We start from the raw sequence: 53,884 nt of genomic DNA on the forward strand, positions 1-53,884 counted from the left end.
GTCATTCTCACAATAAAAATATGAATCTTGATTTATTTCTCTTATTTTTCCTACGTCAGAACTGACACATATATTCATGCTTACACCTCACTTTACAATTGCATTACTACTCATTTGATATATTTTCAATATATTTTCTTCTAAGCTGCCCACAAGCAGCATTTACATCTCCACCCATTTCCCTTCTGATAGTTGTATTAATTCCATTGTGCAAAAGAGTCTCTTTAAAGATTCTAATGTTTTTCTCTATTGACTTAGTTTTATTAAATTCATTAATAGGATTTAAAGGTATAAGATTTATATGACAAAGCATCCCCTTGAGAAGCTTTATTAGCTCCTGTGCATCAATAGTCCTATCATTAACATCTTTTATCAAAGTATATTCAAATGTAACTCGCCTACTTGTTTTATCTATATAATATCTACATGCATCAATAATTTCAGAAATACTATATTTATTAGCTATAGGCATAATTTTTCTTCTTTCATCATCAAATGGGGAATGAAGAGAAATTGATAGATTTAAAGGTATACCAGCGTCTGCTAAATCATATATTTTAGGTACAATTCCACAGGTTGAAATAGTGATATTTCTATAGCTTAGATTCTGTCCATTATTATCATGTATTATATGAAAAAATTTCATGACATTACTAAAGTTATCTAGTGGCTCTCCACTTCCCATTAATACTATATTACTTATTTTCATATCTATGTCTTTTTGAATACTATAAAATTGATCCAGAATCTCTCCTGCAGAAAGATTTCTAACTAATCCACTCTTTGTTGACGCACAGAAGGAACATCCCATTCTACATCCTACTTGAGTGGAAAGACATACAGAGACACCGTGTTTGTACTTCATCATTACGCTCTCGATAACATTTCCATCTTCAGGCATAAACAAATATTTTTTTGTGTCATCTATTTTAGAATCATATCTTTCAAGTATTTTCAAATTTGTTATAGTATAAATACCATTCAGCTTGTCCTTTAATGATTTTGAAAGTACTGTGATGTCATGTATTGATTTAATAAGATTTTTGTGTATCCATTTAAAGGTTTGTTCACCTCTAAATGGTTTCTCTCCTAATTCCAAGAAGAGCTCTTTTAATTCATGTAGTTCTAATGACTTTAAATCAGTTTTGTTCAAAAAATCCCTCCTAGGAAATTCTCTTAAACATTATATATTATATCATAATAGTTATTTAATAAACTATCTAGTTATATTTTAATCATCTTGGCAATAAAAAATCCATCCGTCCCATGTGTATTAGGAAACAGTTCGATATATCCTACATTATCAACTATCTCATCTAAATCATTAACTAATCCTTTGAAGTTAATAAGTTTGAACTCAGGATTGTTATTAATAAATTTTCGAACAAGATTAATATTCTCGTCCCTGTTTATTGTGCATGTACTATAAACAAGAATACCTTCCTTTCTAACATATTTACTGCTATTTTCAAGTATTTTATATTGAAGTTCAGTAATTTCATTAAGGTTATCTAGATCTTTATTCCACCTTATATCAGGTTTTCTTCTGAGTAGTCCTAATCCTGAACAAGGTGCATCTACTAAGCAATAATCTGCCTTTTCAATCAATTTGTTATCAACTCTTAAAGCATTATATAACTGTGTTTCAATAATATTAATGTCAAGCCTTTCGCAATTTTCTTTAATCAAATTGAGCTTATGATCATACACATCTCTTGCAATAATCTTTCCTTTGTTTTTCATCATCTGAGCTATATGTGTAGTTTTTCCTCCTGGTGCACTACACACATCTATCACAAAGCTTCCTTCTTTTGGATCCATTATCTGAGCAACTAGCATAGAGCTTTCGTCCTGTATTTGAAAATATCCATTTTTAAACTCTTCAGTATCAGTAATTCTTGCAGGATTATCTATAACCAAACCATCATTAGCAAATACTGTTCTATGAACAATAAAGCCTTTTTCCCTTAGTGACTTCATTAATTCTTCTATAGAATTTTTCAAAGTATTGACTCTTATATTGAGACTTGGCTTTTTATTATTTGCGATACAAAGAGCTTCTGTAAAATCGAAACCATATTCATTTACCCACTCATCTATCATCCATTTAGGATGAGAGTATTTTATGGAAAGGTATTCATTTGGATTATTCTCTTTGTCAGGTAATTCAATTGTATCTTTATTTCTTGTAACATTTCTAAGCAGTCCATTTACATATCCTAAAGAACCTTTATGCCCGTACTTTTTTGCTAGTTTCACAGACTCATTTACCGCTGCACTATCTGGGATTCTGTCCATAAACATAATTTGATAAATCCCTAATCTAATTATATCTCTGATGTATGGTGATATTTTCTTGAATTTAATCTTAGAAAACTTTAAAATAATCCAGTCAATAAATAATTTATTCTCCAATACTCCATAAACCAATTCTCTTATTAGTGAATCATCGAGGCTACTTATTTCATAGCCAATATTTCTATTTAAAGATATGTTAGAATAGGCACCATGCTCATTTATCTCGTTTAATACCTTTAATGCAATTTCTCTAGAGTTTTTTTGCATCTTATAACCTCCAAAATAATGTCGTTATACATCTTTATTATACAAAAAAAACAAAGGGGTATACACCCCTCTAATCTCTTCTATTCGATATAGCTAATAGTCTAATTAACTGTGCTATTGCAACTAAAGTTGCAGCTACGTATGTCAAAGCTGCTGCACTTAAAACTTTTTTAGTTGGACCTACTTCATCAGAACTTATTATACCATTTTGAAGCTGCGATAATGCTCTGCTGCTTGCGTTGTATTCAACAGGTAAAGTAATGATTTGGAAAATTACAATAGCTAAATACAACAGTATTCCTACTTGTAATAAAAAAGGGCTAATAATAAAACCTAATATTACTAATATCCATACAAATCTTGAGCCAAAGCTTGCAATAGGCGCTATACTATTTCTCAACACTAATGGAAAGTAGCCATTTGCATGTTGTATAGCATGACCTACCTCATGAGCTGCTACTCCTACTGCAGCTAAAGATGTCCCATTATATACTTCATTTGATAATCTTAACACTTTTTTCCTTGGATCGTAATGGTCTGAAAGCTTACCACCTACATGTTCTATTCTAATGTCATATAATCCATTTCTGTCTAATATCATTCTAGCAGTTTGAGACCCTGTATAACCTGTTCTACTACCCACTCTCAAATATTTATTAAAAGTAGTCTGTATTTTAGTCTGCGCATACATTGCAAATAAGATTGCTGGAATAAGGATTAAAAATTCTGGTCCCATGCTATATCCATAATATCCATAAGGGTACATATCTAATCCTCCTCTATAAAGAATTTAATAGCTTCTTCAAGGTTTTCAATGCTAACCTTAGTATTGTGACATGGTCCATTAGGTCTATCATTTAATACTCCAATGACTGGTATAAGCTTTACTTCATTAATTCCACTTGCCAAATCTCTTTCACAAGCTACCGCTATTATGCTTTTGGGTTTTAATTTTTTTATCCATTCTCTGGCCAGTGTACCTCCTGTAGCTACAACCGCTGTAACATTGTATTTATCACAGAGCTCAATTATTTGCTTTATATCACATTTCCCACACATCTTACAGTTTCTTATATCATTTGTAATCTTTATACTGCATTCTGAGTTTTGCAAGCAATGGGGAAGTAAAATAAGCAAGTCTTTACTTTCTATCTTAATAGTCTTTGCTTTTACCAAGAAATTATTAATTTTAGCATAAACTCTTCTGACGCTATCAATATCTTTTTTAAAGCACTTTGCAATAAATAAAATTAGCGGGTATGCAGCTTCAGTGACGTTTTTTAAAATCTTATAGTTCATTTCCGAAATTCTTTTGTTATTTAATAATTTATATAAAATATATATACACCATAAAACGGCCAAAATATATATTATAAGAATTAAAATAATTACCGCTATCCCGAGTTTTAATATTATAAAGCTTTTATTTGTAATAAAGATAACTCCCAATATACAGACAAAAGCTAAAATAAACACTAAAAGATAAAGTGCATTAATAAAAATCTTATCATCATTTTTCATTTGGTTCACTTCCGTTATCTTAATCTAAAACTATACCCTCTTCAAAATCATTCCCTCTTAGATATTCTCCAATATCCATACTCTTTTTACCAGGGAATTGAATAGTCTTCAATATAACACAGGAATCTTTCGCATTTACAAAGATCCCCTCACTATTAACTTTTACTACAGTCCCATTTTTGTCATGCATAAACTTGTCGCAAATCTCAACTTTTATAATTTTAATTTTTTTATCTTTGTATGTGATATACGCTCCCGGCCAAGTTTGTGTTCCTCTAACAAGATCTTTAATTTTACAGCCATCCATATTCCAGTCTATTTTTCCAAGCTCTTTAGTCATCATCGGAGCATAGGTAGATTTACTATGATCCTGAGGTGTCTTCACTATATTTCCTGTTTGAATTCCATTTATTGTATCAATAAGTAGTTCTGCACCTATATACATTAATCTATCATGAAGTTCACTAGCAGTTTCATTTTCCCCAATATCAGTTTCTGATATAAGTAACATATCCCCAGTATCAAGTCCTCTGCTCATCATCATTGTTGTTATACCTGTTTTTGCTTCACCATTTATAACAGCCCAATTTATTGGAGCAGCTCCTCTATACTTTGGTAATAAAGAAGCGTGAACGTTTATACATCCAAGTTTAGGTGCATTTAATATATCTTCCTTTAGTATTTGTCCATATGCTACTACAACTATAGCGTCTGGACTCAGTTTTTTTATAATCTCTATACTATCATTAGCATTTATATTATTAGGTTGATATACATTTAACCCTAACTCAAGCGCCTTTTCCTTAACTGGTGTATAGGATAATTTTTTACCTCTACCCTTAGGCTTGTCTTTTTGTGTAACAACTAGTGAAATCTCATGCCCATTTTTATATATAGTTTCAAGAGTAGGCACTGCAAAATCAGGTGTTCCCATAAAAATTATATTCATTTTTAACGCTCCCATCCTAATAGAGTAGATTATTCTTTTATTATTCTATCAATAAATAGTATTCCATTTAAATGATCGATTTCATGACACAATGCTCTTGCTAATAAATCTGTTCCTTCTATAGTCTGTTCATTTCCATTTAAGTCAGTATATCTAACTTTTACTCTTTTAGGTCGGCTTACGTTGCCATTTTCACCTGGTACACTTAGGCATCCTTCTATGTCTATACACTCACCTTCTTTTTCTATTATCTCGGGATTTATTAGCTTGATAGGACCATCACCTACATCAATAACTACTACTTGCTTTAGTATTCCAACTTGAGGAGCAGCAAGCCCTACCCCTTCTTCCTTATACATAGTATCGATCATGTCATCTACCAATACTTTTATTCTATCATCAATCTTATTTACAATTCTTGATTTTTTCCTTAAAATAGGGTCACCTTCATATCTTAATTGTCTAATAGCCATCTTACATCCTCCTATAATATTGAAATTGGGTTAATATCTATACTTATTTTAGTTTCTTTAGATTGTAACTTTTTTTTATTTAGTATACATACCCTATATACTATGTCCTTAATTAATGAAAATTCATTTCCATCACATTTTATTAAAATTTGCCTTCTATATCTATCTTTTATCTTATAAATCGGAGCTTCATTTGGTCCTATAACTTTATTTATTTTTGACTCTCCAAAAGCTATAGCTATTTGCTTTTTTAACTCATGTGATATTATTTTTGAAGAATCATATGCTTTTTTCTCATCTTTATTATAAACAATTATATTTATAATATTTGTAAAAGGTGGGTATTCAAAAGCTTTTCTTAAAACAATTTCCTTATTATAAAAACTTTCATAGTCATGTGACTTAGCTGTCATAATACTATAATGATCGGGTTCATAAGTTTGAAGTATTACCTTGCCTTCTGCCTCTCCCCTTCCAGCTCTTCCACCAACTTGAGTTAACAGCTGGAAGGTTCTTTCTGAAGCTTTAAAATCAGGAAGATTAAGGCTTATATCAGCTGCAATAATGCCAACAAGTGTAACATTAGGAAAATCTAATCCTTTAGATATCATCTGTGTTCCAATAAGTATATCAACACTGCCATCTCTAACTTTGCCAAGAATCCTTTCATGACTACCTTTTTTTGTAGTAGTATCTACATCCATCCTAGCTACTTTTGCATCAGGAAAATATTTTTTTACAATTTCTTCAACCTTCTGAGTACCAATTCCAAAATATTTAATATATTGACTCCCACAGTCTGGGCAGACAGTGGGTGGTCTCATTGTATTACCACAATAATGACACTTTAGAATGTTTTCTTTAAGATGATATGTAAGCGAAATATCACAGCTTTTACATTTCACTACATATCCACATTTTCTACAGGAAACAAAGGTTGAGAAACCTCTTCTATTTAGAAAAAGAATGGTCTGTTTTTTTTGAATCAAATTTTCGGATATGGCATCATAAAGTTTTTTACTAAAAATAGACTTATTGCCATCATCTAATTCACTTTTCATATCTATTATCTCTATAGACGGCATCTTTTTGTTGTTTATTCTATTGGGTAGAGTCAATAGTTTTATATCACCGTTTTGAGCTCTATAATATGTCTCTATAGAAGGTGTGGCAGAGCCAAGCAAAAGAGTAGCATTTTCTAACTCACATCTTTTGTCTGCAACCTCAATGGTACAATACTTGGGATTCATACTTGATTTGTAGCTTGTTTCATGCTCTTCGTCTATTATAATTAATCCTAATTTTCCAAGTGGAGCAAATACTGCTGACCTAGCTCCTACAACTATCTGAACTTTTCCTTCTCGTATCTTGCGCCATTCATCATACCTTTCACCTGGTGATAGCCTGCTGTGCATTACTGCGACATTGTTCCCAAATCTCCCCACAAATCTTTCAACAGTTTGTGGAGTTAAAGAGATTTCTGGCACTAATACAATAGCTTGCTTATTAAGACTAATATACTTTTCAATTAATTGTAAATAGACCTCGGTCTTACCACTACCCGTTACTCCATGGAGCAAAAACTTATTATATCCTCTGTTTTGATAATCCTCAAAAATTGTATCAACACATATTTTTTGGTCTTGCGAAAGATTAACCTTGTAATAAGGTTTAATCTCTGAAGTAACTGGATTGCGACAGACCTCTCTATCTTGGATTGTTAGGTAGCCTTTCTCTTCTAAAGATTTTAGTGTATATAAGCTACTGTCAGTATCAATTAAAACCTGCTTTAAACTTATATTATTCTTATTAGATAAATATTTTATTAACTCTAATTGCTTATACGCCCTTGAATTGATCGAACTAATAATATCATTTGCTTCATCAGTAGAAAAATTTCTATGTACATATTTTTCATGTTTTATATTGACATCTGCACTAACTTTATTAGTAATTTCAACTATTCCCTTTTCAGCTAGATAATCTATATTTGCTTGAAGATTTTTAATTGAAGATATTTCTTTTATTTTTTCAACCTCAGTTTCGCCATTATTAATTAATAATTTTATAAGTTTCAACTGATTTTCATTTTTTATTTCTGATATCTTTCTGTCATCTTTTTCAAGAGAAATTTTTAAATATTTCCGTACCTTATTTGTAATTCCTGTAGGTAAAATTGTTCTTAGAGCTTCAATATGCTGGGCTAAATAATTTTCCTTCATCCAAAGACTAAGTTTTATCATATTTTCTGATAACACGGGAGGCTCATTTATTATACTATCTATATACTTTAGTCTTTTTATATTTACCTCAGCATTCTGCTTTGTACTAATAATTATCCCTTCAATAAGTTTATTGCCTATTCCAAACGGTACAAGAACTCTCATACCTATTCTGACAACATTTATATATTTATTAGGAACTATATAAGTGAATAGTTTATCAGTATTGGTATTCATATTATCTACTATTATTTCAGCATACATACTATCATCCATTCAACACAACCTCTCAAGTTAACCTATAAAATATTATATCAAAAAATAAATTACTTTTCTTATTCTATACTGTATTTTAAAAGCTAGATAATCAACATAATAAGATAGTTTCTTATTAGTTAATATCTAGCTTATAAACATAACTATATCAGTTGATTAGCTAGTTTGTCTATAATAATTCTAGCTATCTCATCCTTTTTCATCATTGGAAAATCTTGTTGATTGCCGCTTTTATCCAATATCGTAACAATATTTGTTTCACTTCTAAATCCAGCATTTTCTTTTGATACATCATTAACAACTATAAAATCAAAGTTCTTTTTTTCAATCTTCTTTTTTGCATTTTCAATAACGTTCTGCGTTTCTGCAGCAAACCCTACTATAATTTGCTTTTTCTTTAGTTTCCCAAAATGTAATGCTATATCAGGATTCTTAACAAGCTTTATATCCATTTCATCATCATTCTTCTTAATCTTATGATTGCTTACAGTTTTAGGTCTATAATCCAATGGTGCTGCTGCTTTAATCAGGACATCACATTCATCAAACAATTTTTCTATAGCATTAAACATATCTATTGTAGTATTGACTCCTACAATCTCAACTCCTTCAGGAGGCATCAAGTTTGTTGGTCCACTCACTAGTGTAACTTCAGCTCCCCTTTCATGAGCCAGTCGAGCTAGCGCATAACCCATTTTGCCACTTGAATAGTTTGTTAAGTACCTTACTGGGTCTAATGGAGCAATCGTTGGTCCTGCAGTTACTACAAATTTTTTTCCAGAAAGGTCTTTATTTGAAGACATATTAACTATATAGTCCACTATATCAGCAGGTTCGGCCATTTTACCCTCACCGTAGTCACCACAAGCCAATCTGCCACATCCAGGCTTTATAAATTCATAACCAAGTGACTTTAGTTTTTCCTTATTGCTTTTAAAAATAGGATTAGTATACATATTAGTATTCATTGCAGGAGCAAACACAACCTTGGCTTTTGTAGCCATTATAGTCGTAGATAACATATCATCTGCAATTCCATTAGCAATTTTTCCAATAATATTAGCAGTTGCAGGAGCAACCAAAAACAAGTCAGCCTTACTAGCTAGAGAAATATGCTCAATTTCCCATTTCTTTGGTTCACTAAACATATTAACTGTAACATAATTTTGCGATAAGGATTGGAATGTTAAGGGTGTTACAAATTCAGTTGCAGCTTCAGTCATAATAACATCAACATTTGCTCCAAGCTTTTTTAGTCTGCTTACTACGTCTACAGCTTTGTATACAGCAATTCCACCGGTAACTCCCATAACAATATTTTTACCTTTAAGCAATAAGAACACCTCACTACTTACAGAAATTTTCTTCTGATCTTGTATAGAATATTTTATTATCAGCTATTTCTTGGACTGCAATCGAAACAGGTTTGCTTGTTTTTGCATCAATTAAAGGACTTCCCCCCTCTACCAGCTGTCTTGCTCTTTTTGAGACAAGCATAACTAAAGTGTATCTGCTATCGACTTTTTCTAATAATTCCTTAGTTGAAGGATATAACATAAAATACCTCCTTAGATTCCTTTTATAATTTCTTTTTGTCTATTCACCTTACATTTTTCTGCCATTATTATAGATTCAATTCTTTTCGCTGCCAAATCAATCTCATCATTTAATACAGCATAATCATATTTGAAAACATATTCTATTTCGTTATATGCACTCTGAAACCTTTCAGAAATAGCTTCTTCAGATTCTGTTCCTCTGTTTACAATACGACTTTTAAGTTCATCCATAGAAGGAGGTAAGATGAAAATAAAAACTCCATCTGGATAAATTTCTTTTACCTTAAGTGCTCCTTGAATATCTATTTCTAGTAAAATATCTTTTCCTTCATTTAACTTGTCAATAATATATTTTTTTGGTGTACCATAGTAGTTACCATAAACATAAGCATGTTCCAAAAAATCTCCATTCCCAATCATATTTTCAAAAACTTCTCTATCTATAAAGAAATAATTTTTCCCTTCAATTTCTCCAACTCTTGGTTTTCTAGTAGTTGCCGATATCGAGAGGTTAATATCATCATTCTGTTCTAACAACTGTTTACATATTGTTCCTTTACCAGCTCCTGATGGACCTGAGACCACAATAAGCAATCCTTTACTCATCTGATTCTCCTCTTTCTTTTTATTCTACTCGATGTCTGCGTTATCCTTACTGTTCAATCTATGTGCAACAGTCTCAGGTTGAACTGCTGACAATATGATATGGTCACTATCAGTTATAACTACAGCTCTAGTTCTTCTTCCATAAGTTGCATCAATAAGCATCCCTCTATCTCGTGCCTCTTGAATTATTCTCTTAATAGGTGCAGACTCTGGACTTACAATTGCTACAATTCTGTTTGCTGAAACTATGTTTCCAAATCCAATATTAATCAGTTTTATGCTCATATTCTATCCTCCCTTATAATAGTGTTATTCAATGTTTTGTATTTGTTCTCTTATTTTTTCTAACTCACTTTTTATATCTACTACCTTATTTGTTATATCTATATCTCCTACTTTAGAACCAATAGTATTTACCTCTCTATTCATTTCTTGAACTAAGAAGTCAAGCTTTCTCCCAACAGGCACATCTGCTTCAAGAGATTTAACCATTTGATTAATATGACTATATAATCTAACTATTTCTTCATTAATACTGCATTTATCAGCAAAGTATGCAACTTCATTAGCCAGCTTATTCTCATCTATTTCATACTTTTCTTCTAATAATTCTTTAATCCTGTTTGATAGCTTTGTCTTATATTCCAAGACTACTTCAGGTGATCTTTCTTCTATTTGCTTCACCATACTTTCTATACTCTTAACCTTTAATATTATGTCATTAGCTAGTTCTTTTCCTTCTTCAATCCTCATAGATATCAGTCTGTTAAGTGAGTCTTCTATAGCTAATTTCAAACACGCCCAGATTTCATCCTCATCTTCTTCTCTTTTCTGAGTCTTTAAAACATCTGGAAATCTAGTAAGAAGTTCAATATTAATATTGTTTTCAATATGGAGCTCATTACATAGAACATCAATAGCCTTTTTATACGATGTTGCTAAAGGAATATCTACTTTTACCTCAATATCACTTTGACTTATATATTCTAGGCTAATATAGATTTCTACTCTACCTCTGGTCACCTTGTTTCTAATTAACTTTTTAATACTCTCTTCTAAATAGTTAAGGTGTTTAGGCATTTTAACAATAATATCATTGTATCTATGATTGACTGATTTTATCTCAACAGTAAATGACCTTAAACTATCAGTATTTTCGCCTCTTCCGAAACCTGTCATACTCCTTATCAATATCCTCATCCTTCCTAAACTATTATAATCAATTTTACCATAAATTACACTAGTGTCAATTCACTAATCAAATAGTAATACTCTTATTTACCCATGTTAGCAATAATTATGAAATCTATTTTTTACTAAACCTTTTCACATAATTAATCTTATATAGATTATTCCAAACATATCTTATTTTCCTTCTAAATATTACAAAATATTAATATTTAATATTTTATTTTATGCTTTATTAACTCTAATTCATGTTTATCTTTATAATTTATCAATAAGATGTTATACTTTACTAAAACCTAACATGGAGGAATTATTATGTCTTTAGATGGTATAGTGGTTAAATCTATCACTGATGAATTGCAATCTTTAATTATAGATGGAAAAATTGATAAAATATATCAACCTGAACAAGATGAAATAGTATTAAACATAAGGAATAAAGGGGAAAATTTTAAACTTCTAATGTCAGCAAGCAGTAACAATCCTAGAATTTATATTACACAATCGTCTAAGATTAATCCAACTAATCCGCCTATGTTTTGCATGTTACTAAGAAAACACTTACAAGGAGGTAAAATAATTAGTATTCATCAACCCTCACTTGAAAGAATATTAAAAATCGGAATTCAAAATTTAGATGAACTGGGAATAATGACAACAAAAGAACTAGTTATTGAATTAATGGGAAAACACAGTAATATAATTTTAATTGAAAAAGAATCTAAAAAAATAATAGATTCTATTAAAAGAATACCTTTATCTGTTAGCAGTGTAAGGCAAGTTTTACCTGGCCTTGAATATAAACTGCCTCCTTCTCAGGATAAATTTAATCCTATAGAAATTAACAAAGGTAAATTTTGTGATATTTTACCTAGCTCAATTAAACCAATTCAAGTATACAAATATTTGTATTCAACATTTATTGGACTAAGCCCACTGATCGCAAAGGAGATTTGTTATAATGCAAATATTGAAGATACTAAAGATATCAATTTGCTGACAGAAAAAGAAATAAATAATTTATATGCTTCTTTTAAAAAAATATACGATGCTGTTAAAAACAGCAAATTTACTCCAATTATGATTAAAAGTAAAAATGGATTTGATGTAATAGCTTTTTCTTCTGTTGTTCTCTCACAATACGGGAACTTACCTATAGAGAAATATAATTCAGTAAGTTGTCTACTAGAAGATTTTTATAATATACGTGATAAAATGGATAGGATAAAACAAAAATCTACTGATTTGAGAAAGCTAGTTTCAAATAAATACGAGAGAGCTCTAAACAAGCTTGCAAAGCAAAAAGACGAGCTAATTCAAGCAAATAAGCGAGAAAAATATAAAATTTATGGAGACTTAATTACAGCTAATATGTATAGAATAGAAAGAAAGCAAAGTGAAATAGAATTAGAAAACTATTATAGCCAGAACTTAGAAAAGGTAAAAATTAAGCTTAATCCAAGTCTATCTCCATCCCAAAATGCTCAAAAGTATTATAAAAAATATAATAAGTTAAAAAATGCTCATGAGGTTGTAAGCGAACAATTGATAAAAACTCAAGAAGAAGTGCAGTATTTTGAAAACATATTATTGTCCTTGGATAACTGTACCGAGCTCAATGAGTTAGACGAAATAAGGGAAGAACTACAGAATGAGGGGTATATTAAAAGAAGTGTTTCGAAAAATAAGAAAAAAGATAGCAAGTCTCATACCTCCAGACCTCACCATTTCATATCCACAGATGGATGTGAAATATTTGTTGGAAAAAATAATAAACAAAATGACTATCTTACTCTTAAAATTGCAAATAAAGAAGACTTATGGATGCACACTAAAGACATCCCTGGCTCCCATGTAATAATTAAAAGTAAAAACAATACAATACCAGAAAGTTCAATTATTGAGGGCGCTTTACTTGCTGCATATTATAGTAAAGCAAAGATGTCAAGTAATGTACCTATTGACTATACAGAGAGAAAAAATGTTAAAAAGCCAAATGGTGCTAAGCCAGGAATGGTAATATATGATTATTACAATACTATATACGTTACCCCTGAGTCTGAAGTAGTTAATAAAATAAAAAGGATTGAAGATTAAAATAATTTTATCATCAGATAAAAAACTCCAATTATTGCTTACAATAATTGGAGTTTTTTTATTATTGATTAAGCTCTATCTGGGAGTATTTTGTTTGCAATAACACCAATTAGTGCGGCTAAGCTCAATCCTACTATCTGAATGTTTTGTGTAATCTGGATCCCTATAGTTCCTGAAAAGTCAGGGTTAGATTTTAAAAACTCTGTACCTATGCCAGCTACAAGTATTATTGCTGATATTATAAGGTTTCTATTATCAGAAAAATCTACGTTCGCAGTAGAAATCGTTCTAATCCCTACACTTGCAATCATACCGAATAGAATTATACTTACTCCACCCATAACTGGAACTGGTATAGTCTGTAGAATTGCTCCGACTTTACCAATAAAACTTAAACCTATTGCAATCACTGCTGCTAATCTTAATATACTAGGATCATAAACTCTCGTAACTGCTAATACACTTGTATTTTCTCCATATGTCGTATTTGCTGGTCCACCAACAAGTCCAGCAAACATAGTTGCTAATCCATCCCCTAGAAGCGTTCTGTGTAATCCTGGATCTTCAAAAAAGTTTTTACCAACTACTGCACCATTAGTTGTTATGTCACCAATGTGCTCCATAAATACGGCAAGTACTATAGGTGCAATGATAGCTATTGCTCCAATGCTAAATTTAGGCATTGTAAATGCTGGAATACTAAGAACTTTAGCTTGTACAATTGGAGTATAGTCAATTATACCAATTATTGCTGAAAACACGTACCCTGCAATAACTCCACAAAGTATAGGAATAACTTTAAAAAATCCTTTAGCAAAAACTGATACTGAGATTACTGTTGCAATTACTACAAAAGCAACTGTCCAATTTGACGAAGCCATTTGAAGTGCTACAGGACTTAGTACTAAGCCTATTACTATAATCATTGGTCCTGTAACTACTGGTGGAAAAAAACTTTTTATCCTATCTACTCCAAACACCATTACTAGTAAGGAAAATACCAAATATAATGCACCTGCGACGATAATTCCACCTTGTGCATATCTAAGATCCCCATATTGCTGACTTACAACTTGTATTACTGGAATAAACGCAAAGCTTGAGCCTAGAAAAACTGGAACTTTTCTTTTTGTTACAAGATGAAAAAGAATTGTACCAACCCCTGCTGTAAAAAGAGCAACACCAGGATTAAGACCAGTCAACATTGGTACCAGTACTGTAGCACCAAACATCGCTATAACATGCTGTATAGCCAATATTATTCTTCTTGCAGGTGATCTATCATTGCTGTGTACCTCAATATTATTATTTTTTTCAATTATTCCATTTTTTTGCATAAAAAAACCTCCTCGATATAATTTGGGAGGGAGAAATAATCTCCCTTTTTCAGCCTCTCGGGACTGATTTAAAAGGTGCTTATTGTTTATTTATCAATACTTGATTAACACCATCAGTTTCATTAAATCTTACACTTACTATCTCTTCATGAGAAGTAGGCACATTTTTACCTACAAAATCAGGTCTAATTGGAAGCTCCCTATGACCTCTATCAATTAGAACAGCTAATTGAACTTTTTGGGGTCTGCCTTTATCGACTAATGCATCTAATGCAGCTCTAACTGTTCTGCCAGTAAAAAGCACATCATCTACTAATATCACTATTTTGTTTGATATATCATAATTAAATTCTTCAGAATTAACAATAGGCCTATCATTTATCTCTGTTAGATCATCCCTATAAAGAGTAATATCTATGCTAAGAGTTGGAATTTGCTTGCCTTCAATTTGTTTTATTTTTTCTGCTATCTTATTAGCAAATGGTATTCCTCTAGTCTTAATTCCTACAAGAATAATATCATCTATACCCTTATTCTTTTCAAGTATTTCATGAGCAATTCTGGTTGTAGCTCTATTCATACCGCTTTCGTCCATAATAATAGCTTTAGTTTCCATTTTTTCACCTCCTGCCTTTCTGAAGAAATCAAATACTTTCCTATTGATTATAAAAAAACTTCCTATCAGTTGGCTGATAAGAAGCTATAATTGGACTATACCATGAATCATAACCTTATCAACCTCTCAGGGTCAAGTTAAAGGATTACACACTTCATACTATACTAGCACAAAAAGGCATTATTGTCTAGTGCTTTTTTGTGTTTCGTAAATTACTAAGGACATCAATAAAGTGGTTAGGCAATTCAGAGCTAAACTCTATATATTCTTTTGTACGCGGATGAATAAATCCTAAAGTTTTTGCATGCAAAAGTTGTCCATTCAATCTGAATTTCTGGTTTTTGCTTCCGTATACTGGATCACCAGTAACAGGATGTTTAATAAAAGACATGTGTACTCTTATTTGATGTGTTCTACCTGTTTCAAGCTGTGCTTGTATTAATGTATAGTCAATAAATCTTTCAAGGACAGTGAAATGAGTTACAGCTTCTTTACTGTTATTTTCTGTTACAGTCATTTTTTTTCTATCAACAGGGTGTCTTCCAATAGGAGCATTTATTGTTCCCTTATCTTCTTTTATATTGCCATCAACAAGTGCAAGGTACTTTCGAGTTATAGAATGTTCCTTCAGCTGCTCTGATAAAAATGAGTGAGAATAATTATTCTTTGCTATCATTAGTAATCCTGAAGTATCTTTATCTATTCTGTGGACTATTCCAGGTCTAATAATCCCATTAATAGTAGATAAATTATTTAAATGAAATAAAAGCGCATTAACAAGAGTCCCACTATAATTACCAGGGGCAGGATGTACAACCATACCTTGCGGCTTGTTTACAATGGCTATATCCTCATCTTCATAGATTATATCAATAGGAATATCTTCAGAAACAATCTCTAAGTTTTTGGGTTCAGGTAACTGAACTAGAATATGGTCACCTTCATTAACAAGATATTTGGGCTTAACTAATCTATCATTTACTCTTACTAATCCATCTTTAATTAATCTTTGAACGTACGTTCTAGAAATTTCATTTAACTCTTGTGCTAAAAATATATCTATACGATCATTATCTTCTTCATCAGCAAATATTTCTATGATCTCCATAACATCACTCTTTCTTTATACTTCATATTTTTCAAATAATACTAGGTACATAATAATAATAGTTGCAACTACTATAAAACTATCAGCAAAATTGAACACAGGAAAATCATAGAAGTTACCAAACTTAACATCTATAAAGTCAATTACATACCCTAATCGTATTCTATCAATCAAGTTTCCTAAGGCTCCAAAAACAACCATTACTAATGCAAATATCATTGGTTTACTTAATTTAGTATTGAGCTTAATATAGATGAGTATACCTATTATTACAAACGTGGTCAATATTATAAAAAATAATTGCTTATTTTGAAGTATTCCAAAAGCAGCTCCAAAATTTTCTATATAGTTTAGTTGTAAAAAATTATCTACCAGTACATAAGGTTCATGACCTCGAAGTAGTTCAACTGCATAATATTTGCTCACTTGATCTGATATAAGCATTAGAATTCCTATTATGTAAAACATATTCTGCCTCCCTAATTTTTCATATATATTCTATTCTAAGTTATATCGTCAATTTTTACAACTATAAGCGCAAAAAATACTTAAGCTAGGTTTTAGCAACACAAACCCAGCATAAGCTAAAATGCTTTATTCTTATCTTTCTTTATCTTTCTTTTGATCGTCAGGTATATCTTCTCTATTTAATCCAGCAATCTGTCCTTTATAGTATCCTTCAGAAATTTGTTCTACCGATTGCACGATTCCTGCATCAACTTCATCAAAAACACCGAGATTATCGCCTGTAGTAAACGAAGGATCTCCTGGTACATCATTAAATCTTGCAACTGATTGCCAACTATCTTCACCATCAAATTCAACTGAATCTTCTTCCGATATGTCTTTAAATGTTCTTCCAAAAGGAAATTGCAAGTTTTCTTCTTCTTTAGGTCTATAATCCATCATTTCGTCAATTGGTATCTTATCCTCGGCACAATCAATGCATATATTAGCATGTGGTAATACTTCAAGTCTATCAAAACCAATTTCTTTACCGCATAATTCACATTTCCCATAAGTGCCATTTTCTATTTTCTCTAGAGACTTTTCTATTTCATCTAAAGTCAGTTTTTCATTATTCTTAAGATTCATATTTTGTTCTACCATAAACATCTCCGTTCCTAAATCAGCGGGATGATTATCGTACATTGATAACTCATCATAATATTCTTGCATGGAAGCATTAGGCTCATTATTATCCATAAGACTTATTGTATTAAGTACATCCTTTTTTTCTTCTAATAACAATTTTTTAAAATGTCTTAGTTTTTGTTTATCCATAAAGTCCTCCTATAGATTTTCTTGAACAATCCTTACTAGATCTGCTATAAAATCTCCAATTAATGGTATATTCCATGTAATTATCTTCTGTAATACATATATAGCAATAGCGCCTAGTACTGTAAATCCTATTGCCATACCAAAACCTCTTGCCAATCCACCAATAAAATTGATATAGAGTAACCTTCTCTTATTGCTTACAAAATCTACGTATTCATGTATCTTAGATTTTTCTAGATTAGTGGCGAGCTGCTCTATTCTCTTCTCAATTTCTCTATTATCATCATTCATTTTAATCCCCCTCTTTATAATTTCCCCTTTAATATATAATTTATAAGTAGGAACTTATTATAAATTATATATAATAAATATAATATATTATATTATATTTATTCAAAAAAAATAAAGCTTAAAAGTTATGATAAAAAATAACTTTTAAGCATATATACTTCTATGTGTAAAAAGCTAGAAGCAAATAGAAAAATAACAAGCTATTTTTTTTATATCTACCACCCCAAATTTTGGTTAGTAATATAAAGAAAAATAATAGGTAATCCGTATACATATTTTCCTGTGAACTAGACATATTGATCACCTCAGTTCCTAGCATAATAATATATATTTAATAGCTCTAATTAGTAATAGATCATTTATTTATATATATTATGAGGAACGATGTGGAAAAGTGATTTATTATTACTTATCAAGCCTATCAATACACTCTTTTATTGTTTTTATTTCATTTAATAATTTAGGTACTTCATTAAGTTCTAAAGATTGCATGCCATCTGATAAAGCTTCACATGGATTAGGGTGAACCTCAACCATGATGCCGTTGGCACCAGCTGCTACTGCAGCTCTTGTTATTGGTGTAACCAATTCTCTTCTTCCTGTTCCATGACTAGGATCTACAATGATAGGTAACTTGCTTAGAGATTTGATTATTGGTACAGCAGTTAAATCTAATGTATTTCTTGTATAATTTTCAAATGTTCGTATACCTCTTTCACACAAAATAATGTTATCATTACCTTCTATAGCAATGTATTCTGCTGCCATCAACCATTCCTTTAAGGTTGCTGTCATTCCTCTTTTTAATAATACAGGTTTGTTAGTTTTTCCAATTTCTCTTAGAAGACTGTAGTTTTGCATATTTCTTGAACCGATTTGATATATATCAACAAATTCGTAAGATTTAGTAACATCTCTAGGATCCATTATTTCAGAAATTACTTTCATATTATACTTATCTCCCACTTTTCTCAAAAGCTCTAGTCCCTTATATCCAAGCCCTTGAAAAGCATACGGAGAAGTCCTAGGTTTAAAAGCACCTCCTCTTAAAATCTTAATATCCAATGAGCTTAAGTATTTAGCAATTGTTTCAATTTGTGCTTCATCTTCAACGGCACAAGGACCTGCTATTATTGTAAAATCAGTTCCTCCAATCGAAACACCGTCACCTAAGTCTATTATTTTTTTTTCATTATTTTTATTACTAACTAAGCTTAATTCCATGTTAATTCCTCCAATAGTACTTACTAATTTAATCGTATACGACCAAATTATTTATATAAATTTATTGTTAACTATAAATATATCACCTTATTATTATATAATCCCTAGTTATCGTGTCAAGTATGTAAATAAATAAAAAAAGGATTGTATATGAAATACATATCCTTTTCAGTCAATATAGAAACAATATTATTCATTTATTACACTTCTGTATCTTCATTTGTTTGTTCAATATCTTGACAACAATCACTAATGGATTCTAATTGTGACTGAAGTAAAGTTTTGAATCTAGTCTTAAAAACAACCATCTCTTTTTTCACAGATTCATATTCATTCTTTATTTTTATAACTTCAGTTTGTGCATTTTCAATGATTTTTCTCGCCTTATCTTCAGCCTCATTAATTATTAACTCAGCTTTCTTTTTTGCATTTATACTTACTTCTTCAGCAGTGCTTTGTGCAACAACTAATGTATTTTGAAGAGTCTCTTCAATTTTGTTATAATGCTTAATCTGATCATTTAGCAATCCGATCTTATCTTTAAGCTCTATATTTTCTTTGTAAATGTTCTCATAATCAACTATTATCTCATCTAAAAAGCTATCTACTTCTGTTTCATTATAGCCTCTTATACCTTTTTTAAACTCTTTGTTCTGTATATCAAGTGGTGTAAGCACTTTATCAACTCCTTATCATTCAAAAATTCTGACAATAATTTTGGTTCTTCCTTTTTTGGAATCTCCTAAATCATCTAATAATTTTATTCTACCATAACCCTTCAAGGATATAATATCACCAGCATCCAATAAATAAGATGGACTTATGACCGGTTGCCAATTGACTTTTACTTTACCTTGTTCAATGTAACTTGTACTTTTCGATCTAGGAATATTACATGAAGTACTAATAATTACATCTAATCTAAGAGAAGCTACAGTAGTATAGATATCCCTATAGTCTTCTTTACCTGGAATTAATTCACTTAGTGCTATTTCATTAACCTTTACTGGTTCAGTATTTATACTTTTCAAATTATATCTAATAAAGTCAACTAAATCCCTATGAACTATCACCTGTCCAAAAGTTTTATGTACATTGATATCCCCAAGTTTCTCTCGCTTGATACCTAGCCCTAAAATAGTCCCTAAATAGTCTCTATGATTTAGTTCTTTGAACTTAGAACCTCCAAGAATAATTAAAGACTTAATTGGATTTTCAATGTCTAATTTATTGAGGTAACTAGGAAACATTATTATTGACTTTCTTTCAGCATTCTCAAGTCCACCTTCTTCATAGTATGAAACATCTATAAATCTATTTAAGAATGAGTAACACAATTTTCTTTGATAAGGGTCTAAAAAATCAGTATATACGATTTCATGATTTCTAATTACTTGTTCAATTTTATCAAGTATTTTTCGCATTGTTAGATGTTGTTCTTTATCTTTTATATGTTCAATATACTTATCTTTATCTATTATCATATATACCTACCATATAAAAGCATCTAATACAAAAGATATAAAATTTAAAAATAGAACTGCAAATAATGGTGAAAAATCAAGCATCCCAGTATTTATGTTTAGTTTATTGATAAGTCCTCTAAACGGAGATAGAATCGGCTCTGTAACCTGGTATATAAAGCTTACTATTGGATTATTTAAATCCCTTGTAATAAAGGACAGAAACATTCTAACAATAATCAACATTTCTATTATTTGAACAAATTTATTAAAAGATATCTTTAGAATATTCAATCCTTTCACCTCTTATTATTATTTTTGCCATGGAAACAATCCTTTATTTTTTAGCTCTTCTTTTAACTTCGCATCAATTTCTACATTACTAGGAGCTACAACAAATATATCCTTAGAAACTTTTTGAATATTTCCATCTAAAGCATATATAGCACCATTTATAAAGTCAAATATTTGTTTCTTAATCTCTATTTCTAGATTTTCCAAGTTCATAACTATTAATTTTCTTATTTTCAAATCATCTACTATTTTAGGAGCTTCTTCATATTTTTGTGGTTCATAAACAACTAATTTTATATTACTATTAGTATGTATATTAACTATTTTATTGTTCTTTATTACACCCTTTTTAACAGGAGCCTCAAACTCCAAGCTTTCTTCTTGCTCTTCTTCATATTCTTCTTCTAAGTCATCCAACCCGATGATATATTTAACTTTGTCAATAAGCTTATTAGTTACATCCGCCATAATTAATCCTCCTTATATATTCTTTTTCCAAAAATACCTGTCCCTATACGGATCATGTTTGCGCCTTCTTCTAAAGCAATTTGATAGTCATTAGTCATCCCCATAGATAGATATTTCATATCAACATTTTTATAATTTTTCAAGCTTATTTCATCAAACAAATTTCTTAACTGCTTGAATACGAATCTTACTTCTTCAGGTTCGTCAGTATATGGTGCTATTGTCATAAGTCCTTTAATTCTTATATTTTCAAATTTAATAATTTTTTCAATAAAATCAAGCACTTCATCATACCTTAAACCAAACTTACTTTCCTCTTCTGCAACATTAACTTGTATTAATGTATCAACTATAATATTGTGCTCATTGGCCCTCTTTTGTATCTCTTTTGCTAAACTCATCCTATCTAAAGAATGAATTAAGTCAACCTTTTCAATCATATATTTAACTTTATTACTTTGGAGGTGTCCAATCATATGCCATTTTACACTTGTTTCAACTTTACTATATTTTGCTTCAATCTCTTGAACCTTATTTTCTCCGATATCCGTGATGCCAAAGTTTATTGCTTTATTAATATCATCAGTATCAACCGTTTTTGTAACTGCAATTAGCGTAACATCTTTTGGATCACGACCGTGTCTTGATGTTATATCATTAATATTATTTCGTATATTAAGTAAGTTATCCTGAATACTTATTTCAAACTCCTCCTTATCTGCTAATTTATTATCTGACCTTCTTTAACTTTATGTCCATTTACAAAAATTTCGTCAAACATCTTTAACGTATACATTTTTTGTTTCTTCCCGTTAATTTCCACCTCTATTCTACTATTTTCACCTTCACTGACAATAGTATACTCATCATTTGAACCTAATACTTTAATAGGTCTAAATTTGACTATTCCGCTGATATCTTTAATATAAACTCCTTTTAATCCATCCTTCTCAGTTATAGCCTCATTGGGAATCATAAGTCCCTCATAGGTGTTTCTTAGTATCTTAACATCAATGTATCTCTCATTATAGAACCGATATAGATAATCATCTACTTTAAATATGATTATCATATCGCTTTTGGAACTATTAACTTCAACTACATTGGCGCTTATTTTCTTCTCTTCTTCACCTATTTCCAAGAACAATCTTTTTCCTTCCTTTAAGTCACTAAATATATCATTATCAACCTTTGCCATGATATACCATTTATAGTTGTCTATTATTTTAAATACAGAATCTCCTGGGTTAACCTCACTATTATTACTAACATTAGTCTGTTGTACATTTATAGTTTTAAAATCATCAGGCTTATATTCATCAAGTTTCTTCGCTCCATATATTTCTTCAAGTCCATCAATATTGTAGCTTAAAATACCCGCTTTATCAGAATATCTAACGGTCTTCAACTTATTTTTATCATCCAGAAGTTGCTGCTTCTTTTTCTTTAAACTTTCAATATTCTCTGCTGCAAGTGTTTTTTGTCCAGTAATAATCTGATGCTTGTCCATTTTTTGGAAAAGCTGATCTTTTAAATCATTGACTCTCTGATAATCTTCATCAATTACACCTTCTTGGATTTCCTTAATAATGTTTTCAATATTAGCTTGATTCTTATCTATATCTTGTTTAAATACTTCTTTAGAATCACCAGATTGTGTCATAGATGCTATTTGTTTATCTATTTCATTTATTTGCTTCAGATAAGAGTCATTTCCATTTTTCGTAACTTCTAATATCTTTATACCTTTTCCTACTTTATCTCCTTCGTTTTTATTAAACGAAATTCTGCCTTGAGCTTCGGATTTATAAACTGTCTCATCTTTTAATATTATACCTTTAACAGCAACTACATCTTCAAGTTCACCAATCTCTACAGTAACAGTCTTTGAGTTTCCAGTTATTAAGGTAGGTATTATTCTAAATACAAGATATACCAAAACAATTATAACTAAAGCTAATCTAAGTCGTCTTCGTTTTTGCCTTTTTTTTTTCTTTCATCTTGTGTCATTTCATCACCTCTTTAACCTAATATAATATTCTTCATTTGTTTTTAATATCCTTCATTAAATATATAAAAAAATAGTATAAATATAATCTTAGGTAATAAGAACTATTCTAAAACTCTGAATATCATTATTACAAGAAAACTCTGAATCAAATTTTATTTAAAAAACTTGCCATATTTACTAATTATTTTTACTTTTTTAATTTTATCAACTTTAAATCTTTTCACCTCATCAGTGTGTGTCACAACAATAATCTCATTTTCTTTAATCTTTGCGCCTATGAGAATTCCCTCTATTCTTTTGTTTTCTAAAAGTGTAAACTTTATCTCATCACCTGATTTGAGTTCCACACCTCCTAACACAAATACTTTCATATCCGTTTCATCTATATGTTCTTGAGTAATTGACTTTTTATTAATTATTATTGTATTGTCCTTTAAATACAACTTTTCTTTTATTACTACAAATATATATCCTATAGTACTCACTAATAATAACATTACTAATACGCTCTGCACATAATACAAATTCATTTTTCTACCTACTTTCTAAATTAGAAATTCAGTTAAAAGTATATCATAAACTTATATTATAGAAAATATCTATATAAAAAAATAAACAGGAAGGTAAAACCTTCCCATTTATATTATAATACAAATTAGCCCTCCACTACCTTCATTCACAATTCGTTGCAATGTTTTCTGCATCTTTCCTCTTGCATCTTCTGGCATCATATTTAATTTGCTTTCGAGCTGTTCCTTTACTAAATCATGTAGAGATTTCCCAAACATATTTGATTCCCAGATCTTTGATGGATCACTTTCAAATTCATCTAATAAATAATTTACTAGCTCTTCGCTTTGCTTTTCTGTACCAATTAATGGTGAAACTTCTGTTGTGATATCTGCTCTGATTAGGTGCAAGCTTGGCGCCATTGCTCTAAGTTTAACTCCAAATCTATTTCCTTGTTTAAATATTTCTGGTTCTGCTAAATCTATTTCTTCTAAGCTCGGAGGGACTAATCCGTATCCTGTAAGCCTAGCATCAGCTAAAGCTTTCTCTATTTTAGTATATTCTTTCTTAGCCTTAGCTAAATTCGTAACCAATCCTAATATTTGATGTTCTCCTTCTATTTTATATCCAGTAAGCTCATTAAGTACTTTATAGAATAACCCGTTGTCTACATACATTTCTATGTTAGCTACGCCTTCACCAAGTTTTATCTCGTTTACTTTTACCTCTCTGATAACTTCAATTTTATTGAAGTCATTAATAGCTACATTTATTTCACTAAGTCTTTGTATATTTTTGATTATATCTTTAATTGAATTCAAAATACTTGATTTTACCCAATGTCCCTTTGATAAGCCTTCAATCCATTTTGGTAAATTAATATTGATCTCTTTAATTGGAAATTCCATCAGTACTCTTTCTAGTATCTTGTTTACATCTAGCATTTGCATGTTCATACAATCGACAGTGATTACTGGAACCTTATATTTCTCTTCAAGATTTTCTCTAAGTGCAATTGTACTGTCTAAATCAGGGTGCTTTGAATTAAGTAAAACTACAAATGGTTTTTCTAGTTCTTTTAACTCGCTAACAACTCTTTCCTCTGCTTTTATATAATTTGATCTGTCAATATCGGTTATTGAACCATCTGTAGTGATTACTATTCCAATTGTTGAGTGATCGGTTATAACCTTTCTAGTTCCTATTTCTGCAGCTTCTTCAAAAGGTATTTCTTTTTCATACCAAGGAGTAGTGACCATTCTAGGCATACTGTTCTCCTCATGCCCAAGTGCTCCTTTTACTAAATATCCTACGCAGTCAACCATTCTGATTTTGAACTTAATGTTTTCTTTAAGTATTAAATCTATAGCTTCGTTTGGCACAAATTTAGGTTCTGTAGTCATGATAGTCTTACCAGAACCACTTAGTGGTAGCTCATCATTAGCTCTTTCTTTTTTATATTTGTTTTCAATATTAGGCAATACTAGTAGTTCCATAAACCTTTTAATAAATGTTGATTTTCCTGTTCTGACTGGGCCAACTACGCCAACATAAATATCGCCATCTGTTCTTTCTGAAATATCACGGTATATATCAAACTTCTCCACCAAATTTCCCTCCTTTATATAATATTAGATATATTAAATCTAAAAATTATTTATCTAGTTATTTGTTAACAGTATATATATATGATAACAACTATGAATAATATGACATGCTAATGAAAAAAGGACATACATTGTTTGTATGTCCTTACCAATCATAATCATCTTTACTAATTATGTCTTCCATTTCATGAGTCTTATCTCTTAACATTAGATTTGTAACTGAATTTTTAACATTAGAGCCTTGATATAATACATCATATATTTCTTCAGTTATTGGCATTCTAACTCCAAGCTTTTTAGAAAGTTGATACGCTGCTTTTGTGGTTTTAATACCTTCAACTACCATGCCAATTGATTTTATAGCTTGGTCTAGACTTTGACCTTGCCCAATAAGTATACCCGCTCTCCTGTTTCTACTATGCATACTAGTACAGGTAACAATTAAATCACCTATTCCTGAAAGCCCTGCAAAAGTCATCTTATTAGCACCCATCTTTTCTCCCATTCTAGCAATCTCAACAAATCCTCTATTCATAAGTGCTGCCTTAGTATTGTCTCCATACTCTAATCCATCAGAAATTCCAGCTCCTAATGCTATGATATTCTTTAAAGAGCCTCCTAACTCAACTCCAATTACATCAGGATTAGTATAAACTCTAAATTTAGGTGCCATAAAAACATCTTGTATGTATTCTGCTATCTTGCGTTTATTTGCAGCTACCACTACTGTTGTTGGAATATCTTTAGCTACTTCTTCAGCATGAGATGGCCCCGATAAAACAGCATATTGTACATCTGGAATTTCTTGAGAAACTACTTCTGATAATCTATGTAACGTGTTTGTTTCTATCCCCTTAGCTACATTAACAATAATTTGATTTTTACTAATTTCATTTTTTATAGACTTCATAGTATCCCTTACTGCATGTGAAGGTACAGCAGAAACTATCACATTCTTTTTATAAACTGCTTTACTTATATCATTAGTAATACTAATATTGTTTGGTATCACAACACCTGGTAGATACTTCACATTCTCTCTAGTATAACTTATGTCATCACACTGTTTCTTATCTCTTAGCCATAAATCAATATTATACCCTTTTTTTGCTAATAAAATTGCTAAAGCTGTTCCCCAGCTTCCTCCTCCAATTACTCCAATCTTTTCTTGCACATTTATACCCCCAATCAATGAACCTTACTGCCTATTTTGGATTCTTCTCCTTTTATAAGCCTATTAATATTGCTTCTATGTCTAAAAATAGCCATTGCTGACAAAATAACTGTAAAAATGAAATAATGCAAATTGAATGGCCTTACGATTATTAACCCAACTAATGGTAGCAATGCCATAGCTATAATAGAGCCTAAAGACACAAATCTAGTCTTAATAACAATTATGATACCAATAAAAAAGCATACAATTGCAGATAAATAATTAACTGTTAAAACAACACCAATAGTCGAAGCTATTCCTTTCCCACCTTTAAACCTCAAAAATATTGGCCAATTATGCCCAACTACAGCACTTAATCCTGCAATCAATCCTCCAGCTTCACCAAGAATAGCTCTTCCAATAACTACAGCAATACATCCCTTCAAAGCATCTACTGCAAAAGTAGCAGCGGCAATTTTAATGCCAAAAACTCTTAATGCATTAGTTGCTCCTGCATTCCCACTGCCATATTGCCTAATGTCAGTACTTTTTAAAAACTTTCCTAAAATATATGATGTCGCAAAATTGCCAAGTAAATAGCCAATCATTATCACCAAGGCGACTTCTTTCAATATTAATCCCCCTTTTCTCTAAACTCAAATTGAATAGGAGTACCTTCAAATCCAAAAGATTGCCTAATTTGGTTTTCTAAATATCTTGCATATGAGAAATGCATAAGCTCTTTATCATTAATAAAAATAACAAATTTTGGAGGTTTTACTCCTACTTGAGTACCATAAAAAATCTTAAGCCTTCTCCCTTTGTCTGATGGCGGTTGATTCATAAGTACTGCCTCACCTATTATGTCATTAAGTACTCCTGTTGTTATTCTCATAGAATGGTTATTAGATACAGTCTTTATTAAGTCGAATATCTTGTTAACTCTTTTTCCAGTTTTAGCAGATATCATAATTATTGGTGCATATGTCATAAATGAAAGAGTATTTCTAATTTCCTCTTCAAATTTTAAGTATGTTTTATCTTCTTTCTCAACAACATCCCATTTATTTACAACAATGATGCACGCCTTGCCATTATCATGTGCATATCCAGCTATTTTTGTATCTTGTTCAGTAACACCTTCAGTTGCATCTATTACTATAATACAAACATCCGATCTCTCAATTGCAGTAAGTGATCTAATGACACTATATTTCTCAATACTTTCATCTATCTTTTTTCTCTTCCTCATTCCAGCAGTATCGATAAAAACATATTTATCATCACCAACTTCAAACGGGGTATCAATTGCATCTCTTGTAGTCCCTGGAATGTCACTTACAATAACTCTTTCTTCTCCAAGGACTTTATTGATTAAAGAAGATTTCCCTGCATTAGGCTTCCCTATGACAGCTACTTTAATAACATCCTCATTATACTCGGTGTCTTTATCTTCAGGAAAATTAGCGATAACTTCATCTAGTAAATCCCCTAATCCTAATCCTTGCCCAGCGGAAACAACCACTGGACTTCCTAACCCAAGTTCGTAGAACTCATATATTGTATCAGGTGTCTTAGGCGTATCTATCTTGTTGCATACTAAAATAACCTCTTTCTTTGTTTTTCTTAACATATCCGCAACTTCTTTATCAGTGGCTGTTAGTCCCTCGATTCCATCAACAACAAATAGAATTACATCTCCAGTCTCAATAGCAATTTCTGCTTGCTTCCTCATCTGTGATAAAATTATATCTTTACTGTCAGGCTCTATACCCCCAGTGTCAATTAATGTAAAATATTTGTTAAGCCACTCTCCTTCAGCATATATTCTATCTCTTGTAACTCCTGGCTTATCTTCCACTATTGAAATTCTCTTTCCTGCTATTTTATTAAAAAGAGTAGATTTACCAACATTAGGTCTACCTACTATTGCTACTACTGGTCTTGACATCTGTTCACCTCTTCTCACTTTCTAAAAGATTAATAAATTCCTTGCCTTCAACTTCAGAAACTAGTACTTTCGTGTTAAGTCTTTCTTCTAATTCTTTTAATGTAACATTATCTAAAAAAATATCTTCATCTCTTTTTAACATAGATTTAGGTATAATAATTCCATCTTTTAATTCATATTTTCTTAATTGATTTTCTAAATCAGTAGCGGTTATGAGTCCAGATACTGTAATTGTCTCCCCAAAAAAGTTGTTAGTTATAGGCACTACTTTTAAGTTTAATCCTTTTATTTTTTCCATAATTTTTTGAGCTAACCCATTAATAAAATCATATGCTAGGGTACCAGTAGCTATTAAATAGCTTTTGTTCATTGTAACATTGTCTCCAATCGATGCAAGGGCATCAATAACCTCAGTATCAAATGATCTCACAAGTCCAACACCATTTTCTATTTGAGGAAATCCCTCATATTCATCATACATAGGTGTGTCCTTACCTGCTAATAAGTAAAACTCATCAGAAGCAAATACAAATCTAGTTCCTATTTTTTCAATAAAAAATTTCTGTTTATCTTGAACATATTTTATTATATTATTCGCTTTATCATGATCATATATCTTTAGGTCAAATAATTTTTCTCTGTACTTAGTTACACCTACTGGCACTACTGCAACACTAGAAACATTAGGATAAAGATTAACTAAATCATTAAAAGTTTTTTCCAGCTGTTCCCCGTCATTAACTCCAGGTACTAATACAATTTGGCAATTCATATGTATTCCTGCCTCACTAAATCTTTTAAGAATATCATATACTTTACCTGCATTTTTATTATTTAGCATCCTAATTCTTAAATCTGGATCTGTTGTATGAACTGAGATGTTAATGGGACTCAGTCTGTATTTAATAATACGTTCGACCTCTTCTTCACTAAGATTTGTTAATGTTATAAAATTACCTTGTAAAAAAGAAAGTCTTGAATCATCATCCTTAAAATATAATGATTCCCTCATGCCTTTCGGCAGTTGATCTATAAAACAAAATATACACTTATTTCTACAGTTTTTTGCCCTATCAATTAAAGGATTTGTAAAAATAATACCTATATCTTCATCAAAATCTTTTTCGATCTCTAATTCCCAAACTTCCTCATCTTTTTTTTGAATTGCAACTACTATAAAATCATCAGTAATTAAATACTTATAGTCAATTATATCATTTACTTGTTGATCGTTTATAGACAACAAAATATCACCTGGTTCAACTCCTAGTTCATCTGCTATACTACCTCTAATTACACTGCTAATTATATTTCTATTCTCAGTTAAATTGTTGATCTCCATTTTATCTCCTTCTATAATTCAAATTGTATCAAAAATAAATCCAATTAAAATTTAGATTTATAAAGCTAATTAAATTAATGCACTATATTCGGTTATGTTATCATTAAAATACAGTAAAATCAATAAAAAACATTTTAACTATTAAATCAAATACACGTTTATCCATACCTATTTATTATAGCATAATATGTGAAAAATAGACTTACTTATTTACTTTCATTTTAGAACATAAATCTAAAGGTATAATGGAGTATTCCATTATACCTTTAGTCACCATGATCTTTAATGTCTTACAATTATAAAACATCCATTTTCTAAGTCATGAATCATCCCCGTTGTAGCCTTTGATATTAACAAAGATACTTTATTCTTCTCGTTTTCATCTTTTACATAAAAAGTAGGAACACTTCCACCTGATACAGATCTTTCATCTGAAGTTATAATTGCTATAATAGTTTCTTTTATTCCAACATCCATATAAACACTCCTTAATCAGCAGCCTTTCTACCTATTTTAGATTTTAAGGGCTTTCTTTTTGCACTTTCCAATATTATTGTTTTTTTCACAGCTTCTACCAAGCATTCAACATCTGGTTCAAGTGCTACAATTGCCATTACAACTTTTCCTGTATGAGAATCTCTTCTTGCAATCGGTGTAAAATCAGGTTCATCAACATCTTTTCTTATCCCTAACAGAGTGGCAGCATTATGTTGGATTGCCTGTCTTTGTCCTGTATTAGCTAATGTTGCAACTCCATTTTCATCGTATGGTTTTATTTCCACTGCTATTCCGTTTTTTAAAAAAACTTCCCTTGATTGTTGCAGTCCTACATTCATGACTATTATATTATTAATCTTTAACAAAGGACCATCAAATACAATCTTTGCCGGATTTACTTCTGCAATATCCTCAATTGATTGTCGCGAAATAGCTTTGTTGAAAAAGAATAGAGTTAATAAACCCGCAATTATACCACCGATTATAGAGTAAATTACATGAATGCCAGTTTTTGATAAAAAATAAATTATTATACTCACTGACAACGAAACCAACATTGTAACATAATTTCTAGCCTCAAAGGCCTTTGCTATATCTTCAATATATGCAGTTCCTCTAGAGACCAGCTCAGTCGGCTCTATGTTGTCTAGACTCTGTCTTTCTAAATTTCTTACATCTCTAAATTGTTGCGCTGCTAAAGCTAGAAAAGTCACAGCAGAAAATTCATTTTGAACAAGCGCTGGAACTGCAACTGAACCAAGGCTCGCAGCAATAATTCCTAGTGTTAAATGTGAAAAAACACCTTGAGGATAACTGGGATACTGTCTAAAATCTACTCTTAACATAGAGATTCTGGACAGAAAACCTACGATTATTGATGGAATAATAATATAACTATATTTAAACAACATAATCACCTACTTTGTATAAGCTACACAGTACAACTATTATAATTCCCTCAATTTAAGGATATATTCAATACACACCTTTAATAATATAAAAAGAAGGAGTTATATGTTATAGCATATAATTCCTTCTTCATTTTAAACTTGCATCTTATACATAATTAGTAAAGTGGGAATTTATCACACAATTCCTTAACCATACTCTTTATTGTTTCTACATCAGTTTTTTCCTCTAAAGTCAACTTGATTATTTCCGCTATTACTTCCATGTCTTCTTCCTTCATACCTCTTGTAGTAATTGCAGGTGTTCCAATTCTTAATCCACTTGTTACAAATGGGCTTTCTGGATCAAAAGGAATTGTATTTTTATTTGTTGTTACGCCAATTTCATCAAGCAACGCTTCAGCTTTCTTACCTGTTAAGCCTTTTGTTCTTACATCAATAAGCATTAAATGATTATCAGTTCCGCCTGATACTAATCTAAAGCCTTTTTCAATCAAGCTACTAGACAAAGCCTTAGCATTTTTAAGAATTTGTTTTTGATAATCCTTAAAATCATCCTCTAATGCTTCCTTGAAGCTTACTGCTTTAGCAGCTATTACATGCATTAGTGGTCCGCCTTGAATTCCTGGGAATATTGCTTTATCAATTGCCTTTGCATGTTCTTGTTTACATAGTATAGCTCCACCTCTAGGGCCTCTTAAAGTTTTATGAGTTGTAGTAGTTACAAAATCAGCATAAGGTACTGGATTTGGATGTAACCCAGCTGCAACCAATCCTGCTATATGAGCCATGTCAACCATAAAATATGCTCCAACTTCATCAGCAATCTCTCTAAACTTAGCAAAATCAATTATCCTTGGATAAGCACTAGCACCAGCAACAATTAACTTTGGTCTTTCTTTTATAGCTAATTCTCTTACTTCATCATAATCTATTGTTTCAGCTTCTTTATTAACACCATAAGCTATAAAGTTGTAGTAAGTACCAGAAATATTTACAGGACTTCCATGTGTTAAATGTCCCCCATGTGATAAGTTCATGCCAAGAACCTTATCTCCAGGCTTTAATATTGCAAAATAAACTCCAAGGTTTGCATTTGCGCCTGAGTGTGGTTGAACATTTGCATGGTCAGCGCCAAAAAGCTTCTTAAGTCTATCTCTCGCCAAATCTTCAGCAACATCAACAAATTCGCATCCCCCATAATATCTTTTGCCTGGATAACCTTCAGCATATTTATTAGTTAGCTGACTCCCCATTGCTTCCATAACTTGCTCTGTCACAAAATTTTCAGACGCTATCAATTCGATTTTACTTCTTTGCCTATCTGTTTCTAATTCTATAACTTTCATTATTTCTGGGTCAAATTCTCTAAGATTTTTAAAATCCATATTCCTTCTCCTTTCAATTTTTATTAAAATTTAATATTTATGTATATTGAATAATTAAGTTTTTCATATATAATATACCATTATAATGAAATATAATAAACAATATTTAATGAAATTATATAATAAAATCATCATTATGCAATTGTGTGAATTTTATAAATTGAATTTGTGTACCATTTAAAATAGCATAGTTAGTTTTTCCCTAAAATACAAATCATATAAGTGAAAGATAGGTGTTTTTTATGAATGAAAAAAAAGAAGCAAAACGATTACTTAGTATGGCAATTCTTGCAGGAAAGATAATGTTAGAAAATGGCGCAGAAACTTACAGAGTTGAAGACACCATTACCAGAATATGTACTGCTCGTAAATTTGTTAATTATGCTGAACCATTTGTTATCCCTACAGGTATTTTTATGTCAATTGGATATAACGATGAAATAATTACTTATATACAAAGAACTAAGACAAAGAAGATTGATTTAAATAAAATTACTTTAGTTAATGAATTTTCAAGGCAATTTGTAAATACTGATATTACCATAGATGAGGCCTTTCAACTATTACATGAAATAGATAGTACTAAAGCATACCCACGTAGTGTTAATCTTTTATTTGGTGGCTTTGCAGGAGGTTTCTTCTCGATTCTTTTCGGAGGTACATTTTTGGATTTTATTAGTGCGTTTTTTGTAAGTGTACTAGTAATAGAAACTAAGCAATTTTTAGAAAAATATAATATAATGTACTTCATAAACAATTTTGTAGGGGCCTTTGTTGCAACTGTTTTTGCGATATTATTTACTAATATAGGTATAGGCAATAGCATGGATACAATTATCATAGGCTCTATAATGCCTCTAGTTCCAGGAGTTGCAATTACTAATGCAACAAGAGATTCTATATTAGGAGATTTTTTATCAGGTATTTCAAGGGGAATGGAAGCTATAATTGTTGCTCTTTCCATTGCATTTGGAGTAGGTTTAACGTTAAGATTATACTTTTTATATTTTGGAGGTATGTAAATGTTCTTAATAAAGCATTTTGTCTATGCATTCTTATCAACCATCGGATTCTCAATACTCTTTAATATTCCCAAGGATTCAGTTATAAAATCAGGTTTTGCTGGAGCAATTGGCTGGATTATATATATAGTAACAAAAGACATATTTTCTTCTCCAATCGCCGGTGCCTTTTTTGGAGCTATAACTGTAGGTATAGTAGGAGAGGTTATGGCTAAATATTTTAAAAAACCTGCAACAATCTTTATTATACCTGGAGTTGTCCCTTTAGTGCCTGGGGCAGGAATGTACTATACTATGTTAGCTGTTATTGAGAAAGATTTTATTCATGCAGCAAATCTAGGTACAGAAACGATTTTTATTGCCGCATCAATCGCCTGTGGAATAATAATATCTTCTTCTGTTAGTAAAATAATTAAAAAACAAAAAGAAAGAAAGCTGCTCAATGGCAGCTAATTTATCATAGATATGAATATTTCTATTTGCTCATTAGTCACAGTTCCAGTAAAACGATATTTCTCATTGCCGTTTTTAAACATTATTAAAGTCGGCAAACTTACTACCTCGAAAATCTTAACCAATTCAGCTTGTTCTTGATAATCAACTTTATACATTTGGATATTATGTCCATATGCTTCATAAAGTTCGCTTAACTGGCCTAACATTCTATTGCTAGGCTCAAATTGAGCAGTATAAAATACTAATATTACCAAACCACTTTCTTCAAATACGCATTGATATATAGATTCAGAATTTAACTCTTTTATAAACAACTTTATCCCACCTTAATTTTAATTATATACTGTATTGATATTAAGAGTGAAATAGCATTATTCATTTATTTTGTATACTTTATCATGGTATCTATTAAATCATCTAGTACCTGGTCTTCTGCTTTGTCTTCAAGATAGTTTTTTAGACAATCCTTCATATGATTCTCAAGTATTAATCCACCTACTTTGTTTAATGCAGCTCTAGCAGCGGCGATTTGGATAAGAATGTCCCCACAGAACTTTCCTTCATCTACCATACGTTGAATACCTTTTATTTGACCTTCAACCCGCCTTAACCTTTTTTGAATACTATCATTTTCTTTTATTTCTTTCATATTAAACCCTCCCAAACAATGCAAAGAACACAAAATTAGATCCTCTTGTTGTTAACAATATTGACTATTTCAAAATTAATTTGGTTCTTATTCTTGATTCTTTTATCTATTGATTTTAATACAAAATATGATATCGAAAGAAAAATAAGTCCTACTATAAATCCTAATGACTCATAGTTTTCAAATCCTAACTTTTCGAATACGGTTATACCAATAAAGACACCTATAATTAGCATTATCAATGGTAAAATATAAACAATAAATGCAGATTTCAATACAATATTTGTTTGTGTTCTTATCTCTACGTAATCACCTACTTTAGCACCAAGAGTATTTTTTGATTTGACACTAATCCCCTGAACGCTACATCCTCCTTTACATGAACCGCATTTATCTCCACATGAAGATGACCTCTTAATAGATATTTCAGCTATATTTCCATTAATACTTGTAATATACCCTACTTGATCCATTTCTTACCTCCAATCTAATATAAAATATCTTTTAAATGCATTATTTATTAATCTTTAGTATATCTTTAACTACTTCTGACGCTATTATTAATCCTGAAACTGAAGGTACAAAAGAAATACTACCCGGTATTTGCCTTTTTGCAGTACATGTTCTATCTTTATTTGGGCATATACAATCAGTTTTACAATTCCCCTGCCCTGCTTCAGGTTTAATAGGTATCTCTTTTGAATAAACCACCTTAAGACTATCTATATTTCTATTTCTCAATTCTTTTCTCATCACTTTTGCTAATGGGCACACGCTCGTGCTGTATATATCAGCTACTTCTAACATTGTTGGATTAAGCTTATTACCAGCTCCCATACTGCTTATTATAGGTATCTCCATCTTCTTACATCTTTCAATTAAATCAATTTTTGCTGACACCATATCAATAGCATCTATTACATAGTTGTAATCGACAGATAAAAGTTTTTCTGCACTATTAGCATTGTACAACTCTTTATACGCCACTACATGTGAATCAGGATTTATTTCTAATATTCTATTTCTCATTACTTCTACTTTTGATTTACCTACAGTTTTTCTAGTTGCGTGAATCTGCCTATTAATATTAGTAAGACATATATCATCGTCATCAATTATTACAAAAGAACCTACTCCACATCTTGCTAAAGCTTCTACTGCGAAGGTACCTACTCCACCTATCCCAAAAACTGCAATTTTAGACTTTTTAAGTTTCTCGAGACCAACAGCGCCTATAAGCATTTCTGTTCTTGAAAATGCATGCAACATATATTACAACTCCCTTTATAAAGTATTATCATAAGAACATTGTCTTAAATATTATTACTATTAACATATAAAATGATAACACAGTTCAAAACGGGTATCAATAAATTATAATTTAGCCGTTTTTCTCAATTTATTTTTTCCCATAAAAAGACTTTAATATAAAATCTCTTTGAGGAACTTGTCTGTTTTCAAATTCTTTAATTAACTCTGTTTCATCATACTTCACCTGGAATCTTTTTATATCATAGCCATCCTTATATAACTCTAAAATAAAAAATCTAGCAATTGGCCTGTAGCAGCATCCTAAAGAACCTGGGTTCAAATATCTAACTTTGCTCATTATATCTGACGATTGATGAGAATGACCATAGAAAATTAAATCTGACTTCACATCACAAAATACATTATTCACATCGTCCGGTGTTGGATTATAACATACTTCTTTAAACTTTCTTTCTGTATCATTTAACCCATAATGGGTAAACGCAATCTCATAATTAAAGTACCGCTCGATAATAGTATATGGAAATCTAGCAACCTCTTTTTTTAGTAATTTGTCTATTTCTGAATGAATCCATTTCTGATGCTCTTCTTCACCTTTAGACATCCACTCTGGTCTAGGGTTTGGAAGTCCTAATGCAAACCACTCATCATGATTTCCCATTACCATTCTTAATCCTTTTGTATTGAACATAAGATCTAAGCACTCATTTGGGTAAGGACCTATTCCTATTGCATCACCAGTATGAAATATATAATCACATTTATCTTCATGTATTCTTTTTAAAGCTGCTTTTAATGCTGGTAAATTACCATGGACATCTGTCATAATAGCAACCTTTAATTTTGAATGCTTCATTTATAACACTCCTTGGTGCACATACATTTAATATGCTATCTTAGTTTTCCAAATTATTCTGCCATAATATACAAATATATTTTGGTACATTATAACAGAAAGCTACTTCTTATTCAATAACAAAGACTTCTATGAAAGCTTTTAAATCATAGATGCTTTAGTGAAACAATTTTTTCAAAAACGCATATTAAGTACTCATGTATTAAAAAAGGGCTTCAAAAGAAACATTATAATGTTGCCTTTTTTGAAACTCATCTGCGGAAAGTTCTTGTTATTAAAAATATAAAGTTAGAACTTTCCTATGCGTTATAAAAAAAGCTAAGGTTAAAACCTTAGCTATTCTTTAATAATCGTATTTATATGGATTTCATTTAATTGATTCTCTGCAACATTAGTAGGCGCATTAGTCAATAAGCATGTAGCACTTTGAGTTTTTGGAAATGCAACAACATCTCTTATATTATCACTTCCGGTCATAAGCATTATGAGTCTATCAAAACCATATGCAATCCCACCATGTGGAGGTACCCCATATTTAAATGCCTCAAGCAAAAATCCAAATTTATCCCAAGCTTCCTCCATTGTAAAACCAAGTGCTTTAAACATACTTACCTGAAGTGAAGAATTGTTTATTCTTATACTTCCTCCTCCAATTTCATCTCCATTGATAACTATGTCATATGCTTTTGCTCTAACCTTTTCTGGCTCTGTTTCTAGTAGTTTGATATCTTCATCCACTGGATGCGTAAAAGGATGATGCTTTGCAACGTATCTATTTTCTTCTTCATCATATTCAAATAGAGGAAACTCCGTTATCCACACAAGTTTGTATTCATTATTGTCAATTAAATTTAATCTATTTGCAACTTCCACTCTTAAACTTCCTAAAGATGCAAATACTACGGAAGGCTTATCCGCTACAATTAATAGCAAGTCTCCTTTCTTTGCTTCCATCCTTTCTATTATTGCACTAAGTTCTTGCTCTGAAAGGAATTTAGCTATAGGAGATGTGATCCCTTCATCAGATAGTTTAATCCACGCTAATCCCTTTGCACCGTAGGTTTTAACGAAATCTTCTAGCTGAGAAATATTTTTTCGTGTAAATTCATCAGCATAACCTGTAACATTTATGCCTCGTACTTCTCCACCATTTTGTATAGCACCACTGAATACTTTAAAATCACTATTACTTACTATATCAGAGATATTTTTAAGTTCAAATCCAAATCTTAAATCAGGTTTGTCAGAACCAAATCTATCCATAGCTTCTTTATATGTCATTCTATCTATTGGCAGATTTATGTCGATTCCTTTTATTTCTTTGAATAATCTATATATTAATTGCTCGTTAATTGATAACACATCTTCAATGTCAACAAATGACATTTCAATATCAATTTGAGTAAACTCAGGCTGTCTGTTTGCTCTTAAATCCTCATCTCTAAAGCACTTTACAATTTGATAGTACCTATCCATTCCTGAAACCATTAGTAGCTGTTTCATAAGCTGTGGTGATTGTGGAAGTGCATAGAACTTACCTGGGTTAACTCTACTAGGAACTAAGTAATCCCTTGCCCCCTCTGGTGTAGGCTTTGTAAGCATTGGAGTTTCAACTTCAACAAAACTATTTTCATCCAAAAATTCTCTTACTACCTTTGCAGTTCTATGTCTTGTTTTTAGATTTTGTTGCATAGATGGTTTTCTTAAATCTAAATATCTGTATTTTAAGCGCATAGATTCAGAAACATCATCATTATCCTTTATATAAATAGGTGGAGTTTCAGCTTCATCTAATATTTTTAATTCTTCGACAAACACTTCGATTTCTCCAGTAGGCAATTCATTATTTATTGATTGTCTCTTTAAAACCTTTCCTCTTACTGCTAAAACATACTCGCTTCTTATTCTATCAGCTTTATTAAATGCTTCTTCAGAAATATTACTATCAAAAACCACTTGTACAATACCTGTAGTATCTCTTAAATCAACAAATATTAATGACCCTAGATTTCTTCTTTTCTGGACCCAACCCATAAGTATAACGTCTTGGCCTTCATTTTCAATTGTTAAATTACCACACATATGAGTTCTTCTTAAATTACCCATTGACTCTCCCATAAAATTACCTCCTAATATTTGACTTTAAAATTTCTATTATTTTACTTAATTGAACTTCTTGCTGCTCACCTGTCTCCATATTCTTTAACGTAACTGTATCTTTTTCTATTTCATCATCTCCAATTACTATCGTATATAAAGCATCAATTTTATCTGAATACTTAAACTGAGCTTTAATACTTCTACCTAAATAGTCCTTATCAGCTGCTATTCCATGACTTCTAAGATTTAATAATAATTTAAATGCTTCTTTATCAGCTTTATCTCCTATAGTAACAATAAAGATATCTAACCCTTTATTTTCTGGTATTATGATATTATTATTATCTAATGTCAATAAAAGTCTTTCAATGCCCATTCCAAATCCTACTGCAGGAGTTGAACTACCACCTAGCTCTTCAACTAGCCTATCGTATCTTCCGCCACCACAAACTGTTCCTTGTGCACCTATTTCACTTGAAACAAATTCAAAAGCTGTCTTAGTATAATAATCAAGTCCACGAACTATTTTAGGATCTACTATATACTTTATATCTGCAACATCTAAGTATTCTTTAACTTTTTCAAAGTGATTATTGCATTCCTCACACAAATAATCCACCATTAGTGGTACATCTTTGATTTCATGCTGACATTTTTCATTTTTACAATCTATAATTCTCATAGGATTCTTATCATATCTGCTTTTGCATGATTCGCAAAGCATTTCTAGTCTGTCTTTAAGGAATTCTCTTAATACTGAATTATATTTTTGTCTACAGTGTGGACATCCTATATTGTTTATTCTTAATTCAATTCCAGAAACTCCAAGCCTTCTATACACAGTATATACTAAGCTCATTACCTCAACATCTACTGCAGGGTCTGAGCTACCAAATACCTCTATGCCAAATTGGTGAAATTCCCTTAATCTTCCTGCCTGAGGTCTTTCATATCTAAAACATGGTGTAATGTAAAACATCTTTATCGGTTGCGGAGCATTAGATAATTTATTCTCTATAAATGAACGAACTACTGGAGCAGTCCCCTCTGGTTTTAGTGTTATACTCCTTCCACCCTTGTCTTCAAACGTATACATTTCCTTCTGTACAACATCTGTAGTTTCACCAACTCCTCTTTCAAACAATTCAGTATGTTCAAAAACTGGAGTTCTCACTTCCTTGTATCCAAAACTTCTACAAATTTCTCTAAATAGGTTCTCAAGATACTGCCACTTATATGATTCTGAGAATAATATATCTTTTGTCCCTCTAGGAGCTTTTGCTAGCATTAAGTACCCTCCTTCAAAAAAATAAAAACACCTCAGTCTCTATCAAACATCTTTGACAGGGACGAGAAGTGTTATTTCCCGTGGTGCCACCCTAATTGGATAAAAATATCCCACTTTGCACCTGTAACGTAGGTATACGTATAAGCCTACTAAACTTCAGCTTATCTACTCAAGGATGTCTTCATCGAATATTAGTATCGGCTTTCCACTATCACCGACTCTCTATGACTAAGAGATTCAATTACTTTTTCCTATCATTGTATTTGTATGTTGAATAATATTATAATGTAACTAATTTTCTATGTCAATGCTTATATAAACTTTTCCTTCTTGTTTATCATTTCATCTACTCTTTTAATATATTCATATAAGTTTTTCACATTTGCTACTCTCTCTATTCTATCTTCTTCCGGAAAATAAAATTTTGATATCCCACCTGCACCTACTGCTACTATAGTCTGCATTTCCTCCATTATGAGTATATTATATTTGCATTCTTTATTAGGCTTGGAATAGCCAACGTTCTCAAAATTTCCCAAAATTTGTTTTTGCCTATACAAATAGTATGGATGCATATTCATCTTATCAGAATAATCTCTAGTAATAGAAAGCATCCGCTCAATATTCTGCTGTTCTGACAGTGAGTAATCTTCAAGATTTTCTTTTAGTTTAGATGCTCTCTTTATAGCCATTGTGTGAACTGTAAGATTATCAGGGTCAAGTTTTTTTATTTGCTTCATCGTTTCCATAACATCGTCACAGTTTTCACCTGGTAACCCTACAATAATGTCCATATTAATTGTTTCAAAACCTAAGGTCCTAGCTAGATTATATGCTCTATTAATGTCAGCGGTCGTATGATTACGCCCAATGGTTTTTAATGTATCTTCACACATCGTTTGAGGATTTATGCTTATTCTTTTTATATTATTATCTCTAAGCATCATAAGCATTTTTTGATCTATTGTGTCTGGTCTACCAGCCTCTACTGTAAATTCACTTATAGTATCAGTGCCAAATTCATTATATATTTTTTTTATTATTTTATCTAAATTGTTAACAGAAAGCGCAGTTGGAGTTCCTCCTCCTATATAAACAGTGTCTATACACTTATTAGATAATAAGTCCGCAGTTCTCTCGATTTCATAGATAAGCTTATCAGTATAGTTGTCCATCTCATTGCCGTATTTCTCAATTGAATTTGATGGAAAAGAACAGTACAGGCATCTAGTAGGGCAAAATGGTATACTGACATATAAGCTATATTTATTTATACTATCTTGTTTTATTACTTTTCTTTCTATTTGTGCTATATCTGTTAATAGTTTTGCTTTCTCTTTAGAAAGCTTATATTGAGTAAGTAATATTTGCATAATCTCTTCAGTTTCTACATGTCTATTTATTAAATCATGAACTATTTTAGTTGGCCTTATTCCTGTTAGTACACCCCAAGGTACTTTTACAGATGAGATATTAGATAATGCTTCAAATATACTCTGTTTTATTGAAAGCTTAGTTACCTTTGGAACGCTACTACTTTTTATATCAGTGTTTTCAATTCTTTTTATCTTATTATCGCTTATACATTCAGTACCTTTATAAACTTTCGTTTCAATATAATAGTTATTTGAATTAGTAAATAGTTTATTTTCTATTAAAAGGCTTTGGTCATCTACCAAAGCCCTATCTTCAACAAATTTAACCTGTGTATTAAAATAGAATAGTTTTATCAATTCAGTTACTTCATAATTAAAGTCATGTCCCTCTAAGTAAACAAAAATCATAATATGATCCCCTTAAAAGTCATTTATATATTCGTTAAAAAGCTTGTTTATATACGATTTTGGAATCTTTAATTCTAGAGCAAATTCTTCACTATTTATTCCCATTTCTTCCAAGTCTGTTAAATCGGTAATATCCATATCTTCAAGCTTTATACTTTCATGCCTCTTTACATAATCTTGCAGTTTTTGCATTTGCACCCCTCCCAAAGATATTTAGTATTATTCTTCCACATATTTAGGAGAGTATTCTTTTTTATTTATTTACAAAAGGATTATTTCTTTTTTCGAATCCTACAGTTGTAGATGGTCCATGTCCAGGATAAATTTCATAATCGTCAGGAAATACCAAAATCTTGTTTTTAATTGAATCTATGATATCATCAAAAGAACCACCATAAAGGTCAGTTCGCCCTATTGAGCCTTTGAACAAAGTATCTCCTGTTAAAATAATGTTATTAACTTTAATTGATATACCTCCTTGTGTATGTCCAGGAGTATGAATAATAACAGCTTGTAGATTTCCAACGTTGATAACATCACCATCTTCAAGCAACCTATCAGGCTTAATCATAACATCATCCATAGACATATGAGCAGATAGATTCAGCTGTGCATCAAGTAACATATCCTCATCATCCTTATGAATAAGAACTGGACACCCAATTTCTTTTTTTAAATCTTTTAATCCACCTATATGATCTCCATGAGCATGAGTTAATAAGATATATTTAATATTTACTCCTAACTCATCAGACTTTTTTATAATTTCTTCTGATTCGCCACCCGGGTCAACAACAATAGCATCTTTAGTTTCTTCACAAGCTATTAAATAACAATTAGCTGCATAAACACCTATTGGCATTCTCTGTAATATCATTTATATCCTCCTAAAACTGTTTTTTGCTATCAATCATTATAGTCACTGGTCCATCATTGATAAGCTCTATATTCATATGCTCTCCAAAAGCGCCAGTTTCTACTTTAACATTATAAGACTTACATCTCTCAATAAACTTTAAATAAATCTCCTCTGCTATATCTGGAGGTGCAGCATTCATAAAGTTTGGCCTTTTTCCCTTTCTCAAATCTCCATATAAAGTAAATTGAGAAACTACTAAAATCTCTCCTTGAATATCTAATAGAGATAAATTCATTTTATCATTTTGATCTTCGAAAATTCTTAAATTGATTATTTTATCACACATATATTCCATATCAGCATCTAAGTCTTCACTGCCAACTCCAAGAAACACCAATAGTCCTTTATTTATACTGCCAATAGTCTCATCATTTACAGTAACTTTTGCCATAGACACTCTTTGAACAACTGCTCTCATTAAATCATCCCTTCTATGTTATAACTCTATACACATCTATTACACCATTAAGTCTTTTAATTTTTCTCATTAATTCTTTTAGTTGCTCTACATCTTTTATCTCAAGGGTCATATTTATTAATGCTATTCTTTCCTTGCTAGTCCTTGCATTTAAAGACGTCACGGTAAGGTTCGCATCAGTTAATAGTTGTGTAATCTCTGTTAAAAGTCCAGTTCTGTCCGTAGCTTTGATTTGAATTTCAGCTTGATAAGAACTTTTCTTATCTGTATCCCATTCAACATCTATAAACCTCTCATGTAAATTTAATTCAGTAACATTAGGACAATCTCTTCTGTGTACTGACACTCCACGTCCTCTAGTAATATATCCTACAATATCGTCTCCAGGAACAGGACTACAACATCTCGAAAATCTAACTTTAATGTTGTCAACTCCTTTTACCGTTATTCCTTGAGTTGGTTTATACTCCCCTCTAGTATTAACTTGTTTATTTAATAATTCTTTTTCGTCTTCTTTTTGATTATAATACTCCTTGTAAAATTCTTTTAGCTTTGTTATGACTTGAGATAAAGTTATACTTCCATAGCCTATGCCAGCATACATGTCTTCAACACTGTTTAAGCTTAGCTTTTTCGCTATGGATTTGAGCCATTCTTCCTTAAGAATCTCTGTTAGTTTAAACCCTTGCCTCTTAACTTCTTTTTCCAACATCTCTTTACCTTTGTTTATATTCTCATCACGTTCTTCTTTTTTAAACCATTGTCTTATTCTCGATTTTGCTTGGCTACTTTTAACAATCTTAAGCCAATCCCTACTAGGTCCATTACTATTTGGTGACGTCAATATTTCAACAATGTTCCCATTTTTCAATTTGAAATCAATTGGAACAATTCTTCCGTCTATCTTTGCTCCTGCACAATTATTTCCAACAGCAGTATGAACCCTATATGCAAAGTCAATGGGAGTTGATCCAGCAGGAAGACTTATTACATCACCTTTAGGTGTGAAAACAAAAACCTCATCTGTATATAAATCTATTTTTAATGACTCCATAAACTCCTTAGGATCCTTTAAGTCTTTTTGCCATTCTAATAATTGTCTAAGCCATGAAAGTTTATTTTCAAACTCATCACTTTTTACTACCCCTTCTTTATATTTCCAGTGAGCTGCAATACCGTATTCTGCAGTTCTGTGCATCTCCCAAGTTCTAATTTGTATTTCAAACGGGTCACCTTGAGGACCAATAACAGTCGTATGAAGGGACTGATACATGTTAGGCTTAGGCATAGCAATGTAGTCTTTAAATCTACCTGGTATTGGCTTCCATAAAGTATGAACAATACCTAGAACTCCATAACAATCCTTTACGGAGTCTACAATAATTCTTATTGCAGTTAAATCAAATATTTGTTCGAAAATTTTATTTTGATATACCATTTTTCTATATATACTATAGAAATTTTTTGGTCTTCCACTTATCTCATTGTCTATTTCCATTTCATCCAGCTTACTCTTCAATACTTCAATTACAGATTTTATATATGCCTCTCTTTCCCTTCTCTTCTTTGAAACTTTTTCAACTAATTCATAATATCCTTCTGGGTCAATATATCTTAATGAAAGGTCTTCAAGCTCCCACTTAATTTTAGAAATACCAAGCCTATGAGCTATAGGAGCATATATTTCTAAAGTTTCTAATGCTTTTTCTTTTTTCTTAGCTTCAGACATATATTCAAGAGTTCTAATATTATGTAGCCTATCAGCCAATTTAATTATTATAACTCGAATATCTCTGGACATGGCAATGACCATTTTTCTAAGGTTTTCAGCTTGAGTCTCTTGTTTGGTACGATATTTAAGCTTTTTCAGCTTTGTAACACCCTCTACTAAATTGCTTACTTCCTCTCCAAACTCTCGTGTTAAGGCTTCAAATGTAACATCTGTATCTTCGAGAACATCATGAAGTAAGCCAGCTGAAATAGTAGCTGTATCCATATTAAGATCAGCTAATATCATCGCTACGCTAAATGGATGAACAAAAAATCTTTCTCCTGAGTTTCTTAATTGCCCTTCATGGGCTGATTCTGCAAAATTATATGCTTTGATAATTTGATCTAAATCACCTTGAGGGTTATATTGTTCTATTCTGGCAATTAGGTTTTCTAACAATTTACTCAACCTCTCGATAAAGTCTAGTTATGTCTAAAATTATATAAATACAGTATATCATAGTCAATAGAAAAGAAAAATGATTTACAAAAAAGCCCAACATAGTGGGCTTCCTTTTGATATTTCTAGATTAAAATCTAACTATCGAATGAATATCATAGTCTTTTAATGCGTCTCTACCATTCAAAAACTCAAGCTCAATAAAGAAACTTACTGCAGATATTACTCCACCTAGCTTTTCCACCATCTTGCATGCTGAATAAGCAGTTCCACCAGTTGCAAGTAAGTCATCCACTATTGCAACTTTTTGACCAGGTTTGATAGCATCTTTATGCATCTCAAGTGTATCAGTTCCATATTCAAGTTCATATTCGTAGCTTATAGTCTCGTGTGGTAATTTTCCAGGCTTTCTTACTGGAACAAATCCTACCCCAAGTTCATAAGCAAGTGGAGCACCGATTAAGAAGCCTCTTGCTTCTGGCCCCACTATTATATCTATTTCTTTATCTCTTAACTGTTCAGCCATTTGATAAATACATTCATGAAAAGCATCTTTATCATTTAGAACAGTAGTTATATCCTTAAAATTAATTCCTTCTTTTGGGAAGTCTTTTACATTTCTTATTTTATTTTTTAGATCCATATTTTCCTCCTTTTTGATATTAAATTTGTTTAGTTCACCAAATAAATCAGTAAAAATAACATATAAGGTTAAGTATTGCAAGTTTTTTACCGCACTTACATTTGATATTCATTATAAAAGTACATTTACATTATAGCCTATACATACACCCTGTTCAATAACCAATATTTTATCCAGCATTATTTTCTTCAGTAGCATCTATTCTCATTATTTCAGAATCATTAAAATCACTGTTTTCATCAGCCACTAAATTAACTTGATTACTGCATTTCACACTCTCTTTATTAGCTTCATTGAGTAACTCGCTTATTCTATTTTCCAGCGTACCTTTATCACTCTCAAGGCTATTAATCTTCTTTGACTGTTCTTTTATTTTTAAACTTAGTTTTACTTGTCGGACTAGACCTAATATCGTCACAATTATAGCTCCTAAAGCAGCCGAAACAAAAATAACTATAGCCTGTGATACCTCAATTTCAGCAAATAAAAAATCTACTGTAACGTTATTACCATTCTTAAGTGCGAAAACTGCAATTAAAATAGCAAATACTAAAGAAAAAATGAAACCTGCTTGCATAATACTCCTCCTTCAATTATCTATTACGTTTGTTATTAATTAAAATAGACAAGACAAGCCCTATACCAAAAATAGCACCAATAACATATCCTAGAACTCCAAATAATGAAATTCCTAGAATTTTGGGATCTTTGTTTGATTGTATTACTATGGAAGAACCAACAATTAGTGCAGAAACCAAAAGGCTTAAAGATATCTTATTTGTCATACTGTTTATTTCGTTCTCTAATCGCTTTAGTCCTTCTTGTTTCATAGTAATTTTGATTTGATTTTTTTCAATTTTATTCAAAATATTATTTACTTGTCTTGGTATTTCTTTTAAGTTATCAAACGAATCAATAGAATATTCTAATGCTTCATCAACAATTTTTTTAGGATTTAATCTCTTTATAGTAACTTTTTTTATTATTTCTTTTGATATTTCAGAAAGACTGAACTGAGGATTTAGTTCCTTCGCTGTTCCTTCAAGTGTAATTATTGATTTCATCAATAATATTAGTTGTGGCGGAACCTTTAGTTTATGTTTATATGCTGTCATCAAAATTTCATTAAACGCTTCTCCAAAATTCAGTCTATTTATAGGAACATTGAAGTAATAGTTAAGTATATAATATAAATCCTTCCTAAGATCTATTTCATCAGTTTCTTTAGTTAAAGCATTAACCTTGAATAAGCTTTCAACTATTCTATCAACATCCTTATCTTGACCAGCCTTAAGAAGTGCTATAATGAAGTTTAGAATATACTTATCTATATACCCAACTATTCCAAAATCAATAAAGCTTATTTTGTTCTGATTAACAATCAGTATATTTCCAGGGTGCGGGTCTCCATGAAAGAAACCATGAAGAAATATTTGCTCTAAGAAAACATTTGCTCCTATATCAGCTATTTTTTCCTTATCCCAATTCCTTCTATTTATCTCAGGAATATTACTTACTTTTACCCCTTTTATCTCTTCCATAACTAGTATTCTTTTTGTTGTATAATCCCAGTATACTTTAGGTACCAAAACTCTTTTATCATCCTTAAATATTTCAAAAAAACTTTGACAATTCTGTCCCTCATATGTATAGTCAATCTCTTTATAAATGAAATATGCAAACTCCTTAACTATGTCAACAGCATGCACTGGCCCTTGCTTATTAAAATGCTCATCTATTAGCTTAGCAACGTTATATAAAATATCAATATCTCTGTCAATAATGTCTTTAAGATTCGGCCTTTGAATTTTTACTACAACTCGTTCACCAGATTTTAGCTTTGCTCTATAAACTTGACCTATCGATGCAGCAGCTAAAGGTTTTTCTTCAAAATTACAAAATACCTCTTCTATATTCTGTTTAGTTTCTGATGCAAAAATTTGCTTAGCTGTGGATAACTCAAACTCATTTACTCTGTCCTGAAGGTATTTAAGCTCATTTACTATATCTTCTGGCAAAATATCATATCTTGTACTCAATATTTGTCCAAGTTTAATAAATGTAGGACCAAGCTCTTCAATTGCCATTCGAACTCTCTGGGCTCTTGTATATTTTTCGCTTAATTTGGTTGATTTTTTCAAAATAAAACCTTTTATCGAACCTTCAATTTTCATTTTATCAGCTAAAATACTAAAACCGTATTTAGATAAAACTGACCAGATTTCTCTGTATCGCTTAATATTTTTGTATCTTTTCCCAAGTTTATTAATCCTCAAGAAAGCATCCCCTCGTTTATATTAGAATTACTAACTATTATTGCCATAAATCTAATATTATTTCCTTATATTTTCATAATAGAATACATTACTCAAAAAGACAAAAAAACTGCCCTAAGGCAGTTTTTATACTCTATTAGGATTATAATTGTTTTTTATTGAAGTTCTAGATTTCAAAAGATACCATACTGGACTTGCAATGAAAATAGACGAATAAGTTCCTACTACTATTCCTACAACAAGCGGTAATGCAAAGTCTCTTATGGCTTCAACACCAAATATATATAGCGTTACAATTGCTAATAAAGTCGTAAAAGAAGTATTCAAAGATCTAACAATAGTCTGTGAAATACTTGTATTTATTATATCTTCATACTTATCCTTTTTCATAATTTTTAAGTTTTCACGTATCCTATCGAATACAACAATCGTATCATTAATAGAATATCCTACTATAGTAAGAATGGCTGCAACAAATGACCCGTTTATAGGAATCTTGAAAAATGCATATACAGTTATAGCAACTAACACGTCATGAACCAATGCTATAATAGCAGAAAGTCCAAATTTAAATTCAAATCTAAAAGTAATATAAGCAAGCATCCCTAAAGTAGCGATAACAACTGAAATCAATGCTTTTCTCTGAATTTCTTTTCCAATAGCTGGCCCAAATTTTTGCGACTGTATAAAAGCTTCATCTTTTAAGTTGTATTTTTCTTTAAACTTATTAAACACTTCTAATCTTTCCTGATTTTTTAAGTCTAATGTACTTTTTATAATAATTTGTTCTTTATTCTCTCCAGCATGAATAATGCTAGCTTTTGTATCAAATTCATTTGTTATCTCTCTTACTTCATCAACTGGAATTGTCTTTCCTAGATCAATTTGTATCAATGTCCCACCAGTAAAGTCAATACCATAATTTAATCCACTAATGGCCGCAAATAGTATACCTGATACAATAACTATTAATGAGATTACAAAGAAAATATTTCTTTTTCCAATTATATTCAACTTAGTTCCCCCCCCTTACACGCCATATAGCTTTGTATTTTTCGTAATATTCATCCCTATTACTAGTTTTAAAAGGAATTTTGTTATAAATACTGCTGTTATCATAGAAGCAATCAATCCAATAATTAAAGTAACACCAAAGCCTTTAATAGGTCCTGAACCAAAATAATAAAGAACTATACCAGCAATAAAGGTAGTAACATTCGCATCAAGAACTGTTGATAAAGCTCTTTTGAATCCACTGTCAACAGAAGCTCTCAATGATTTTCCTGTTCTTATTTCTTCCTTTATTCTTTCGAATATAACTACATTAGCATCAACAGCCATACCTATAGACAATATTAAACCTGCAATGCCAGGTAAGGTTAATTTCACACCTAAATTTATCATAATTCCCAATACAATAAGAACATAAACTGTTAAGCTAATATCTGCTATCAATCCAGGAATTCTATAGAAAATTAACATGAATAAAAATATTAACATTAGTCCAATTGCAGCAGCATATATACTCTTATCTAATGATTCTAAGCCTAATGTAGGTCCAATAACAGAAGTTTGAACTTCTTCAAGTTCAACAGGAAGGGCTCCTGCTCTAATTAATGTTGCAAGTTCACTTGCACCCTCTACATCAAAGCCGCCTTCTATAATAGCTTTACCATCTGAAATGGCTGCATTTACTACGGGACTAGAGATAACTTGATCATCAAGTACTATATAAATTATCTTTTCATTAGTACTTGTTTTGCCAACAAGTTTTTTTGTAGCTTCAGCAAAGCTCTTAGAGCCTTCTTTATCAAATTCTAAAGAAACAACTGGCTCTTCTGCACCTGAGTTTGATCTTTGGAAGCCAACTTCAGATTTTTTAACATTTTTACCTGTAACTACAATATTACCTTCAGGATCAATAAATTGAAGCTGTGCAGTTTTTCCAATCATATCAATAGCCTGTTGAGCGTCCTTTACACCAGCTAATTCTACTCTTATCCTTTTATTTCCTTCAATAACTATATTCGGTTCTGCTACACCAAGTCCATCAACTCTTTGCCTAATTATGGCCTTAGTCTGTTCCATCTTCTTATCTAATTCAGCCCCTGTTGCATCTGTTTGGGCTTCTAACAATACATAAACACCACCTGCTAAATCTAGTCCTAAGTCTATTTCCTCTTTAGCAGTTGACATTTTATACTTTCCAAGGTCTAAACCATAGATTGCACTATACGAAAGAACACCTATAAGTGCAATAATTAGTATAAAAATAAGCGTGTTTTTTAGGTTCATATTTCTTCCCCCTTCTTTTCTTCATAATCACTATTATATAACTCAATAAGACTACAGTCAATAAATAAGTATTTCTCGTTATTTTTTGTGTTTTTGCGCATATTTTACATAATCCACTGCTGATTGTTTTAACTGGATTATTTCTTCATCGCTTAACTCCCTTACTACTCTGGCAGGTGAACCAAGGACTAATGAGCCTGAAGGTATCTTTTTTCCTGGTGTCACAATACTTCCTGCTCCAACTAGTACATTGTCATCTATTTCTGCACCATCAAGTACTATAGCACCCATTCCAATTAACACATTATTTCCTATTTTACATGCATGAACTATTGATTTGTGTCCAACAGTAACATAATCACCTATAATAGTATTATTATCCTTGCTAATATGGATTACGGTTCCATCCTGAATATTTGTATGTTTTCCAATATCAATTGTATTTTCGTCCCCTCTTATTACACAATTATACCATATGCTAGTATTTTCTCCGATGCTTACTTTACCAATAACTTCAGCACTAGTTGCTATAAAACAGCTATTATGAATCTTGGGCTTTATCTCTTCATATTCAAGTATCATAGACTAATCCTCCTATTTTAAGTTAGCAGTTATAGAGATTGCACATTCAATTCTCTTTTTTTCCATTTCGCATCCTATTTTATATGGCTTTCTTATATTGTCATTAAAATTGTATGCATTTGCATGGCAACCACCGCTACAATAAAATTTTGCCCAGCAATTTTTGCAGTCATCTTTTGTGTATACATTCGCTGCTCTAAATTCATCTCTTATTTCAGTTTTTACAATTCCTTTATATATATCACCCATTTTAAAGTCTTCATTTCCAACAAACTGATGGCATGGGTATAAGTCTCCCTCTGGTGTAACAGCTAAATATTCTACACCTGCCCCACAGCCAGCCACTCTTTTAATAAAACAAGGCCCTTGGTTTAGATCTATCATAAAATGGAAAAAATCAAATCCCTTTCCTTGCTTATGCATTTTTATATACTCTGCAGATAATTGCTCATATTCATTTAAAATCCTTTCTAAATGCTCCTGAAGTAATGCGTAATCATTTTCAGGCTTAGCTACTACAGGCTCTACGGATATACTATTAAATCCTGCTTTATTTAAGAAAAGTACATCTTTTGCAAAATCCAAGTTGTGACTCGTAAAAGTTCCTCTCACGTAATATGATTTACTACCTCTAAGCTTTACAAATTGAAGAAACTTAGGTGTTATTATATCATAGCTTCCATTCCCACTTACCGTCGATCTCATGTTATCATTTACTTCTTTTCTACCATCTAAGCTCAACACTACATTATCCATATTTTCATTTATAAATTCCATCTTATCATTATCAAGTAACACACCATTTGTTGTTATTGTAAATCGAAAGTTCTTATTATGCTTTTTCTCAATCTCTCTTCCATACCTAACTAATTCTTTTACTACATCAAAATTCATTAATGGCTCACCACCAAAGAAATCTACTTCTAGATTTCTTCTATTTCCAGAGTTTTCAACTAGGAAGTCTAATGCCTTCTTCCCAACAGATAATGGCATGTACAACCTCTCTCCATTAAAATCTCCTTGAGAAGCAAAGCAATAATTGCATCTTAAGTTACAATCATGGGCTATATGCAAACACAAAGCTTTCACTACATTTTGAGGATTATAGACAATATCACTAATATCAGCTTCCTCACTAAATAAGTAATCATTTTCAGCTAGAATTTTGACTTCATTATAGCCTTCAACTATGCTATTTTCTTCGTATTTACATTTTAATTGATTTACTATTTCTTCGATTTTATGCTCTTGGAACAAATCAACTATGTCCCAAATCAAATCATCAACCACATGAACAGAGCCACTATTTACATCCAAAATTATCTTTTTGTCATTAAGCTCAAATTTGTGTATCATCACTATAAATTTCCTCCTAAAATAATAGCATAAATTTTTATATTTTATAGGGGTACAGCCCCTTTGCAGCAACATCATTAATATTAGTGCAAAGAAATACTAAGTAGAAAATTAAAAAGTAGTGGTTGCCCACTACCTTTTATGTACAACTACTTGTTTTCACACTTCTGGTTTCCAACAGTACAAGATGTCTTGCAAGCTGATTGGCATGAAGTTTGACATTCTCCACATCCACTGTTTGTGATATTTTTTAAGCTACGGCCGCTTAGTGTTTTAATATGCTTCATGTTATGCCTCCTTCAAACATTTTCTTAATAATTCCATAAAAATTATAACATAATAGATTAATTAAATAAAGATTTATTTTAAGTTTATTCCTATCATTCCGCCAATAGCACCAGTGACCATAGAAACAATTAATTTTAATAACACGAATTTATCGATACTGAAATCCTTAATAAATATATTGCTTAAAATAATAATAACTATTATGTATAACAATCCTACAAGACTACCGTTTAACCACCCTTTATTATCAACTTTTAAAGACATGAATATCGCTCCAGATACAATAGCTAGTATCATTATTAGCGAATTGACTACAGGTATTATTCCCTCTGAGATATTTGTATAAGTCATAATCAGCGTCAAAACAATCATAAGTACAAGAGTAACTAGGATACTTACGCCCATCCCTTTAAATAGATACATAAAATATCTTGATCCGCTCATATTTTTATTGTAATTCATCATTCCACCTCCTTGTATAATAATGATATAGCCATTAAGGCTAATACATATTTAACCTTTTCTATACCTAAGTAACTGAAGAAGGTATTCTTCCTTCATCAGAAGTTACTTCATTAGTTATCATGTCTGACGGTTT

Annotated in this window: 59 protein-coding genes and 1 other annotated feature (1 of these 60 running past the window's edge); of the genes, 3 read left to right on the forward strand and 56 right to left on the reverse strand. The window is 31.1% G+C overall.

Annotated elements, in window-relative coordinates; all coding sequences use genetic code 11:
* The 13 genes from HNR33_RS04625 to HNR33_RS04685 form a co-directional block, all read right to left on the reverse strand.
* Positions 1-78 carry the beginning of a Stp1/IreP family PP2C-type Ser/Thr phosphatase gene (locus HNR33_RS04625; RefSeq protein ID WP_429080556.1) on the reverse strand. The gene continues 657 nt to the left of window position 1, outside the view, so the window shows 78 of its 735 coding nt (coding positions 1-78); the start codon lies at positions 76-78; the stop codon falls past the left edge of the window.
* A gap of 28 nt (positions 79-106) precedes the next feature.
* Positions 107-1,153 (reverse strand): dual-specificity RNA methyltransferase RlmN, encoded by a 1,047-nt coding sequence (gene rlmN / locus HNR33_RS04630; RefSeq protein ID WP_429080559.1) that lies wholly within the window; start codon positions 1,151-1,153, stop codon positions 107-109.
* A 71-nt stretch (positions 1,154-1,224) separates the two neighbouring features.
* Positions 1,225-2,565 carry a 16S rRNA (cytosine(967)-C(5))-methyltransferase RsmB gene (rsmB, locus tag HNR33_RS04635; RefSeq protein WP_429080561.1) on the reverse strand — a complete coding sequence of 447 codons (1,341 nt, stop codon included), beginning with the start codon at positions 2,563-2,565 and terminating at the stop codon, positions 1,225-1,227.
* Positions 2,566-2,635: 70 nt separating this feature from the next.
* Positions 2,636-3,331, reverse strand: coding sequence for a zinc metallopeptidase (locus tag HNR33_RS04640; protein WP_429080563.1), 696 nt, complete (start codon positions 3,329-3,331; stop codon positions 2,636-2,638).
* A 2-nt stretch (positions 3,332-3,333) separates the two neighbouring features.
* Positions 3,334-3,864: a DUF116 domain-containing protein gene (locus HNR33_RS04645; protein ID WP_429080565.1), complete on the reverse strand. Its 531-nt coding sequence runs from the start codon at positions 3,862-3,864 to the stop codon at positions 3,334-3,336.
* A gap of 241 nt (positions 3,865-4,105) precedes the next feature.
* Positions 4,106-5,035 carry a methionyl-tRNA formyltransferase gene (gene fmt / locus HNR33_RS04650; protein ID WP_429080567.1) on the reverse strand — a complete coding sequence of 310 codons (930 nt, stop codon included), beginning with the start codon at positions 5,033-5,035 and terminating at the stop codon, positions 4,106-4,108.
* Between the two features lie 29 nt (positions 5,036-5,064).
* Positions 5,065-5,508 carry a peptide deformylase gene (gene def, locus HNR33_RS04655; protein ID WP_429080569.1) on the reverse strand — a complete coding sequence of 148 codons (444 nt, stop codon included), beginning with the start codon at positions 5,506-5,508 and terminating at the stop codon, positions 5,065-5,067.
* Between the two features lie 11 nt (positions 5,509-5,519).
* Entirely contained in the window at positions 5,520-8,006 is a 2,487-nt protein-coding gene (gene priA / locus HNR33_RS04660) for a primosomal protein N' (RefSeq protein WP_429080572.1), read from the reverse strand.
* Positions 8,007-8,149: 143 nt separating this feature from the next.
* Positions 8,150-9,340, reverse strand: coding sequence for a bifunctional phosphopantothenoylcysteine decarboxylase/phosphopantothenate--cysteine ligase CoaBC (gene coaBC / locus HNR33_RS04665; protein ID WP_429080575.1), 1,191 nt, complete (start codon positions 9,338-9,340; stop codon positions 8,150-8,152).
* Between the two features lie 13 nt (positions 9,341-9,353).
* Entirely contained in the window at positions 9,354-9,563 is a 210-nt protein-coding gene (gene rpoZ, locus HNR33_RS04670; RefSeq protein ID WP_429080577.1) for a DNA-directed RNA polymerase subunit omega, read from the reverse strand.
* Between the two features lie 11 nt (positions 9,564-9,574).
* Positions 9,575-10,171, reverse strand: coding sequence for a guanylate kinase (gene gmk / locus HNR33_RS04675; RefSeq protein WP_429080580.1), 597 nt, complete (start codon positions 10,169-10,171; stop codon positions 9,575-9,577).
* A gap of 24 nt (positions 10,172-10,195) precedes the next feature.
* Complete coding sequence (remA, locus tag HNR33_RS04680) at positions 10,196-10,450, reverse strand: extracellular matrix/biofilm regulator RemA (protein WP_429080720.1); 255 nt, start codon at positions 10,448-10,450, stop codon at positions 10,196-10,198.
* A 30-nt stretch (positions 10,451-10,480) separates the two neighbouring features.
* Positions 10,481-11,371, reverse strand: coding sequence for a YicC/YloC family endoribonuclease (locus HNR33_RS04685; RefSeq protein ID WP_429080582.1), 891 nt, complete (start codon positions 11,369-11,371; stop codon positions 10,481-10,483).
* Between the two features lie 303 nt (positions 11,372-11,674).
* On the opposite strand from HNR33_RS04685, the gene HNR33_RS04690 reads away from it, so the two are divergent.
* Positions 11,675-13,456 (forward strand): Rqc2 family fibronectin-binding protein, encoded by a 1,782-nt coding sequence (locus HNR33_RS04690; protein ID WP_429080584.1) that lies wholly within the window; start codon positions 11,675-11,677, stop codon positions 13,454-13,456.
* 68 nt (positions 13,457-13,524) lie between these two features.
* Here HNR33_RS04690 and HNR33_RS04695 read toward each other — a convergent pair whose 3' ends face one another.
* From HNR33_RS04695 to HNR33_RS04800, 22 genes are all read right to left on the reverse strand, one after another.
* Complete coding sequence (locus HNR33_RS04695) at positions 13,525-14,793, reverse strand: uracil-xanthine permease family protein (RefSeq protein ID WP_429080585.1); 1,269 nt, start codon at positions 14,791-14,793, stop codon at positions 13,525-13,527.
* 79 nt (positions 14,794-14,872) lie between these two features.
* A complete protein-coding gene (gene pyrR / locus HNR33_RS04700) occupies positions 14,873-15,409 on the reverse strand; it encodes a bifunctional pyr operon transcriptional regulator/uracil phosphoribosyltransferase PyrR (RefSeq protein ID WP_429080587.1) in 537 nt (178 codons plus the stop codon).
* Between the two features lie 187 nt (positions 15,410-15,596).
* Positions 15,597-16,517, reverse strand: a complete 921-nt coding sequence (locus tag HNR33_RS04705; protein WP_429080588.1) for an RluA family pseudouridine synthase — start codon at positions 16,515-16,517, stop codon at positions 15,597-15,599.
* A 15-nt stretch (positions 16,518-16,532) separates the two neighbouring features.
* Complete coding sequence (gene lspA, locus HNR33_RS04710) at positions 16,533-16,985, reverse strand: signal peptidase II (protein WP_429080591.1); 453 nt, start codon at positions 16,983-16,985, stop codon at positions 16,533-16,535.
* 132 nt (positions 16,986-17,117) lie between these two features.
* Positions 17,118-17,801: a TraR/DksA C4-type zinc finger protein gene (locus HNR33_RS04715; protein ID WP_429080593.1), complete on the reverse strand. Its 684-nt coding sequence runs from the start codon at positions 17,799-17,801 to the stop codon at positions 17,118-17,120.
* A 9-nt stretch (positions 17,802-17,810) separates the two neighbouring features.
* Complete coding sequence (locus HNR33_RS04720; protein WP_429080595.1) at positions 17,811-18,092, reverse strand: DUF5665 domain-containing protein; 282 nt, start codon at positions 18,090-18,092, stop codon at positions 17,811-17,813.
* A gap of 405 nt (positions 18,093-18,497) precedes the next feature.
* Complete coding sequence (locus tag HNR33_RS04725; protein WP_429080723.1) at positions 18,498-19,367, reverse strand: bifunctional 3-deoxy-7-phosphoheptulonate synthase/chorismate mutase; 870 nt, start codon at positions 19,365-19,367, stop codon at positions 18,498-18,500.
* 149 nt (positions 19,368-19,516) lie between these two features.
* Positions 19,517-19,993, reverse strand: a complete 477-nt coding sequence (locus HNR33_RS04730) for a DivIVA domain-containing protein (protein WP_429080598.1) — start codon at positions 19,991-19,993, stop codon at positions 19,517-19,519.
* Between the two features lie 15 nt (positions 19,994-20,008).
* Positions 20,009-20,800 (reverse strand): YlmH family RNA-binding protein, encoded by a 792-nt coding sequence (locus tag HNR33_RS04735; protein ID WP_429080601.1) that lies wholly within the window; start codon positions 20,798-20,800, stop codon positions 20,009-20,011.
* Positions 20,801-20,806: 6 nt separating this feature from the next.
* Entirely contained in the window at positions 20,807-21,073 is a 267-nt protein-coding gene (locus tag HNR33_RS04740; protein WP_429080603.1) for a YggT family protein, read from the reverse strand.
* 18 nt (positions 21,074-21,091) lie between these two features.
* Positions 21,092-21,541, reverse strand: a complete 450-nt coding sequence (locus HNR33_RS04745) for a cell division protein SepF (RefSeq protein WP_429080606.1) — start codon at positions 21,539-21,541, stop codon at positions 21,092-21,094.
* A gap of 2 nt (positions 21,542-21,543) precedes the next feature.
* On the reverse strand, positions 21,544-22,242 hold the full coding sequence (locus HNR33_RS04750; protein ID WP_429080726.1) for a YggS family pyridoxal phosphate-dependent enzyme: 699 nt from the start codon (positions 22,240-22,242) through the stop codon (positions 21,544-21,546).
* A 20-nt stretch (positions 22,243-22,262) separates the two neighbouring features.
* The gene (locus HNR33_RS04755) at positions 22,263-23,480 is read right to left on the reverse strand and encodes a biotin/lipoyl attachment domain-containing protein (protein ID WP_488167834.1); all 1,218 of its coding nucleotides are present in this window, start codon (positions 23,478-23,480) and stop codon (positions 22,263-22,265) included.
* 224 nt (positions 23,481-23,704) lie between these two features.
* Complete coding sequence (locus tag HNR33_RS04760) at positions 23,705-24,082, reverse strand: hypothetical protein (protein ID WP_429080608.1); 378 nt, start codon at positions 24,080-24,082, stop codon at positions 23,705-23,707.
* 108 nt (positions 24,083-24,190) lie between these two features.
* A complete protein-coding gene (gene spoIVA, locus HNR33_RS04765; protein WP_429080611.1) occupies positions 24,191-25,669 on the reverse strand; it encodes a stage IV sporulation protein A in 1,479 nt (492 codons plus the stop codon).
* Positions 25,670-25,814: 145 nt separating this feature from the next.
* A complete protein-coding gene (locus HNR33_RS04770; protein WP_429080613.1) occupies positions 25,815-26,843 on the reverse strand; it encodes an NAD(P)H-dependent glycerol-3-phosphate dehydrogenase in 1,029 nt (342 codons plus the stop codon).
* Positions 26,844-26,857: 14 nt separating this feature from the next.
* Positions 26,858-27,457 carry a glycerol-3-phosphate 1-O-acyltransferase PlsY gene (gene plsY, locus HNR33_RS04775; RefSeq protein ID WP_429080615.1) on the reverse strand — a complete coding sequence of 200 codons (600 nt, stop codon included), beginning with the start codon at positions 27,455-27,457 and terminating at the stop codon, positions 26,858-26,860.
* 2 nt (positions 27,458-27,459) lie between these two features.
* Positions 27,460-28,776: a ribosome biogenesis GTPase Der gene (gene der / locus HNR33_RS04780; RefSeq protein ID WP_429080618.1), complete on the reverse strand. Its 1,317-nt coding sequence runs from the start codon at positions 28,774-28,776 to the stop codon at positions 27,460-27,462.
* Positions 28,777-28,780: 4 nt separating this feature from the next.
* Positions 28,781-30,118, reverse strand: a complete 1,338-nt coding sequence (locus HNR33_RS04785; RefSeq protein WP_429080621.1) for a DUF512 domain-containing protein — start codon at positions 30,116-30,118, stop codon at positions 28,781-28,783.
* Positions 30,119-30,400: 282 nt separating this feature from the next.
* Positions 30,401-30,595, reverse strand: a complete 195-nt coding sequence (locus HNR33_RS04790; protein ID WP_429080624.1) for a capping complex subunit for YIEGIA — start codon at positions 30,593-30,595, stop codon at positions 30,401-30,403.
* 11 nt (positions 30,596-30,606) lie between these two features.
* The gene (locus HNR33_RS04795) at positions 30,607-31,524 is read right to left on the reverse strand and encodes a YIEGIA family protein (protein WP_429080627.1); all 918 of its coding nucleotides are present in this window, start codon (positions 31,522-31,524) and stop codon (positions 30,607-30,609) included.
* Between the two features lie 158 nt (positions 31,525-31,682).
* Positions 31,683-32,912, reverse strand: a complete 1,230-nt coding sequence (locus HNR33_RS04800) for a serine hydroxymethyltransferase (protein ID WP_429080629.1) — start codon at positions 32,910-32,912, stop codon at positions 31,683-31,685.
* Between the two features lie 242 nt (positions 32,913-33,154).
* On the opposite strand from HNR33_RS04800, the gene HNR33_RS04805 reads away from it, so the two are divergent.
* Together HNR33_RS04805 and HNR33_RS04810 are read left to right on the forward strand one after the other, a co-directional pair.
* Positions 33,155-33,934 carry a threonine/serine exporter family protein gene (locus tag HNR33_RS04805; RefSeq protein ID WP_429080631.1) on the forward strand — a complete coding sequence of 260 codons (780 nt, stop codon included), beginning with the start codon at positions 33,155-33,157 and terminating at the stop codon, positions 33,932-33,934.
* Positions 33,935-34,387, forward strand: coding sequence for a threonine/serine exporter family protein (locus HNR33_RS04810; RefSeq protein ID WP_429080634.1), 453 nt, complete (start codon positions 33,935-33,937; stop codon positions 34,385-34,387). It begins immediately after the preceding gene.
* On the opposite strand, the gene HNR33_RS04815 is transcribed toward HNR33_RS04810, so the two are convergent.
* The 21 genes from HNR33_RS04815 to HNR33_RS04915 all read right to left on the reverse strand — a co-directional run bounded on the left by HNR33_RS04815 (position 34,384) and on the right by HNR33_RS04915 (position 53,748).
* A complete protein-coding gene (locus HNR33_RS04815) occupies positions 34,384-34,704 on the reverse strand; it encodes a thioredoxin family protein (protein ID WP_429080637.1) in 321 nt (106 codons plus the stop codon). The genes HNR33_RS04810 and HNR33_RS04815 overlap by 4 nt on opposite strands.
* A gap of 65 nt (positions 34,705-34,769) precedes the next feature.
* Positions 34,770-35,039 carry a metal-sensitive transcriptional regulator gene (locus HNR33_RS04820; RefSeq protein ID WP_429080640.1) on the reverse strand — a complete coding sequence of 90 codons (270 nt, stop codon included), beginning with the start codon at positions 35,037-35,039 and terminating at the stop codon, positions 34,770-34,772.
* Positions 35,040-35,074: 35 nt separating this feature from the next.
* Positions 35,075-35,512: a SoxR reducing system RseC family protein gene (locus tag HNR33_RS04825; protein ID WP_429080642.1), complete on the reverse strand. Its 438-nt coding sequence runs from the start codon at positions 35,510-35,512 to the stop codon at positions 35,075-35,077.
* A gap of 40 nt (positions 35,513-35,552) precedes the next feature.
* The gene (locus HNR33_RS04830) at positions 35,553-36,308 is read right to left on the reverse strand and encodes a tRNA threonylcarbamoyladenosine dehydratase (RefSeq protein WP_429080645.1); all 756 of its coding nucleotides are present in this window, start codon (positions 36,306-36,308) and stop codon (positions 35,553-35,555) included.
* A gap of 130 nt (positions 36,309-36,438) precedes the next feature.
* Complete coding sequence (locus tag HNR33_RS04835) at positions 36,439-37,167, reverse strand: metallophosphoesterase family protein (RefSeq protein ID WP_429080648.1); 729 nt, start codon at positions 37,165-37,167, stop codon at positions 36,439-36,441.
* Positions 37,168-37,503: 336 nt separating this feature from the next.
* Positions 37,504-39,285, reverse strand: coding sequence for an aspartate--tRNA ligase (gene aspS, locus HNR33_RS04840; RefSeq protein ID WP_429080649.1), 1,782 nt, complete (start codon positions 39,283-39,285; stop codon positions 37,504-37,506).
* A 4-nt stretch (positions 39,286-39,289) separates the two neighbouring features.
* Positions 39,290-40,555: a histidine--tRNA ligase gene (hisS, locus tag HNR33_RS04845; protein WP_429080652.1), complete on the reverse strand. Its 1,266-nt coding sequence runs from the start codon at positions 40,553-40,555 to the stop codon at positions 39,290-39,292.
* 54 nt (positions 40,556-40,609) lie between these two features.
* Positions 40,610-40,822: a binding site (T-box leader), on the reverse strand.
* 44 nt (positions 40,823-40,866) lie between these two features.
* Positions 40,867-42,339 carry a coproporphyrinogen dehydrogenase HemZ gene (gene hemZ / locus HNR33_RS04850; RefSeq protein ID WP_429080655.1) on the reverse strand — a complete coding sequence of 491 codons (1,473 nt, stop codon included), beginning with the start codon at positions 42,337-42,339 and terminating at the stop codon, positions 40,867-40,869.
* A 12-nt stretch (positions 42,340-42,351) separates the two neighbouring features.
* Positions 42,352-42,531 (reverse strand): hypothetical protein, encoded by a 180-nt coding sequence (locus tag HNR33_RS04855; RefSeq protein ID WP_429080656.1) that lies wholly within the window; start codon positions 42,529-42,531, stop codon positions 42,352-42,354.
* Between the two features lie 61 nt (positions 42,532-42,592).
* Entirely contained in the window at positions 42,593-43,216 is a 624-nt protein-coding gene (locus HNR33_RS04860) for an MBL fold metallo-hydrolase (protein WP_429080658.1), read from the reverse strand.
* Positions 43,217-43,226: 10 nt separating this feature from the next.
* Positions 43,227-43,676, reverse strand: coding sequence for a D-aminoacyl-tRNA deacylase (dtd, locus tag HNR33_RS04865; RefSeq protein WP_429080660.1), 450 nt, complete (start codon positions 43,674-43,676; stop codon positions 43,227-43,229).
* 13 nt (positions 43,677-43,689) lie between these two features.
* Positions 43,690-45,846, reverse strand: a complete 2,157-nt coding sequence (locus tag HNR33_RS04870) for a RelA/SpoT family protein (protein ID WP_429080663.1) — start codon at positions 45,844-45,846, stop codon at positions 43,690-43,692.
* 130 nt (positions 45,847-45,976) lie between these two features.
* Positions 45,977-46,489 carry an adenine phosphoribosyltransferase gene (locus tag HNR33_RS04875; RefSeq protein WP_429080666.1) on the reverse strand — a complete coding sequence of 171 codons (513 nt, stop codon included), beginning with the start codon at positions 46,487-46,489 and terminating at the stop codon, positions 45,977-45,979.
* A gap of 169 nt (positions 46,490-46,658) precedes the next feature.
* On the reverse strand, positions 46,659-47,066 hold the full coding sequence (locus tag HNR33_RS04880; protein ID WP_429080667.1) for a LapA family protein: 408 nt from the start codon (positions 47,064-47,066) through the stop codon (positions 46,659-46,661).
* A gap of 16 nt (positions 47,067-47,082) precedes the next feature.
* The gene (locus tag HNR33_RS04885) at positions 47,083-48,765 is read right to left on the reverse strand and encodes an ABC1 kinase family protein (RefSeq protein WP_429080670.1); all 1,683 of its coding nucleotides are present in this window, start codon (positions 48,763-48,765) and stop codon (positions 47,083-47,085) included.
* Between the two features lie 126 nt (positions 48,766-48,891).
* A complete protein-coding gene (gene secF / locus HNR33_RS04890) occupies positions 48,892-49,779 on the reverse strand; it encodes a protein translocase subunit SecF (RefSeq protein ID WP_429080672.1) in 888 nt (295 codons plus the stop codon).
* 15 nt (positions 49,780-49,794) lie between these two features.
* Positions 49,795-51,060 carry a protein translocase subunit SecD gene (gene secD / locus HNR33_RS04895; RefSeq protein WP_429080674.1) on the reverse strand — a complete coding sequence of 422 codons (1,266 nt, stop codon included), beginning with the start codon at positions 51,058-51,060 and terminating at the stop codon, positions 49,795-49,797.
* Between the two features lie 78 nt (positions 51,061-51,138).
* Positions 51,139-51,642 (reverse strand): gamma carbonic anhydrase family protein, encoded by a 504-nt coding sequence (locus tag HNR33_RS04900; RefSeq protein WP_429080677.1) that lies wholly within the window; start codon positions 51,640-51,642, stop codon positions 51,139-51,141.
* A gap of 12 nt (positions 51,643-51,654) precedes the next feature.
* Positions 51,655-52,998 (reverse strand): thioether cross-link-forming SCIFF peptide maturase, encoded by a 1,344-nt coding sequence (scfB, locus tag HNR33_RS04905; RefSeq protein ID WP_429080729.1) that lies wholly within the window; start codon positions 52,996-52,998, stop codon positions 51,655-51,657.
* 149 nt (positions 52,999-53,147) lie between these two features.
* Complete coding sequence (scfA, locus tag HNR33_RS04910) at positions 53,148-53,285, reverse strand: six-cysteine ranthipeptide SCIFF (protein WP_429080679.1); 138 nt, start codon at positions 53,283-53,285, stop codon at positions 53,148-53,150.
* A gap of 73 nt (positions 53,286-53,358) precedes the next feature.
* A complete protein-coding gene (locus tag HNR33_RS04915; protein ID WP_429080682.1) occupies positions 53,359-53,748 on the reverse strand; it encodes a TIGR04086 family membrane protein in 390 nt (129 codons plus the stop codon).
* Positions 53,749-53,884 lie beyond the last annotated feature (136 nt).

This window comes from Brassicibacter mesophilus, from assembly GCF_050433385.1.
GTDB lineage: Bacteria > Bacillota > Clostridia > Tissierellales > Proteiniboraceae > Brassicibacter > Brassicibacter mesophilus.

What these genes read in the sequence shown, in the direction of transcription:
- HNR33_RS04695 (WP_429080585.1), bottom strand. Translation starts at nt 14,793, where the DNA reads ATGCAAAAAAATGGAATAATTGAAAAAAATAATAATATTGAGGTACAC.
- HNR33_RS04720 (WP_429080595.1), bottom strand. Translation starts at nt 18,092, where the DNA reads ATGAATGATGATAATAGAGAAATTGAGAAGAGAATAGAGCAGCTCGCC.
- HNR33_RS04690 (WP_429080584.1), top strand. Translation starts at nt 11,675, where the DNA reads ATGTCTTTAGATGGTATAGTGGTTAAATCTATCACTGATGAATTGCAA.
- HNR33_RS04715 (WP_429080593.1), bottom strand. Translation starts at nt 17,801, where the DNA reads ATGGATAAACAAAAACTAAGACATTTTAAAAAATTGTTATTAGAAGAA.
- def (WP_429080569.1), bottom strand. Translation starts at nt 5,508, where the DNA reads ATGGCTATTAGACAATTAAGATATGAAGGTGACCCTATTTTAAGGAAA.
- HNR33_RS04805 (WP_429080631.1), top strand. Translation starts at nt 33,155, where the DNA reads ATGAATGAAAAAAAAGAAGCAAAACGATTACTTAGTATGGCAATTCTT.
- gmk (WP_429080580.1), bottom strand. Translation starts at nt 10,171, where the DNA reads ATGAGTAAAGGATTGCTTATTGTGGTCTCAGGTCCATCAGGAGCTGGT.
- fmt (WP_429080567.1), bottom strand. Translation starts at nt 5,035, where the DNA reads ATGAATATAATTTTTATGGGAACACCTGATTTTGCAGTGCCTACTCTT.
- HNR33_RS04820 (WP_429080640.1), bottom strand. Translation starts at nt 35,039, where the DNA reads ATGAAAGAAATAAAAGAAAATGATAGTATTCAAAAAAGGTTAAGGCGG.
- HNR33_RS04785 (WP_429080621.1), bottom strand. Translation starts at nt 30,118, where the DNA reads ATGGAGATCAACAATTTAACTGAGAATAGAAATATAATTAGCAGTGTA.
- HNR33_RS04760 (WP_429080608.1), bottom strand. Translation starts at nt 24,082, where the DNA reads ATGAATTTGTATTATGTGCAGAGCGTATTAGTAATGTTATTATTAGTG.
- HNR33_RS04835 (WP_429080648.1), bottom strand. Translation starts at nt 37,167, where the DNA reads ATGAAGCATTCAAAATTAAAGGTTGCTATTATGACAGATGTCCATGGT.
- HNR33_RS04860 (WP_429080658.1), bottom strand. Translation starts at nt 43,216, where the DNA reads ATGATATTACAGAGAATGCCAATAGGTGTTTATGCAGCTAATTGTTAT.
- scfA (WP_429080679.1), bottom strand. Translation starts at nt 53,285, where the DNA reads ATGAAGCATATTAAAACACTAAGCGGCCGTAGCTTAAAAAATATCACA.
- HNR33_RS04685 (WP_429080582.1), bottom strand. Translation starts at nt 11,371, where the DNA reads ATGAGGATATTGATAAGGAGTATGACAGGTTTCGGAAGAGGCGAAAAT.
- HNR33_RS04640 (WP_429080563.1), bottom strand. Translation starts at nt 3,331, where the DNA reads ATGTACCCTTATGGATATTATGGATATAGCATGGGACCAGAATTTTTA.
- pyrR (WP_429080587.1), bottom strand. Translation starts at nt 15,409, where the DNA reads ATGGAAACTAAAGCTATTATTATGGACGAAAGCGGTATGAATAGAGCT.
- HNR33_RS04810 (WP_429080634.1), top strand. Translation starts at nt 33,935, where the DNA reads ATGTTCTTAATAAAGCATTTTGTCTATGCATTCTTATCAACCATCGGA.
- rsmB (WP_429080561.1), bottom strand. Translation starts at nt 2,565, where the DNA reads ATGCAAAAAAACTCTAGAGAAATTGCATTAAAGGTATTAAACGAGATA.
- hemZ (WP_429080655.1), bottom strand. Translation starts at nt 42,339, where the DNA reads ATGATTTTTGTTTACTTAGAGGGACATGACTTTAATTATGAAGTAACT.
- hisS (WP_429080652.1), bottom strand. Translation starts at nt 40,555, where the DNA reads ATGCTAGCAAAAGCTCCTAGAGGGACAAAAGATATATTATTCTCAGAA.
- aspS (WP_429080649.1), bottom strand. Translation starts at nt 39,285, where the DNA reads ATGGGAGAGTCAATGGGTAATTTAAGAAGAACTCATATGTGTGGTAAT.
- dtd (WP_429080660.1), bottom strand. Translation starts at nt 43,676, where the DNA reads ATGAGAGCAGTTGTTCAAAGAGTGTCTATGGCAAAAGTTACTGTAAAT.
- rpoZ (WP_429080577.1), bottom strand. Translation starts at nt 9,563, where the DNA reads ATGTTATATCCTTCAACTAAGGAATTATTAGAAAAAGTCGATAGCAGA.
- HNR33_RS04915 (WP_429080682.1), bottom strand. Translation starts at nt 53,748, where the DNA reads ATGAATTACAATAAAAATATGAGCGGATCAAGATATTTTATGTATCTA.
- secD (WP_429080674.1), bottom strand. Translation starts at nt 51,060, where the DNA reads ATGAACCTAAAAAACACGCTTATTTTTATACTAATTATTGCACTTATA.
- HNR33_RS04875 (WP_429080666.1), bottom strand. Translation starts at nt 46,489, where the DNA reads ATGGATCTAAAAAATAAAATAAGAAATGTAAAAGACTTCCCAAAAGAA.
- HNR33_RS04745 (WP_429080606.1), bottom strand. Translation starts at nt 21,541, where the DNA reads ATGGCGGATGTAACTAATAAGCTTATTGACAAAGTTAAATATATCATC.
- HNR33_RS04880 (WP_429080667.1), bottom strand. Translation starts at nt 47,066, where the DNA reads ATGCAAGCAGGTTTCATTTTTTCTTTAGTATTTGCTATTTTAATTGCA.
- HNR33_RS04855 (WP_429080656.1), bottom strand. Translation starts at nt 42,531, where the DNA reads ATGCAAAAACTGCAAGATTATGTAAAGAGGCATGAAAGTATAAAGCTT.
- lspA (WP_429080591.1), bottom strand. Translation starts at nt 16,985, where the DNA reads ATGTTTTACATAATAGGAATTCTAATGCTTATATCAGATCAAGTGAGC.
- HNR33_RS04825 (WP_429080642.1), bottom strand. Translation starts at nt 35,512, where the DNA reads ATGGATCAAGTAGGGTATATTACAAGTATTAATGGAAATATAGCTGAA.
- HNR33_RS04800 (WP_429080629.1), bottom strand. Translation starts at nt 32,912, where the DNA reads ATGGATTTTAAAAATCTTAGAGAATTTGACCCAGAAATAATGAAAGTT.
- scfB (WP_429080729.1), bottom strand. Translation starts at nt 52,998, where the DNA reads ATGATACACAAATTTGAGCTTAATGACAAAAAGATAATTTTGGATGTA.
- HNR33_RS04735 (WP_429080601.1), bottom strand. Translation starts at nt 20,800, where the DNA reads ATGATAATAGATAAAGATAAGTATATTGAACATATAAAAGATAAAGAA.
- HNR33_RS04900 (WP_429080677.1), bottom strand. Translation starts at nt 51,642, where the DNA reads ATGATACTTGAATATGAAGAGATAAAGCCCAAGATTCATAATAGCTGT.
- HNR33_RS04830 (WP_429080645.1), bottom strand. Translation starts at nt 36,308, where the DNA reads ATGTTGCATGCATTTTCAAGAACAGAAATGCTTATAGGCGCTGTTGGT.
- der (WP_429080618.1), bottom strand. Translation starts at nt 28,776, where the DNA reads ATGTCAAGACCAGTAGTAGCAATAGTAGGTAGACCTAATGTTGGTAAA.
- HNR33_RS04790 (WP_429080624.1), bottom strand. Translation starts at nt 30,595, where the DNA reads ATGGATGTTGGAATAAAAGAAACTATTATAGCAATTATAACTTCAGAT.
- priA (WP_429080572.1), bottom strand. Translation starts at nt 8,006, where the DNA reads ATGGATGATAGTATGTATGCTGAAATAATAGTAGATAATATGAATACC.
- HNR33_RS04645 (WP_429080565.1), bottom strand. Translation starts at nt 3,864, where the DNA reads ATGAACTATAAGATTTTAAAAAACGTCACTGAAGCTGCATACCCGCTA.
- HNR33_RS04705 (WP_429080588.1), bottom strand. Translation starts at nt 16,517, where the DNA reads ATGGAGATCATAGAAATATTTGCTGATGAAGAAGATAATGATCGTATA.